The 56,833-nt window shown below is 66.5% G+C and carries 52 protein-coding genes and 1 pseudogene; 22 read left to right on the forward strand and 31 right to left on the reverse strand.

Annotation, left to right across the window (positions count from 1 at the left end; genetic code table 11):
- Together FD678_RS20470 and pssA are read right to left on the reverse strand one after the other, a co-directional pair.
- Positions 1-223: pseudogene (locus FD678_RS20470) on the reverse strand (hypothetical protein); the annotation flags it as partial.
- On the reverse strand, positions 220-984 hold the full coding sequence (gene pssA, locus FD678_RS17495; protein WP_218569825.1) for a CDP-diacylglycerol--serine O-phosphatidyltransferase: 765 nt from the start codon (positions 982-984) through the stop codon (positions 220-222). The gene pssA and the pseudogene FD678_RS20470, both read right to left, overlap by 4 nt.
- An 85-nt stretch (positions 985-1,069) precedes the next feature.
- Here pssA and FD678_RS17500 point away from each other — a divergent pair, with 85 nt between their 5' ends.
- From FD678_RS17500 to FD678_RS17510, 3 genes are all read left to right on the forward strand, one after another.
- The gene (locus tag FD678_RS17500) at positions 1,070-1,450 is read left to right on the forward strand and encodes a DUF4124 domain-containing protein (protein ID WP_140726951.1); all 381 of its coding nucleotides are present in this window, start codon (positions 1,070-1,072) and stop codon (positions 1,448-1,450) included.
- Positions 1,451-1,560: 110 nt separating this feature from the next.
- Positions 1,561-3,255: a proline--tRNA ligase gene (locus FD678_RS17505; RefSeq protein WP_140726954.1), complete on the forward strand. Its 1,695-nt coding sequence runs from the start codon at positions 1,561-1,563 to the stop codon at positions 3,253-3,255.
- 142 nt (positions 3,256-3,397) lie between these two features.
- On the forward strand, positions 3,398-3,808 hold the full coding sequence (locus FD678_RS17510; RefSeq protein WP_140726956.1) for an H-NS histone family protein: 411 nt from the start codon (positions 3,398-3,400) through the stop codon (positions 3,806-3,808).
- A gap of 303 nt (positions 3,809-4,111) precedes the next feature.
- Here the strand turns inward: FD678_RS17510 and FD678_RS17515 are convergent, their stop codons facing one another.
- Positions 4,112-5,371 (reverse strand): threonine/serine ThrE exporter family protein, encoded by a 1,260-nt coding sequence (locus FD678_RS17515; RefSeq protein ID WP_140726958.1) that lies wholly within the window; start codon positions 5,369-5,371, stop codon positions 4,112-4,114.
- A gap of 180 nt (positions 5,372-5,551) precedes the next feature.
- Here FD678_RS17515 and FD678_RS17520 point away from each other — a divergent pair, with 180 nt between their 5' ends.
- From FD678_RS17520 to FD678_RS17535, 4 genes are all read left to right on the forward strand, one after another.
- Entirely contained in the window at positions 5,552-6,664 is a 1,113-nt protein-coding gene (locus FD678_RS17520) for an MlaE family ABC transporter permease (RefSeq protein WP_140726960.1), read from the forward strand.
- Between the two features lie 87 nt (positions 6,665-6,751).
- Complete coding sequence (locus tag FD678_RS17525) at positions 6,752-7,576, forward strand: ABC transporter ATP-binding protein (protein WP_140726962.1); 825 nt, start codon at positions 6,752-6,754, stop codon at positions 7,574-7,576.
- 2 nt (positions 7,577-7,578) lie between these two features.
- Positions 7,579-8,505, forward strand: a complete 927-nt coding sequence (locus FD678_RS17530) for an MlaD family protein (RefSeq protein WP_140726964.1) — start codon at positions 7,579-7,581, stop codon at positions 8,503-8,505.
- Positions 8,502-9,149 carry an ABC-type transport auxiliary lipoprotein family protein gene (locus tag FD678_RS17535; RefSeq protein WP_140726966.1) on the forward strand — a complete coding sequence of 216 codons (648 nt, stop codon included), beginning with the start codon at positions 8,502-8,504 and terminating at the stop codon, positions 9,147-9,149. The genes FD678_RS17530 and FD678_RS17535 overlap by 4 nt, the downstream gene beginning before the upstream one ends.
- 155 nt (positions 9,150-9,304) lie before the next feature.
- On the opposite strand, the gene FD678_RS17540 is transcribed toward FD678_RS17535, so the two are convergent.
- Positions 9,305-9,889, reverse strand: coding sequence for an alpha-ketoglutarate-dependent dioxygenase AlkB family protein (locus tag FD678_RS17540; protein ID WP_140726968.1), 585 nt, complete (start codon positions 9,887-9,889; stop codon positions 9,305-9,307).
- Positions 9,890-10,059: 170 nt separating this feature from the next.
- Here FD678_RS17540 and FD678_RS17545 point away from each other — a divergent pair, with 170 nt between their 5' ends.
- Positions 10,060-11,709, forward strand: coding sequence for an electron transfer flavoprotein-ubiquinone oxidoreductase (locus tag FD678_RS17545; protein WP_140726970.1), 1,650 nt, complete (start codon positions 10,060-10,062; stop codon positions 11,707-11,709).
- Positions 11,710-11,784: 75 nt separating this feature from the next.
- On the opposite strand, the gene FD678_RS17550 is transcribed toward FD678_RS17545, so the two are convergent.
- Both FD678_RS17550 and FD678_RS17555 read right to left on the reverse strand, forming a co-directional pair.
- Complete coding sequence (locus tag FD678_RS17550) at positions 11,785-12,411, reverse strand: CoA transferase subunit B (RefSeq protein ID WP_140726973.1); 627 nt, start codon at positions 12,409-12,411, stop codon at positions 11,785-11,787.
- Positions 12,411-13,145: a CoA transferase subunit A gene (locus FD678_RS17555; protein WP_140726975.1), complete on the reverse strand. Its 735-nt coding sequence runs from the start codon at positions 13,143-13,145 to the stop codon at positions 12,411-12,413. Before FD678_RS17555 ends, FD678_RS17550 begins: the two co-directional genes overlap by 1 nt.
- Positions 13,146-13,287: 142 nt before the next feature.
- Here FD678_RS17555 and FD678_RS17560 point away from each other — a divergent pair, with 142 nt between their 5' ends.
- Both FD678_RS17560 and FD678_RS17565 read left to right on the forward strand, forming a co-directional pair.
- A complete protein-coding gene (locus FD678_RS17560; protein WP_177497879.1) occupies positions 13,288-14,634 on the forward strand; it encodes a phosphomannomutase in 1,347 nt (448 codons plus the stop codon).
- Positions 14,635-14,649: 15 nt separating this feature from the next.
- Positions 14,650-16,053, forward strand: a complete 1,404-nt coding sequence (locus FD678_RS17565) for a mannose-1-phosphate guanylyltransferase/mannose-6-phosphate isomerase (protein WP_140726981.1) — start codon at positions 14,650-14,652, stop codon at positions 16,051-16,053.
- A 223-nt stretch (positions 16,054-16,276) separates the two neighbouring features.
- Here the strand turns inward: FD678_RS17565 and rfbD are convergent, their stop codons facing one another.
- Genes rfbD through rfbB form a run of 4 tightly spaced genes read right to left on the reverse strand, consistent with a single transcriptional unit; the run spans position 16,277 to position 19,741 of the window.
- Positions 16,277-17,173, reverse strand: coding sequence for a dTDP-4-dehydrorhamnose reductase (gene rfbD / locus FD678_RS17570; protein ID WP_140726985.1), 897 nt, complete (start codon positions 17,171-17,173; stop codon positions 16,277-16,279).
- Positions 17,170-17,742, reverse strand: a complete 573-nt coding sequence (gene rfbC / locus FD678_RS17575; protein ID WP_140726988.1) for a dTDP-4-dehydrorhamnose 3,5-epimerase — start codon at positions 17,740-17,742, stop codon at positions 17,170-17,172. The genes rfbD and rfbC overlap by 4 nt, the downstream gene beginning before the upstream one ends.
- On the reverse strand, positions 17,739-18,626 hold the full coding sequence (gene rfbA / locus FD678_RS17580) for a glucose-1-phosphate thymidylyltransferase RfbA (RefSeq protein ID WP_140726991.1): 888 nt from the start codon (positions 18,624-18,626) through the stop codon (positions 17,739-17,741). Before rfbA ends, rfbC begins: the two co-directional genes overlap by 4 nt.
- 59 nt (positions 18,627-18,685) lie before the next feature.
- The gene (gene rfbB, locus FD678_RS17585) at positions 18,686-19,741 is read right to left on the reverse strand and encodes a dTDP-glucose 4,6-dehydratase (protein ID WP_140726994.1); all 1,056 of its coding nucleotides are present in this window, start codon (positions 19,739-19,741) and stop codon (positions 18,686-18,688) included.
- A gap of 205 nt (positions 19,742-19,946) precedes the next feature.
- Here rfbB and FD678_RS17590 point away from each other — a divergent pair, with 205 nt between their 5' ends.
- The 6 genes from FD678_RS17590 (at position 19,947) to FD678_RS17610 (ending at position 25,395) form a co-directional block, all read left to right on the forward strand.
- On the forward strand, positions 19,947-20,693 hold the full coding sequence (locus FD678_RS17590; protein WP_140726997.1) for an electron transfer flavoprotein subunit beta/FixA family protein: 747 nt from the start codon (positions 19,947-19,949) through the stop codon (positions 20,691-20,693).
- 81 nt (positions 20,694-20,774) lie between these two features.
- Positions 20,775-21,722, forward strand: coding sequence for an electron transfer flavoprotein subunit alpha/FixB family protein (locus tag FD678_RS17595; RefSeq protein ID WP_140727000.1), 948 nt, complete (start codon positions 20,775-20,777; stop codon positions 21,720-21,722).
- Between the two features lie 147 nt (positions 21,723-21,869).
- On the forward strand, positions 21,870-22,208 hold the full coding sequence (locus FD678_RS20295; protein ID WP_177497875.1) for a hypothetical protein: 339 nt from the start codon (positions 21,870-21,872) through the stop codon (positions 22,206-22,208).
- The gene (locus tag FD678_RS20300; RefSeq protein WP_177497877.1) at positions 22,205-22,537 is read left to right on the forward strand and encodes a hypothetical protein; all 333 of its coding nucleotides are present in this window, start codon (positions 22,205-22,207) and stop codon (positions 22,535-22,537) included. The genes FD678_RS20295 and FD678_RS20300 overlap by 4 nt, the downstream gene beginning before the upstream one ends.
- A 14-nt stretch (positions 22,538-22,551) precedes the next feature.
- Entirely contained in the window at positions 22,552-23,961 is a 1,410-nt protein-coding gene (locus FD678_RS17605) for a mannose-1-phosphate guanylyltransferase/mannose-6-phosphate isomerase (protein WP_140727003.1), read from the forward strand.
- A 3-nt stretch (positions 23,962-23,964) separates the two neighbouring features.
- Positions 23,965-25,395 carry a UbiA family prenyltransferase gene (locus FD678_RS17610; RefSeq protein WP_140727006.1) on the forward strand — a complete coding sequence of 477 codons (1,431 nt, stop codon included), beginning with the start codon at positions 23,965-23,967 and terminating at the stop codon, positions 25,393-25,395.
- A gap of 123 nt (positions 25,396-25,518) precedes the next feature.
- Here FD678_RS17610 and FD678_RS17615 read toward each other — a convergent pair whose 3' ends face one another.
- The 15 genes from FD678_RS17615 to FD678_RS17685 form a co-directional block, all read right to left on the reverse strand.
- Positions 25,519-26,655 carry a glycosyltransferase family 4 protein gene (locus FD678_RS17615; protein WP_140727009.1) on the reverse strand — a complete coding sequence of 379 codons (1,137 nt, stop codon included), beginning with the start codon at positions 26,653-26,655 and terminating at the stop codon, positions 25,519-25,521.
- Between the two features lie 2 nt (positions 26,656-26,657).
- Entirely contained in the window at positions 26,658-27,008 is a 351-nt protein-coding gene (locus FD678_RS17620) for an EamA family transporter (protein ID WP_140727012.1), read from the reverse strand.
- A 49-nt stretch (positions 27,009-27,057) separates the two neighbouring features.
- A complete protein-coding gene (locus FD678_RS17625) occupies positions 27,058-29,307 on the reverse strand; it encodes a hypothetical protein (protein WP_140727015.1) in 2,250 nt (749 codons plus the stop codon).
- Between the two features lie 155 nt (positions 29,308-29,462).
- Positions 29,463-30,404, reverse strand: a complete 942-nt coding sequence (locus FD678_RS17630) for an NAD-dependent epimerase/dehydratase family protein (protein ID WP_140727018.1) — start codon at positions 30,402-30,404, stop codon at positions 29,463-29,465.
- Positions 30,388-31,428: a GDP-mannose 4,6-dehydratase gene (gene gmd / locus FD678_RS17635; RefSeq protein WP_140727021.1), complete on the reverse strand. Its 1,041-nt coding sequence runs from the start codon at positions 31,426-31,428 to the stop codon at positions 30,388-30,390. Before gmd ends, FD678_RS17630 begins: the two co-directional genes overlap by 17 nt.
- Positions 31,429-31,558: 130 nt before the next feature.
- Complete coding sequence (locus FD678_RS17640) at positions 31,559-34,066, reverse strand: glycosyltransferase family 4 protein (protein ID WP_140727024.1); 2,508 nt, start codon at positions 34,064-34,066, stop codon at positions 31,559-31,561.
- A 2-nt stretch (positions 34,067-34,068) separates the two neighbouring features.
- Positions 34,069-35,451 carry an FkbM family methyltransferase gene (locus tag FD678_RS17645; protein ID WP_177497881.1) on the reverse strand — a complete coding sequence of 461 codons (1,383 nt, stop codon included), beginning with the start codon at positions 35,449-35,451 and terminating at the stop codon, positions 34,069-34,071.
- Positions 35,452-35,467: 16 nt separating this feature from the next.
- On the reverse strand, positions 35,468-36,709 hold the full coding sequence (locus tag FD678_RS17650; RefSeq protein WP_140727030.1) for an ABC transporter ATP-binding protein: 1,242 nt from the start codon (positions 36,707-36,709) through the stop codon (positions 35,468-35,470).
- Positions 36,706-37,500 (reverse strand): ABC transporter permease, encoded by a 795-nt coding sequence (locus FD678_RS17655; protein WP_140727033.1) that lies wholly within the window; start codon positions 37,498-37,500, stop codon positions 36,706-36,708. Before FD678_RS17655 ends, FD678_RS17650 begins: the two co-directional genes overlap by 4 nt.
- A 37-nt stretch (positions 37,501-37,537) precedes the next feature.
- On the reverse strand, positions 37,538-37,837 hold the full coding sequence (locus FD678_RS17660; RefSeq protein ID WP_140727036.1) for a hypothetical protein: 300 nt from the start codon (positions 37,835-37,837) through the stop codon (positions 37,538-37,540).
- Positions 37,838-37,845: 8 nt separating this feature from the next.
- Positions 37,846-39,027 (reverse strand): cystathionine gamma-synthase, encoded by a 1,182-nt coding sequence (locus FD678_RS17665; protein ID WP_140727039.1) that lies wholly within the window; start codon positions 39,025-39,027, stop codon positions 37,846-37,848.
- Positions 39,028-39,130: 103 nt separating this feature from the next.
- A complete protein-coding gene (locus FD678_RS17670; protein WP_140727042.1) occupies positions 39,131-40,501 on the reverse strand; it encodes a pyridoxal-phosphate dependent enzyme in 1,371 nt (456 codons plus the stop codon).
- A 228-nt stretch (positions 40,502-40,729) separates the two neighbouring features.
- Entirely contained in the window at positions 40,730-40,948 is a 219-nt protein-coding gene (locus tag FD678_RS17675; RefSeq protein WP_140727045.1) for a YdcH family protein, read from the reverse strand.
- A 342-nt stretch (positions 40,949-41,290) separates the two neighbouring features.
- Positions 41,291-42,169 carry an OmpA family protein gene (locus FD678_RS17680; RefSeq protein ID WP_140727048.1) on the reverse strand — a complete coding sequence of 293 codons (879 nt, stop codon included), beginning with the start codon at positions 42,167-42,169 and terminating at the stop codon, positions 41,291-41,293.
- On the reverse strand, positions 42,166-42,528 hold the full coding sequence (locus FD678_RS17685) for a DUF4398 domain-containing protein (protein WP_218569826.1): 363 nt from the start codon (positions 42,526-42,528) through the stop codon (positions 42,166-42,168). Before FD678_RS17685 ends, FD678_RS17680 begins: the two co-directional genes overlap by 4 nt.
- 117 nt (positions 42,529-42,645) lie before the next feature.
- On the opposite strand from FD678_RS17685, the gene FD678_RS17690 reads away from it, so the two are divergent.
- A complete protein-coding gene (locus tag FD678_RS17690; protein WP_177497883.1) occupies positions 42,646-43,779 on the forward strand; it encodes a PilT/PilU family type 4a pilus ATPase in 1,134 nt (377 codons plus the stop codon).
- A 334-nt stretch (positions 43,780-44,113) separates the two neighbouring features.
- On the opposite strand, the gene maiA is transcribed toward FD678_RS17690, so the two are convergent.
- Entirely contained in the window at positions 44,114-44,776 is a 663-nt protein-coding gene (maiA, locus tag FD678_RS17695; protein WP_140727058.1) for a maleylacetoacetate isomerase, read from the reverse strand.
- A 7-nt stretch (positions 44,777-44,783) separates the two neighbouring features.
- On the reverse strand, positions 44,784-45,773 hold the full coding sequence (locus FD678_RS17700; protein WP_140727062.1) for a fumarylacetoacetate hydrolase family protein: 990 nt from the start codon (positions 45,771-45,773) through the stop codon (positions 44,784-44,786).
- 399 nt (positions 45,774-46,172) lie between these two features.
- Here FD678_RS17700 and FD678_RS17705 point away from each other — a divergent pair, with 399 nt between their 5' ends.
- Positions 46,173-47,564, forward strand: a complete 1,392-nt coding sequence (locus FD678_RS17705) for a DEAD/DEAH box helicase (RefSeq protein ID WP_140727065.1) — start codon at positions 46,173-46,175, stop codon at positions 47,562-47,564.
- Positions 47,565-47,808: 244 nt separating this feature from the next.
- Here the strand turns inward: FD678_RS17705 and FD678_RS17710 are convergent, their stop codons facing one another.
- Together FD678_RS17710 and FD678_RS17715 are read right to left on the reverse strand one after the other, a co-directional pair.
- Positions 47,809-50,082: a transferrin receptor-like dimerization domain-containing protein gene (locus tag FD678_RS17710; RefSeq protein ID WP_140727068.1), complete on the reverse strand. Its 2,274-nt coding sequence runs from the start codon at positions 50,080-50,082 to the stop codon at positions 47,809-47,811.
- A 28-nt stretch (positions 50,083-50,110) separates the two neighbouring features.
- Entirely contained in the window at positions 50,111-52,744 is a 2,634-nt protein-coding gene (locus FD678_RS17715) for a TonB-dependent receptor (RefSeq protein WP_140727071.1), read from the reverse strand.
- A 154-nt stretch (positions 52,745-52,898) separates the two neighbouring features.
- On the opposite strand from FD678_RS17715, the gene queD reads away from it, so the two are divergent.
- Complete coding sequence (gene queD, locus FD678_RS17720; RefSeq protein ID WP_140727074.1) at positions 52,899-53,252, forward strand: 6-carboxytetrahydropterin synthase QueD; 354 nt, start codon at positions 52,899-52,901, stop codon at positions 53,250-53,252.
- A gap of 142 nt (positions 53,253-53,394) precedes the next feature.
- Entirely contained in the window at positions 53,395-53,826 is a 432-nt protein-coding gene (locus tag FD678_RS17725) for a phasin family protein (RefSeq protein WP_256661972.1), read from the forward strand.
- A gap of 119 nt (positions 53,827-53,945) precedes the next feature.
- Here the strand turns inward: FD678_RS17725 and bioD are convergent, their stop codons facing one another.
- Complete coding sequence (gene bioD / locus FD678_RS17730) at positions 53,946-54,626, reverse strand: dethiobiotin synthase (RefSeq protein WP_140727077.1); 681 nt, start codon at positions 54,624-54,626, stop codon at positions 53,946-53,948.
- Positions 54,627-54,728: 102 nt separating this feature from the next.
- On the opposite strand from bioD, the gene FD678_RS17735 reads away from it, so the two are divergent.
- Positions 54,729-55,211: a GAF domain-containing protein gene (locus FD678_RS17735; RefSeq protein ID WP_140727080.1), complete on the forward strand. Its 483-nt coding sequence runs from the start codon at positions 54,729-54,731 to the stop codon at positions 55,209-55,211.
- Positions 55,208-55,582 carry a TfoX/Sxy family protein gene (locus tag FD678_RS17740; protein ID WP_140727083.1) on the forward strand — a complete coding sequence of 125 codons (375 nt, stop codon included), beginning with the start codon at positions 55,208-55,210 and terminating at the stop codon, positions 55,580-55,582. The genes FD678_RS17735 and FD678_RS17740 overlap by 4 nt, the downstream gene beginning before the upstream one ends.
- A 212-nt stretch (positions 55,583-55,794) precedes the next feature.
- Here the strand turns inward: FD678_RS17740 and gph are convergent, their stop codons facing one another.
- A complete protein-coding gene (gene gph, locus FD678_RS17745; RefSeq protein ID WP_140727086.1) occupies positions 55,795-56,463 on the reverse strand; it encodes a phosphoglycolate phosphatase in 669 nt (222 codons plus the stop codon).
- Between the last annotated feature and the right edge of the window lie 370 nt (positions 56,464-56,833).

Consider the following 56,833-nt stretch of genomic DNA (forward strand, 5'->3'; position numbering starts at 1 on the left):
CAGGCGGCGCCGCCGGTGCGCTGCGCCGGACCGGTGCCTGGGGCGGCACCCGGGCCTCCGGCCGCGCGCGCGGCGGCCCGGCCTCGCGCACCGGCGCGACCTCGGCGGCCGGTCCGGGAGCGGCGGCGGCCGTGGCCCGGTCGAGGTACACGGTATGGCCCATCGCCTGCAGCCACGACAGCTGCAGGTCGGACCACAACGGCTCGGCCGCGGTCCCGCTCATGCGCTTTCCGGCACCTTGCGCACGCGCCGCCACAGCCACAGCGACGGCCCGGACAGCGCGTAGAGGATGCCGATCGCGAACAGCGTGCGCGGCAGGTCGATCACCAGGACCGCCAGCACGATCGGCACGAACGCCAGCGCCAGGAACGGGATGCGGTCGCCGCGCGGCTCCTTCGCGCCGCCCTTGAAGCTCCAGAAGCGGATCCGGCTGACCATCAGCAGCGCGGCCACGATCGTCACCCCCAGCGCCACGTAGCGCAGTTCCTCGCCGCTCCAGCCCAGGCTGCCGTCGGCGAAGGCCCAGACGAACGACATCATCAGCCCCGCCGCGGCCGGGCTGGCCAGGCCGACGAACCAACGCTTGTCGACCACGCCGACCTGGGTGTTGAAACGCGCCAGGCGCAGCGCCGCGCAGGCCGCGTACAGGAACGCCGCGGCCCACCCGACCCGGCCCATCACGCTGCCGTCGAACTTCAGCGCCGACAGCGACCAGTGGTACATCACCAGCGCCGGCGCCATGCCGAAGCTGACCAGGTCGGCCAGCGAGTCGTACTGCACGCCGAACTCGCTGCTGGTGCCGGTCAGGCGCGCCACGCGCCCGTCCAGGCCGTCCATCACCGCCGCCACGAACACGGCGATGCTGGCCTGCACGAAGTCGCCGTTGGCCGCCGAGATGATCGCGTAGAAGCCCGAGAACAGGCCGGCGGTGGTGAACAGGTTCGGCAGCAGGTAGATCGTGCGCGAACGCGGAGCGGGTCTCATTTCTTCCATCGGCGCAGTTTAATCGACTTGCCAGCCCTGCCGGGGGGTGCTGGAATCCCCCGGGAACGACCCGGGGAAAACCGCGATGAAACTGTCCTGCGCGCTCGGCCTCGCGCTGCTGGCGGCCAGCACTGCAGCCGGCGCCGCCAACCTGTACAAGTGGAAGGACGCCAACGGCACGACCCACTACTCGGAAAGGCCGCCGGAGGACCGCAAGTACGACACCCGCCGGATCGACAGCCGCGCCGGGGTGGCCCCGGCGGCCGAAGCCGGGCCGGCCAGGCCCGAGTCCAGCGAATGCAGCACCGCCCGGCGGAACCTGGAACTGCTGGGCGGCAGCGCCCCGGTGATGCAGGACACCGACGGCGACGGCAAGCCCGACGCCCCCCTGGACGAGAACCAGCGCGCCGCCCAGAAGAACCTGGCCGACGCCGCCGTGAAGGCGTATTGCGCCCCCGCCAAGTAGCGCCCTGCCGTTCTCCGGGCGGCGTCCCGGGCCGCGCGCCGCCGGCGCGCATACCCCCGGCGCGCATGGACTGGCAAAATAGCCGCTTCCGCCTCCTGCGAAGCTTCCCGATGCGCCTTTCCCAGTTCCACCTGCATACCACCAAGGAAACCCCGGCCGATGCCGAACTGGTCAGCCACCGGTTGATGCTGCGCGCGGGCATGATCCGCAAGCTCGCCTCGGGCCTGTACACCTGGTCGCCGCTGGGGCTGCGCGTGTTGCGCAAGGTGGAAGCGATCGTGCGCGAGGAGATGGACCGCGCCGGCGCGCTGGAACTGCAGATCCCGACGATCCAGCCGCAGGAGCTGTGGGAGGCCAGCGGCCGCTGGGAGAAGTTCGGCGACCAGTTGCTGAAGATCAAGGACCGCAAGGACCAGGGCTTCTGCTACAGCCCCACCGCCGAGGAGGCGGTCACCGAGTTCGCCAGGCAGGAACTGAGCAGCTACAAGCAACTGCCGGTCAACTTCTACCAGATCCAGACCAAGTTCCGCGACGAGATCCGCCCCCGCTTCGGCGTGATGCGCGCGCGCGAGTTCCTGATGAAGGACGCCTACTCCTTCCATCTCGCCGACGCCGACCTGGTGCGCGAGTACGAGAACATGAAGGCGGCCTACACCCGCATCTTCACCCGGCTGGGCCTGGACTTCCGCATGGTGCAGGCCGATTCCGGCGCGATCGGCGGCGACGCTTCGCAGGAATTCCACGTGATCGCCGATTCCGGCGAGGACGCTCTGGTGTTCTCGACCGGCTCGGACTACGCGGCCAACATGGAAGCGGCGGTCGCGGCCGATCCCGCGCCCCGCCCGGCCCCCGCCGAGGCGCTGCGCAAGGTCGACACCCCTACGCAGAAGACCTGCGAGGCGGTCGCCGCGCTGCTCGGCATCGCGCTGGAGCGCACCGCCAAGTCGATCGCCCTGATGGCCGCCGACGGCACGTTCGTGCTGGCGCTGGTGCGCGGCGACCACGAGGTCAACGAGATCAAGCTGGCCAAGGTCGCCGGGTTGGCCGGCCATCGCTTCGCCAGCGAGGCCGAGATCGCCGAGTACCTGGGCAGCGAGCCGGGCTTCCTCGGCCCGGTCAACGCGCGCAAGCCGATCCGCGTGGTCGCCGACCGCGAGGTCGCCGCGCTGGCCGACTTCGTCGTCGGCGCCAACGAGCCGGGTTACCACCTGGCGGGCGTGAACTGGGGCCGCGACCTGCCAGAGCCGGAGGTGGCCGACATCCGCAACGTGCGCGAGGGCGACCGCGCGGCCGACGGCGGCGAACTGCGCATCGCGCGCGGCATCGAGGTCGGCCACGTGTTCCAGCTCGGCCGCAAGTACGCCGAGGCGCTGCAGGCCACCGTGCTCGACGAGAACGGCAAGGCGCAGGTGATGACGATGGGTTGCTACGGCATCGGCATCTCGCGCATCGTCGCCGCGGCGATCGAACAGAACCACGACGAGGCCGGCATCGTCTGGCCCGAGCCGATGGCGCCGTGGCGCGTGGCGGTGTGCGTGATCAACCCGAAGAACGACGCCGGCGTCGCCGGGGCCGCGCAATCGCTGCTGGCCGAACTGGCCGCGGCCGGCATCGAGGCGGTGCTGGACGACCGCGGCCTGCGCCCGGGCGCGATGTTCTCGGATATCGAGTTGATCGGCATCCCGCACCGCATCGTGGTATCCGAACGCGGCCTGGCCGCCGGTACCTACGAATATCGCGCGCGCCGCGCCAGCGAATCGGAGAATCTGGACAAGGCGGCCCTGCTCGCCCGTATATCCGGCTGATCCGGGGCGCCTTTCCGCCCCCGATATTAACGAATCGAATCCACCGGAAATATACGGTGGATTTGTAACCCCGATATTCCGTTATTATGATGGGCACCACTGCCATGGGACGGCATTTCTTCCCATTCAATTCGGAGTAGCGATGTCCATCGATCTCAGCGGCCTGTCGGCCAAGCAGTTGGGTGCCCTCATCAAGAACGCCAGAAAGCAGCAGGCGATCGTCGCCAAGCGTCCCTCGATCACCAAGGTCCGCGCGCAATTGGCCAAGCTGGCCAAGTCCCAGGGTTATTCCATCGAAGAGCTGTTCGGGGCCGCACCGGGCCGCAAGGCCGGAAAGCCGGGGCCCAAGCCGGGCCGCAAACTCGGCAAGGTCCCGCCGAAGTACCGCAATCCGGCCAACCCCAAGGAAACCTGGACCGGCCGTGGCAAGCAGCCGCGCTGGCTCGCCGAACAGACCGCCAAGGGCAAGAAGGTCGAGGATTTCCTGATCGCCAAGGCGGCACCCGCCAAGAAGACCGCGAGGAAGGCCGCGGCCAAGAAGGCCAAGCAGTAATCCCGCCCCCATATTCGAGGACGCCGGCCGCGATGCCGGCGTCCTTGTTTAATCCGTATCCATTTCCTTCGCATGGCGCCATCGGCGGGCCATGCGATTCGAAAAGACCGGATGGCCCCCGCTGATCGGCGGGACATGATCGTCTTTATCGGCGATAAGCATCGCCCGGCAGGGCGATTCTCCCGGCGTATTCGCCTGCGGGGATCCGGCCGGATAATGCCGGGGTGGCGGCACTGAAAAGCATTGCATGCCGGCGCGGAATCCCCTGCTCTCGACATCGTGGCCGGCGGCCGCGCTTGGGCATCAGAGATTCTTGCGGGCGGGCACCAGGAGATTGCCGAACAGCAGCCCGGCGACCAGCGCCATCACGATATTGGTGACCGCGAGCAAGGCCGCCTGGCCCACGTCCACGTCCTGTTGCTGGACGAGATTGAGGAACCCGCGCAGGCTGGTACTGCCGGGCACCAGCATGATGATGCCGGGCAGGCGGATCAGTGCGCCCGGCTTCTGGACGATCCGGCCGAACAGGTTGCCGGCAGCCGTCAGCGTCATCGCCGACAGGAATACCCCGGCCGGGCTGCCCCAGGCCTGCCCGGCGAAGCGCGCGATCGCATAGCTGGCGATCGCCGCCGCCATCACCCAGGGATAGTCGCGGCGATGCGGCTTGAACAGCACCGCGAATGCATAGGCCGCCACCAACAGCGAGGCCCATTCCATCCAGTGCGCCTGCGGCCGCGAGGCGCGTATCCGAGGCTCCAGTCCGAGCCATTGCGCCAGCGTCACCGCGATCACCGCGCCCACCGTCAACTTGAGCACGGTAGTGACCGCACCCGCCAACCGCGCGGTACCGGACACCCAGTGCTGGCTGGCCAGTTCGTTGACCGCGTTGGTCAGCGACATGCCGGGCAGCAGTACCACCAGCGAGGCGATGATCACCGTATTGAGGTTGAGCGAGCCGGCGACCGAGGCCACCAGCGTGGCCACGAAGCCCGCCAGCAGCGCCGCCAGCGCCTCGCTGGCCTCCCTGGTGGCCGGCCGGCGATCGGCGTACTGGGTGAGCAGGCCGATCAGCAGCCCGATCGCCGAGGCCGTGGCGATGTCCAGCCACGGCAGCTTCCACAGCCCCGCCACCCCGGCCGCGGCCAGGCCGTAGGCGACGATCTGCAATGCCTTGCCGCGCCGGCTCATCTCGCGGTCGAGCCGGCGCAGCGCGGTATGGCCCTGGGCGATGCTCATGCGCCCGTTGGCGACGCTCTCGGCGATATAGTCGGCCACGCTCAGCTTGTGCAGGTCGTTCACGCCGGGGGCCAGCCGCACCACGCGGGTGATGTCCGAAGAGCCGATCGCCTTGGTCGGGTCGCTGAAACTGAGGATGATGCCGGTCGGGTTCGACCAGGGCTCGCAATCCAGCCCGAGCTGCTGGGACAAGGCGATCACCGCCGCCTCCAGGCGCTGGGCGGTGGTGCCGTAGGAGTGCAGGCGCCCGGCGATCTCGGTCACGAAGGCCACGCGCTGCGCGTAGGTCGCGCTGGTGGACGGACTGACGGGGAAAGCGTCGGACATGCGCAAGCCGGTCGTGAAGGAAAGCCGCGCGGACACCGCCGGCGGCCATGCAAGTGTATGCCGGCCGTTCCGTCCCGGGCAGCGTGCCGGCCCGATCCGCCCCGGCCTACCGCCCGTTCCGGCAGGTGGATGACATGCCCTGACGCCGTGCAGGGTATGCTCGCGCCCACGGAAATGCCCATGACGACATCCCAGCCTCCCCACATCGATACGGACGAACAGGACCCGGCACGGATACGGCTGGCAGGGAGCTGGGTGCTCGCGCAGGCCCTGCCCGCGGCGGAACTGCTCAACGCCGTGCCCCAGGGCGTCAGCCGGATCGACGCGCGCGGGATCGCGCAGCTCGACTCGGCCGGCGTGCTGCAGCTGCTGCGGTTTGCCGCCCATCGCGGCCTGAACGACGAGGCGATCGATTTCCGCGAGGAGCACCGCGCGCTCGTCTGCACCATCGAGGACCTGGCCGACGACCGGCCCAAGCCCAAGCGCGACTACGGCTTCGCCGCCGCGCTGGAGCGCCTCGGCGTCGCGGTCAGCACCACCGGCCGGGACATCGTCACGCTGGCCAGCTTCCTCGGGGAGAACCTGGTCAAGCTGGCCCGCCTGCTGCGCCAGCCGCGCCGGTTCCGGCTCACCTCGACCGTCAGCCACATGGAGCACGTCGGCCTGGACGCGGTGCCGCTGGTGGTACTGCTGTCCTACCTGGTCGGCGCGGTGATCGCCTTCCTCGGCTCGACGATCCTGCGCGACTTCGGCGCGGAGATCTACGTGGTGGAACTGGTCTCCATCGCCACGCTGCGCGAACTGGCCGTGCTGATGACCGCGATCGTGGTCGCCGGCCGCACCGCCAGCGCCTTCACCGCGCAGATCGGCGCGATGAAGGCCCGCGAGGAGATCGATGCGATCCAGACCCTGGGCCTGGACCCGGTGGACCTGCTGGTGCTGCCCCGCGTCGTGGCCCTGCTGGTGATGCTGCCCCTGCTGACCTTCATCGCGATGCTGGCGGGGCTCGCCGGCGGCGTGACCGTCGGCGCGTTCGACCTCGGCATCCCGCCGCAGATGTACCTGGCGCGCATGCACGAGACCATGCAGGTCCGGCACTTCCTGGTCGGCATGTCCAAGGCGCCGGTGTTCGCCATCGTGATCGGCCTGATCGGCTGCCTGGAAGGCCTCAAGGTCGCCGGTACCGCCCAGTCGGTGGGCGAGCGCACCACGTCCAGCGTGGTGCAGACCATTTCGCTGGTGATCATCATCGATGCGCTGGCCGCGCTGTGGTTCATGAAGATGGGGTGGTGAAGAGGAGCCATGATCCGTGATTCGTGATTCGATATCCGCCAGAAGCGAAAGCGCGGGCACTGCCCCGGCTTCAGGGGGGCTTTCGCCGTGACGGATCGCGAATCGCGAATCGCGAATCCCGATGGCGGCGAAACCGCCATCCGCGTCCACGGCCTGGTCAACCGTTTCGGCGCCCAGACCGTGCACGACGGGCTGGACCTGGACGTGCGCCGCGGCGAGATCCTGGGCGTGGTCGGCGGGTCGGGCACCGGCAAGTCGGTGCTGATGCGCTCGATCCTGGGCCTGCGCACGCCCGATGCCGGGCGCATCGAGGTGCTCGGCGTCGATGCGCGCTCGGATGCGCCGGAGGATCGCCGCCACATCACCCGCAACACCGGCGTGCTGTTCCAGGACGGCGCGCTGTTTTCCTCGCTGACCGTCGGCGAGAACGTGCAGGTACCGCTGAAGGAGCACCACCGCGAGTTCCCCGAGCGCTGGTATTACGAGCTCGCGCTGTTGAAGGTGAAGCTGGCCGGGCTGCCGGCCGATGCCCTCAACAAGCTGCCCTCGCAGTTGTCGGGCGGCATGCGCAAGCGCGCCGGCCTGGCCCGAGCCCTGGCGCTGGACCCGCCGCTGCTGTTCCTCGACGAACCCACCGCCGGCCTGGACCCGATCGGCGCGGCCGCCTTCGACCAGTTGATCCTGACGTTGCAGCAGGCCCTGGGCCTGACCGTGTTCCTGATCACCCACGACCTGGACACGCTGTACACGATCTGCGACCGCGTCGCGGTGCTGGCCGACCGCAAGGTCGTCGCCACCGCACCGCTCGCGGAGATCGAGAAGATCGACCATCCCTGGATCCAGGAATACTTCCACGGCCCGCGCGCGCGCGCCGCACGCGATGCGCGGGCCGCCTCCACCGAGACCGCCTGAGCATGGAAACCAAAGCCAACTACGTCCTGATCGGCGCCTTCACCATCCTGGCAGGCCTGGCCCTGCTGGTGTTCGGCCTGTGGGCGGCCAAGTACTCCTCCGACCGCACCTGGCAGAACTACCGGGTGGTGTTCCGCGAGGCGGTGACCGGCCTGTCGGTGGGCAGCCCGGTGCAGTACAACGGCATCGCGGTCGGCTCGATCACCGAGCTGACGCTGGCGCCGAACGACCCGCGCCAGGTGGTCGCGCGGCTGCGGATCAACTCCACCACGCCGATCAAGACCGACACCCGCGCCAAGCTCGCGATCACCAGCATCACCGGGCCGTCGATCATCCAGCTCAGCGGCGGCACGCCGGAAGCGCCGCCCCTGACCGCGGTCGACAAGAGCGATGCGCCGATCATCCTCACCACGCCCTCGGCGCTGCAGAACATCACCGACACCGCCAACCGCATCGTCGAACGGCTCGACCAGGTGCTCAGCGACCGCAACGTCGCGGCGATCTCGGCCACGCTGCGGAACCTGGAGGCGTTGAGCGGCTCGGTCGCCGACCGCGACCAGGGCATGCAGGCGCTGCTGGTCAGCGCGCGCGACGCCGCGCGCAAGCTCGATGCCACGCTCGACACCACCAACGGCACGATCAAGCGCCTGGACCAGAACCTGGTGCAGCAGCTGCCGCCGATCCTCGACAAGCTCGACGCCACCCTCGCCCAGCTGGATTCCGCCGCCGGCAACGCCAACAGCATCCTTGGCGAGAACCGCGCCGCGATCAACAGCTTCGCCAACGACGGCCTGGCCCAGCTCGGGCCGACCCTGACCGAGCTGCGCGGCCTGGTCCGCGACCTGCGCCGGGTCAGCGACCGCCTCGAGAACAACCCCGCGCGCTACCTGCTCGGCCGCGACGCCCCCAAGGAGTTCGAACCGAAATGAGCCCGATGACTCCGTTCCGCCCCTGGTTGCTGGGCCTGTCGCTGTGCGCGCTGGCCGGTTGCTCGGTCCTGGCCAGCGGCAGCAAGGATCCGGTGACGATCTATGCGCCCAACGTGCGCGTGCCGGCCGACCCCGCCTGGCCGCAGGTGGGCTGGCAGCTGGCGATCGCCAAGCCCAGCGCCGCGCGGCTGGTCGACAGCCCGCGCATCAACGTGCGGCCGACGCCCGGCGAGCTGGAGGTCTATCGCGGCGTGAGCTGGGCGCAGCCGTCCACCGACATGTTCGAGGACACGCTGCTGCGCGCCTTCGAGGACTCCGGCAGGATCGCCGGCGTGGCGCGGCTGGGCACCGGCATCCGCTCGGACTACAAGCTGGCCGTCGACCTGCGCCGCTTCGAGTCCGACTACGCCGGCCAGGCCATTCCCTCGGCGACGATCGAGTTCAACGCCAAGCTGCTGCACACCGTGGACCAGCGGATCGCCGCCTCGCGCACCTTCCTGGTGGCCGAACCGGCGGCCTCGACGGATACCGCGGCGGTCGCCATGGCCTTCGAAGCGGCTCTGCGGAAAGCCACGCATGACCTGGTCGGCTGGACGCTGGACGCCGGGCAACGGGATGCGCGGGCGCATCCGGCCAGGCAGTAGGTCTCGTACCCGCGCAGGATCGGTTTTTGTAGGAGCGGCTTCGGCCGCGATGGGGCCTGCCCGTTTGAATCCCTGCACATGGATGTGCAGGCTTTTGCAGAGGGATCTGCATGAAAGCCTCATCGCGGCTGAAGCCGCTCCCACAACAGCCGGTCCTACAAAACCGGCTCGATGCGCCTGAACGTCAGATTCACCCGCTCTCCCACCGCCTTCGCCGTGCGTGGAAGCGCGTGCTGATACAGCGCCTGGGTCCGTCCCGCCATCAGCAGCAGATCGCCGTGGGCGAGTTCCAGCACCTGCCGTGCCGCCCGATCACGACGATGCCGCAGGCCAAAACGCCGCGTCGCCCCCAGGCTCAGCGACGCGATCAGCGGCGCAGGACCGAGCTCGGGTTCGTCGTCGCTGTGCCACCCCATGGCATCGCGCCCGTCGCGATAGCGGTTGGCCAGCACGCTGTTGAACGCCACCCCGGTCTCCTCGGCCAGGCGATCGCGCAAGGCGAGCAATGAGGGCCGCCATGGGCGTGGCTCGAAACGGGTGCCGGAATAGCGATAGCTCGCCTCCGGGTCGCCGATCCAGCTGCTCAGCCGCGGCGAGTCGACCTCGCGGCCGAACAGCCGGATGCGGTGCACCTCCCAGTCGATTCCGGCCAGCAGTTCCGCCAGCAGGGCGTCGGCCTGCGCGCGCGGCAACCAGCCTGGCAGCAAGGTGACGTCCGCGCCGGGCAGGTCGATCCGCATCCGCCCACGCTAAGCATTCTTCGGACGGATATCCATACGGCGCCTACTCCGCGAGCGGCGCCTGCGGCCCGCACCGCGGGCCCGTCGCCATACGCCAGCGTCCGGAATTTGCCCGCCCCGGCGCAAACCCCGAAAATGTCCCCAGCCACGAGCCAACGGGAGCGGAACACATGTCGGTAGCGGGAGACGGCGCAGTCGCGTCCGAGGTCATTGAGCGTGACGTGATGGAGTACGACGTCGTCACCGTCGGCGGCGGTCCGGCCGGCCTGGCGTTCGCGATCCGGCTCAAGCAGCTCGATCCCGGACTGTCGGTCTGCGTGATCGAGAAGGCCAGCACGATCGGCGCCCAGGTCCTGTCCGGTGCGGTGATCGAGCCGGGCCCGCTCGACGCCCTGCTGCCCGGCTGGCGCGACAACCCGCCGCCGATCTGCGTGCCGGCCGCGGAGGACGAGTTCTGGCTCCTGAACAAGGACGGCGGCCACAAGTTCCCGGTGGTACCGCCGGGCATGCGCAACCATGGCAACTTCATCGTCAGCCTCGGCGCGCTATGCGCCTGGCTGGCGCCGCAGGCCGAAGCCCTGGGCGTGGAGATCTATCCGGGCTTCGCCGCCGCGGAGACCCTGCACGACGAGGCCGGCAAGGTGATCGGCGTGCGCATCGGCGACATGGGTGTGGCCAAGGACGGTTCGCACAAGCCCGGGTTCACCGCCGGCATCGACATCCACGCCAAGGTCACCGTCCTCGCCGAGGGCGCGCGCGGCCACCTCACCAAGCGCCTGGTCAAGCGCTTCGGCCTGGACGCCGACAGCGACCCGCAGGGCTACTCGATCGGCATCAAGGAACTCTGGCAGGTGCCGGAAGGCCGCGTCACGCCCGGCAAGATCGTGCACACCTTCGGCTGGCCGGCCGATAGCCGCACCTACGGCGGCAGCTTCCTCTACCACCTGACCGACAACCGCATCGCGCTCGGCTACGTCAGCGGCCTGGACTACCACGATCCCGAGTACAAGCCGTGGGAGGCCTTCCAGCAGTGGAAGCACCACCCGCTGATCAAGCCCCTGCTGGAAGGCGGCAACATCCTCTCGGCGGGCGCGCGCGCGATCGTCACGGGCGGCTGGCAATCGCTGCCCAAGGTCGAGATGCCCGGCGCCCTGCTGATCGGCGACACCGCCGGCCTGCTCAATGTACCCAAGATCAAGGGCACCCACCAGGCGATCCGCAGCGGCATGCTGGCCGCCGAACACCTGGTCGCCTCGCGGCTGGCGCCGGAAGGCTTCGACGCGAAGCTGCGCGGCTCGGAGGTGATGGCCGAACTGAAGCGGGTGCGCAACATCAAGCCCGGCTTCAAGAAGGGCCTGTGGTTCGGCATGCTCAACGCAGCCTGGGAAACCGTCGTCAATGGCGCCTCGCCATGGACCCTGAAGAACAGCGCCGACTGGTCTTCGCTGGACCGGATCGGCGAGCACGAGGCCCCCAAGCGCGACTACGTGCAGCGCGACCTGGCGCCGCGCGACCGCCTGCAGGCCGTCTATTTCGCCGCCACCGAACACGACGAGGACCAGCCCGTGCACCTGCGCGTGCACGACACCTCGATCTGCGTGACCCGCTGCGCCGCCGAGTACGACAATCCCTGCACCCGCTTCTGCCCGGCGGGCGTCTACGAGATCGTCGACGACCCGGCCGCCCAGGCCGGCAAGCGCCTGCAGATCAATGCCGCCAACTGCGTGCACTGCAAGACCTGCGACATCAAGGACCCCTACCAGATCATCGACTGGGTGACGCCGGAAGGCGGCTCGGGGCCGAACTACCAGAACCTTTGACGCTGCAGCTCCGAACAGAAAAAGCCATGCGCGATCCGCATGGCTTTTTCGCATTCCCGGAGAACGACCGGCACGCTATGAAATCGCCACCCCGGTTGCCGCACGCAGCGCATCCAGGTCCACCCCGTCCGTCAGTTCGACCAGCTTCAATCCATCTGCCGTCACGTCCAGCACCGCCAGGTCGGTGATGATCCGGTTCACCACGCCGACGCCGGTCAACGGCAGCGTGCAGGCCGGCAGGATCTTGTGCTCGCCGTTCTTGGCGGTGTGCTCCATCAGCACCACCACGCGCTTCACGCCGGCCACCAGGTCCATCGCGCCGCCCATGCCCTTGACCATCTTGCCGGGCACCATCCAGTTGGCGATGTCGCCCTTGTCGGTGACCTGCATCGCGCCGAGGATGGCCAGGTCGATGTGCCCGCCCCGGATCATCGCGAACGAATCGTGGCTGCCGAAGTAACTGGCTCCCGGCCGCGCCGTCACCGTCTGCTTGCCGGCATTGATCAGGTCGGCGTCGACCTCGTCCTCGGCCGGGAAGGGGCCGATGCCGAGCAGGCCGTTCTCGGACTGCAGCCATACGTCCACGCCTTCCGGGATATGGTTGGCCACGAGCGTGGGCAGGCCGATGCCGAGGTTGACGTACATGCCGTCCGCCAGCTCGCGGGCCGCGCGTGCGGCCATCTGGTCGCGGGTCCAGGCCATCAGGTGCCCTCCTTGTTGCGGACGGTGCGTTGCTCGATGCGTTTCTCGGGCGTGGCGTTGACCACGATGCGGTCGACGTAGATCCCCGGCAGGTGGACCTGGTCGGGGTCGATCGCGCCGACCTCCACCCACTCCTCGACCTCGGCCACGCATACCTTGCCCGCCATCGCGCAGGCGGGATTGAAGTTGCGCGCGGTCTTGCGGAACACCAGGTTCCCGGCCGCATCCGCCTTCCACGCCTTGACCAGTGCGATGTCGGCCTGGAGTGCGGTTTCCATCACATAGTGCTTGCCACCGAATTCACGCACTTCCTTGCCTTCGGCCACGACCGTGCCGTAGCCGGTGGCCGTATAGAACGCCGGGATACCGGCTCCCCCCGCACGCAGGCGCTCGGCCAGCGTGCCTTGCGGGTTGAACTCCAGTTCGAGCTCTCCCGCCAGGTATTGCCGTTCGAATTCCTTGTTCTCGCCCACGTAGGAGGAAATCATCTTGCGGATCTGGCGCGTGGCCAGCAGCAGCCCCAGCCCGAAACCGTCCACGCCGGCATTGTTGGAAATGACCGTCAGGTTCTTCACGCCGGAATCGCGCAATGCCGCGATCAGCGCCTCGGGGATCCCGCACAGGCCGAATCCCCCGACCGCCAGCGTCTGCCCGTCGGCCACGATATCGGCCAGCGCCCGCGCCGCGTCGGGCCAGCGCTTGCCTCGTCCCGCCACAACTTCCGTACTGCTCATCCACGCCCTCGCCACGTTGATGTGATGCAGTGCATTGTAGTGGCTGACTGGGGCCTGTCACCGAGCATCCAACCCCTGCACCGGCGATGCCATGTGCCGGCCAAGCCGCTAAACTCGCCATTCCCCCGAATGGAAGATGCCCATGACCCTGCCCGCCTTCAAGGCCTACGATATCCGCGGTCGCGTACCAGACGAATTGAACGAGGACTTGGCCCGCCGGATCGGCGTGGCGTTGGCGGCACAGCTGAACGAGGGACCGGTGGTGCTCGGCCACGACGTGCGGCTGGCCAGTCCCGCCCTGCAGGATGCCCTGTCGGCCGGCCTGCGCTCGGCCGGGCGCGAAGTCATCGATATCGGCCTGTGCGGCACCGAGGAGGTCTATTTCCAGACCGACCATCTGGGCGCGGCCGGCGGCGTGATGGTCACCGCCAGCCACAACCCGATGGACTACAACGGCATGAAGCTGGTGCGCGAACAGGCCCGGCCGATCAGCTCCGACACCGGGCTGTTCGCGATCCGCGACGTGGTCGCCGCCGATACCGCAGCCGCCACCGAACCCACCGCGCCCCAGCACAGCCGGCCGGACAAATCGGCCTACATCGAGCACCTGCTCAGCTACGTGGACACGCGCCAGCTCAAGCCGCTCAAGTTGGTGGTCAACGCCGGCAACGGCGGCGCCGGCCTGATCGTGGACCTGCTCGCGCCGCACCTGCCGTTCGAGTTCGTGCGCGTCTTCCACGAACCGGACGGCCATTTCCCCAACGGCATCCCCAACCCGCTGCTGCCGGAAAACCGCGACGCCACCGCTCAGGCGGTGAAGGAGCATGGCGCCGACTTCGGCATCGCCTGGGACGGCGACTTCGACCGTTGCTTCTTCTTCGACCACACCGGCCGGTTCATCGAGGGCTATTACCTGGTCGGCCTGCTGGCGCAGGCCATCCTCGCCAAGAATCCGGGCGGCAAGGTGGTGCACGATCCGCGCCTGACCTGGAACACGGTGGAAATGGTGGAGGCCGCAGGCGGCGTCCCGGTGCTGTGCAAGAGCGGGCATGCCTTCATCAAGGAAAAGATGCGCTCCGAGAATGCGGTGTACGGCGGCGAAATGAGCGCGCACCATTACTTCCGCGAGTTCGCCTATGCCGACTCGGGAATGATCCCCTGGCTGCTCATCGCCGAACTGGTTTCGCGCAGCGGTCGCACGCTCGCCGACCTGGTCGAGGACCGCATGCGGAAATTCCCCTGCAGCGGCGAGATCAACTTCAAGGTCGCCGATGCCAATGCCTCCGTGGCGCGGGTGATGGAGCACTTTGCCGGCCAATCGCCTTCGCTGGACTATACGGATGGCGTCAGCGCCGACTTCGGCGACTGGCGCTTCAACCTCCGCAGCTCCAACACCGAACCGCTGCTCCGGCTCAATGTCGAATCGCGTGGCGACGCGGCGTTGATGCAGGCGCGTACGCAGGAAATCTCCGCCCTCATCAACGCCTGACCAAGGACGCCCCCCATGAACGACATCCAGCCCGTCATTCTCTCCGGCGGTTCCGGCACGCGCCTGTGGCCGCTTTCGCGCGAGGCCTATCCCAAGCAGTTCCTTCCCCTCGTCGACGACACCACGATGCTGCAGTCCACGTGGAAGCGCGTGGCCGCGATCGCGGGCCGTGCTCCGATCGTGGTCGCCAACGAAGAACACCGCTTCGTCGCCGCGGAACAATTGCAGCAGGTCAACGCGCGTCCACAGGCCATCGTGCTCGAGCCGACGGGCCGCAATACGGCGCCTGCCATCGCGCTCGCTGCGCTTGAAGCCACCCGCAACGACCAGGACTCCCTGCTGTTGGTGCTTCCTTCAGACCATGTAGTCACCAACGAGGCCGCCTTCCGTGACGTGGTGCGCGAAGCCGTCGCCGCCGCCGAGACCGGCAAACTGGTGACTTTCGGCATCGTTCCGACTGGCCCCGAAGTCGGTTATGGCTATATCAAGGCCGCCTCCGGCGCTGCCATCCGCCCCATCGAACGTTTCGTGGAAAAGCCCGACCTGGAGACCGCCAAGGGCTACGTCGCTTCCGGCGAGTATTACTGGAACAGCGGCATGTTCCTGTTCAAGGCCTCGCGCTACCTGGAGGAGCTGGCCAAGTTCAACCCGGCGATCCTGGAAGGCAGCCGCAAGGCGTGGGAACTCGCCAGGCGCGACACCGACTTCATCCGCGTCGACAAGGATGCCTTTGCCGCCACGCCGTCGGACTCGATCGACTACGCCGTGATGGAGAAGACCGATGCGGCCGTGGTGGTGCCGCTCGACGCCGGCTGGAGCGACGTCGGTTCCTGGTCCGCGCTGCGCGAGGTTTCCGCCCAGGACGAGAACGGCAACGCCCATCATGGCGACGTCATCGCCGTCGATTGCCGCAACACCTACGCCTACGGCAATCGCCTGATCGCGATGGTCGGGCTCGACGACGTCGTGGTGGTGGAGACCGACGACGCGGTGCTGGTGGGGCGCGGCGAGCGCATCCAGGAAGTCAAGTCGGTCGTTGCGAAGATCAAGCAGGATGGCCGCTCCGAGGCGACGTGGCACCGCAAGGTCTACCGCCCCTGGGGCGCCTACGATTCGATCGACATGGGGCAGCGGTTCCAGGTCAAGCGCATCACCGTCAAGCCGGGCGCGACGCTGAGCCTGCAGATGCACCATCACCGCGCCGAGCACTGGATCGTGGTCAGCGGCACCGCCGAAGTCACCCGCGGCGACGAAGTCCTGCTGCTGACCGAGAACCAGAGCACCTACATCCCGCTGGGCGTGACCCATCGCCTGCGCAATCCCGGCAAGCTGCCGCTGGAGCTGATCGAGGTGCAGTCCGGCAGCTATCTCGGCGAGGACGACATCGTGCGTTTCGAGGATACCTACGGCCGAGCCTGAGCCCGTTCCGGCCAGGCGTCCACGAAAACGGCGACCGCATGGTCGCCGTTTTCATTGGACGGCATTCGCGCCGGAGCGCCGTGCATGGCAGGGATTCCAGTCCCGAGGGGGCCTGCCGCAAGCGCCGGGCCCAAGCCCCGCAAGAAGTCCCCTCCGCTGAAGACCGCCGGCTGCACCGGCGGCAGACGATCCCATGGGCACGAGGCCTGTCCCGTGCCGGGTCTCACGCGGCCTGCAGCTCTCCGAGCACTCGCGCCACCCCGTCACGCCAGTCCGGCAACACGACGCCGAACGTCTCCACCAACGACGTCGTATCCAGGCAGGAATAGGCCGGACGGCGTGCCGGGGTCGGGTATTCCGCCGTGGCGATTGCCGCGACCTTCGGTGCGCGTGCGATCAATCCGCGGGCCCGGGCCTGGTCGAAGATGGCCTCGGCGAACCCATGCCAGCTGGTCTGCCCGGTCGCGGTGAGATGATAGATTCCCCAAGCCCCTCGCGGCTGTCGCAGCGCCTGGACCGTGACGTCGGCGATCAACGCCGCCGGGGTCGGCGTGCCGACCTGGTCGGCCACCACGCGCAGCTCGTCGCGCTCGGCCCCGACCCGCAGCATCGTGCGCAGGAAGTTGTGGCCGTGCGAGGCATAGACCCAGGCGGTACGGAAGATCATATGGTCGGCGCCCGCCGCGCGGATCGCCTGCTCGCCCGCCAGCTTGCTCTCGCCGTACACGCCCAAGGGCGCGGTCGCATCGCCCGGCAAGTACGGGCGCTTGCCTTGGCCGTCGAACACGTAGTCCGTGGAGTAGTGCACCAGCGGCACACCACGGGCGGCGCACCAGCGGGCGATGACCCCGGGGGCTTCCGCATTGGCGCGGAACGCAGCCTCGCGGTCGCCCTCGGCCTTGTCCACGGCCGTGTAGGCGGCAGCGTTGACGACCCGGTCCGGACGATGACCATCGAGCACGGCCGCCAAGGACTCCGGCTGGTCGAAGTCCGCACGCACGCAGGCGGTGCCGTCCGGAAGGATACCGCTGCGCGTGGTCGCCACGACTTCATGGCCGGCCAAAGCGCGCAGCAACTCCTGGCCGACCTGGCCATTGCCGCCGAACACCAGCACTCTCATCGGGTCTCCTTCTGTGGCGCGTACACCGGCAGCCGGTCTTCGGCGATCTGCTCCAGGAACGGCGCGTTGGCATCCTTCGCCGACAGCACCGGGTCGGAGACCGGCCAGTCCACCGCGATGCCCGCGTCGTTCCAGCGCACGCCGGCATCGGCCTCCTTCACGTAGACGTCGGTGCACAGGTAGCTGAACACCGCACGCTCGGAAAGCACCGCAAACCCGTGCGCGAAACCTTCCGGAATCCAGAACTGGCGTCGGTTCTCCGCGCTCAGCACCACCGCTTCCCAGCGTCCGAACGTAGGCGACCCGCGACGGATATCCACCGCCACGTCAAAGACCTCCCCCTCAAGCACGGAGACCAGCTTGCCCTGCGGACGCGGCCACTGGTAGTGCAGGCCGCGCAGCACGCCGCGCACGGACGTGGAGACGTTGCTCTGCACGAACCGGGGCGGCAGGCCGTGCTGGCCGAAGCGTTCCGCATTCCAGGTCTCGAAGAACACGCCGCGTTCGTCGCCGAACACCGCCGGCTCGATCACCACGCAGCCCGGCAGGGACGTTTCGATGATCTTCAATGGACCACTCCTCGCTTGGCCAGCTCGTGCAGGTATTTGCCGTAGCCGTTCTTCAACAACGGCGCGGCCAGCGCCTCGAGCTGGGCCGCATCGATCCAGCCCTGGGCGAAGGCGATCTCCTCGGGGCAGCACACCTGCAGGCCCTGGCGCGCCTGGATCGTCTCGATGAAGTTGGCCGCCTCGTGCATCGACTGGTGGGTGCCGGTGTCGAGCCATGCATAGCCGCGCCCGAGCGCCTCCAGGTGCAGCGAGCCGTCTTCCAGGTAACGTCGATTGAGGTCGGTGATCTCCAGCTCGCCGCGCGGCGACGGCTTGAGTTCGGCGGCGTAATCCGCGGCGCGGCCGTCGTAGAAGTACAGTCCGGTCACGGCATAGTGCGAACGCGGCTGCGCCGGCTTCTCCTCCAACCCGATCACCTTGCCGTTGGCGTCGAACTCGGCCACGCCGTAGCGCTCGGGGTCGTTGACCCAGTAGCCGAATACGGTCGCGCCGTGCTGGCGCGCATCGGCGCGCTTGAGCGTCTCGGTCAGGCCATGTCCGTGGAAGATGTTGTCGCCCAGCACCAGGCAGCTGGGCTTGCTGTCCACGAACTCGCGCCCGATCAGGTACGCCTGCGCCAGGCCGTCCGGGCTCGGCTGCACCGCATAGCGGATGTCCATGCCCCATTGCGAGCCGTCGCCCAGCAGGTTCCGGAACAACGCCTGCTCGTGCGGCGTATTGATGATCAGCACTTCCCGGATGCCGGCGAGCATCAACACGCTGAGCGGGTAGTAGATCATCGGCTTGTCGTAGACCGGCAGCAGCTGCTTGCTGACGCCCTTGGTGATCGGGTACAGGCGCGTGCCGGAGCCGCCGGCGAGGATGATGCCTCTACGTTGTGTCATCGTTGTTTTCCTTTTGGAACCCGCACATGGATGTGCGGGCTCTTGCGAGGGACTCGCATTTAGGCCGCGGTGCCGATGCGTTCCAGCCGGTAGCTGCCGTCGAGGACCCCCTTCACCCAGTCCTGGTTGTCCAGGTACCAGTCCACGGTGAAGGCGATGCCTTGTTCGAAGGTGTGCTTCGGCTCCCAGCCCAGTTCGTTCTTCAGCTTGGAGGCATCGATCGCGTAGCGCCGGTCGTGGCCGGGGCGATCGGCGACGAAGGTGATCTGGCTGGCGCGCGGCCGTCCGTCGGCGCGCGGGCGACGCTCGTCCAGCAGCGCGCAGATCGCCTGCACGACCTCGATGTTCTGGCGCTCGGAGTTGCCGCCGACGTTGTAGGTCTCGCCCACCCGCCCCTTGGCCAGCACCGTGCGGATCGCCTCGCAGTGATCGGCGACGAACAGCCAGTCGCGCACCTGCTTGCCGTCGCCGTAGACCGGCAGCGGTTCGCCGGCCAGCGCCTTGGCGATCACCAGCGGGATCAGCTTTTCCGGGAAATGGTAGGGACCGTAGTTGTTGGAGCAATTGGTGGTCAGCGTCGGCAGGCCGTAGGTGTGGTGGAACGCCCGCACCAGGTGGTCGGAAGCCGCCTTGGAAGCCGAATACGGCGAGTTCGGCGCATACGGCGTGGTCTCCGTGAACTTGCCGGTCTCGCCCAGCGTGCCGTAGACCTCGTCGGTGGAGACGTGGAGGAAGCGGAACGCCTCCCTCGCCTCGCCCTGCAATCCCTTCCAGTAATCGCGCACCGACTCCAGCAGGCCCAGCGTACCGACCACGTTGGTCTGCACGAAGGCGGCCGGGCCATCGATCGAGCGGTCCACGTGGCTCTCCGCGGCGAAGTTCAGCACCGCGTCCGGCCGGTGCTCGGTCAGCAGGCGCGTCACCAGGGCACGGTCGCCGATGTCGCCCTGGACGAAGACGTGGTCGGGATTCCCTTCGAGCGATGCCAGCGTATTCAGGTTACCGGCATAGGTCAGCGCATCCAGGTTGACCACCCGGTGTCCCAGCGCCACGGCCTGGAGGACGAAATTACCGCCGATGAAACCGGCACCGCCGGTCACGAGCCAAGTTGCCAACGCACATCTCCTGTCTTGTCGCCTGCGGGGCAGGCCGCTATCCAATCATCCAGTTTATCCGGCCACACCGAACGCAGGACCAATGAAGAGCGGACCAGCCCATACGCCATCGCATGGTAAGCCTTCCCCCGCTAGAATGCGGGACTGCCCCGCGCCAGCCGCCGCGGCCGGGCCTTCCCGCAACAGCTGAAGGATCTCGTACAAGATGAAAATCCTCGTCGCCTACAAGCGCGTGGTGGACTACAACGTCCGCATCCAGGTGAAGCCGGACGGTTCCGGCGTGGTCACGGACGGCGTCAAGCTGTCGGCCAATCCGTTCGACGAAATCGCGCTCGAAGAGGCCCTGCGCCTGCGCGACAAGGGCCTGGCCAGCGAGGTCGTGGTCGCCACGATCGCCCCGGCCGACGCCGCCGCGCACCTGCGCAATGGCCTGGCGATGGGCGCGAACCGCGCCATCCACGTGGTCGCCGACGCCCCGATCCAGCCGCTGACCGCCGCCAGGACCCTGCTCAAGCTGGTCGAGAAGGAGCAGCCGCAGTTGGTCATCCTGGGCAAGCAGGCGATCGACGACGACGCCAACCAGACCGGCCAGATGCTGGCCACGCTGTGGGGCCGCCCGCAGGCGACCTTCGCCAGCAAGCTCGAGATCGCCGGCGACAAGGCCACCGTGACCCGCGAGGTGGACGCCGGCCTGGAAACGCTGGAAGTGGACCTGCCGGCCGTGATCACCACCGACCTGCGCCTGAACGAGCCGCGCTTCATCAAGCTGCCGGACATCATGAAGGCCAAGAGCAAGCCGCTGGAAACGATCGCCTTCGCCGACCTCGGCGTGGAGGCCAACGACAGCCTGAAGACCACGCACTACGCCGCCCCGGCCAAGCGCAGCCGCGGCGTGATGGTCAAGGACGCCGCCGAGCTGGTGGCCGCACTCAAGCAGAAGGGGCTCTTGTGATCGTCCCCGATCAAGAGCCCGGCCATTGGCCGGACTTTCCAATGCCGAAGCCCTTGTGCCCCACATTTTAAGGACGTTCCGATGTCTAAGATCCTGGTAGTCGCCGAACACCTCCATGGCCAGCTCAATGGCGCAACGGCCAAGACCGTCAGCGCCGCGCAGGCGATCGATGGCGCAGCCGTCGACATCGTCGTGCTGGCCGCCGACCCGAATGCAATCGCCGCCCAGGCCGCCGGGATCGCCGGCGTGTCGAAGGTGCTGGCCATCGCCAACCCCGCCAACGAGCATGCGATCGCGCAAACGCTGGCGCCGCAGATCGTCGAGATCGCCAAGGCCGGTGGCTATAGCCACGTGCTCGGCCCGTCCACGACCTTCGGCAAGGACTTGATGCCGGCGGTGGCTGCCCTGCTCGGCGTCAACCAGGTCTCCGACCTGATGGCCGTCGAGGGCAGCCACACCTTCAAGCGCCCGATCTACGCAGGCAATGCCATCATCACCGTGGAGGCACCGGCCGACCAGGTCGTCGTGGCCACGGTGCGTACCGCGTCATGGCCGGAAGCCGCCCAGGGCGGCAATGCGCCGGTCGAGGCGGCGAACGTCTCCGCCGCCCTGCCCAGCCACACCCGCTTCGTCGGCCTGGCCGCCGGCAAGTCCGACCGCCCGGACCTGCAGAGCGCCAAGCGCGTCGTCTCCGGCGGCCGCGGCGTCGGCTCGGCCGAGAACTTCCAGATCATCTACCAGCTCGCCGACAAGCTCGGTGCCGCGGTCGGCGCCTCGCGCGCGGCGGTGGACGCCGGCTACGTCCCGAACGAACTGCAGGTAGGCCAGACCGGCAAGATCATCGCGCCCGAACTGTACGTCGCGATCGGCATCAGCGGCGCGATCCAGCACCTGACCGGCATCAAGGACGCCGGCACGATCGTGGCGATCAACAAGGACGCCGATGCGCCGATCTTCGAGATCGCGGATATCGGGTTGGTAGGGGACCTGTTCAAGCTGCTGCCGGAGCTGGAGAAGGCGCTGGGTTGAACGCCAAGCCAATGCGCCGCGTAATAGAGATTACGCGGTGCATTGGCCTGGGGATCCGCAAGCGGACATTGGCTTGGATCGCTCGTCCTTGCAGCGCCCATCGCTATAATCGGTCTTAACCCGTGTAAGACTGCAAGGATTGCATTGATGGCGCTTCCGTGTTTCAAGGCCGATGACAGCTGCGTTCAGGATGAACTGGATGAACGCCTTGCCTGCCGCGTCGGCGCCGGCAGTGCCACGTTGTGGGGCCAGGAACCACTGGTAATCGGGCACGATGTCCGCCTCAGCGACCCCGCCGTGAGCCAGGCCGCCATGGAAGGCCTGATCGCCAGCAGTCGCGCCGCCACCGATATCGCCAGGCACGGCACCGGAGAGGTCTGTCCCAGGCTTCCCTCCGCCGAGGCCATCGGCAGCATCAGCAAAACCGGCCACGCCTTCATCAGGGAACGCATGCAAGCCGAAGACGCCATCATGGCGGCGAAATGAGCGCGCACCATTACTTCCGCAAATTCGCCTACCGCAACCCGGGCATGATCCGGTGGCTATCGTTCACGCCCGCTGTTCCCCGCCTGCGGCAAATCGGCGGGCAAGCTGGTGGCCGATCACATGAAGGCCATTCCAGAAGCAGCAGCTGGCACTGGGCCATATCGGCGGCATCAGCGAGGATGCCGCCAATCGACACTCCAGTCTGCGAGGCTCGGGACATCGAGCCGCTGCTGCGCCTGAACATCGATACACATGGCGATAAAGCCTGCTTCAGGACCGCATCCGCCGAGCTGCCCCCCCTGATCCGCGACGCCCTGGCAAACCATTAACCGAAGGACGCACCATGACTCCCATTGTTCCCGTCATCCTTTCCGGCGGCTCCGGCACCCGTCTGTGGCCGCTGTCGCGGGAAGCGTACCCGAAGCAGTTCCTGCCGCTGGTCGGTGATGACACGATGCTGCAAGCCACCTGGAAGCGCGTCGCCTCCATTGCCGATGCCGCGCCGATCGTGGTCGCCAACCAGGAACACCGCTTCATGGCTGCCGAACAACTGCGTGAATGCAACGCGCTGCCGCAAGCGCTGATCCTCGAGCCGATCGGCCGCAACACCGCGCCGGCCATCGCCATCGCCGCGCTGCAGGCCCTGGCAAATGGCAACGACGCATTGCTGCTTGTGCTGCCGTCTGACCACGTAGTCCGCAACGAAGCGGCTTTCCATGTTGCGGTCAGGCAGGCGGCCATCGCTGCCGAAGCCGGCAAGCTGGTTACCTTCGGCATCGTGCCGATCGCGCCGGAAACCGGCTACGGGTATATCAAGGCCGCTACCGGCCAAGGCGTGCGCGCTGTCGACCGTTTTGTCGAGAAGCCCGATCTTGCCACGGCCCAGCAGTACGTCGCCTCCGGCGAGTACTTCTGGAACAGCGGCATGTTCTTGTTCAAGGCTTCGCGCTATTTGAAGGAGTTGGATAGGTTCCAGCCGGCGATCCTGTCAACTTGCCGCAATGCCCTGGACAAGGCCACCCGCGATGACGATTTCATCCGCCTGGACGCCGAAGCGTTCGCGGCCAGCCCAAGTGACTCGATCGACTATGCGGTAATGGAGAAGACCACCGATGCCGCGGTGGTTCCGCTGGATGCGGAATGGAACGACGTGGGCTCCTGGTCGGCTCTTTGGGAGGTGTCTGACAAGGATGCTGACGGCAATGCTTGCCACGGGGACGTGATCGCGCTGGGCTGCAAGGATAGCTACGCCTATGGCAACCGCCTGATCGCGATGGTCGGCCTGCAGGACGTGGTGGTCGTTGAAACCGACGACGCCGTGTTCGTGGGACACAAGGATCGCGTGCAGGACGTCAAGGAAATCGTGGGTCGGATCAAGCGGGATGGCCGCAGCGAAGCCGCTGCCCACCGCAAGGTCTATCGCCCTTGGGGCGCCTACGACTCCATCGACAATGGCGCCCGTTTCCAGGTCAAGCGCATCACCGTCAAGCCGGGGGCGACCTTGAGCCTGCAGATGCATCACCACCGTGCCGAGCACTGGATCGTGGTCAGCGGCACCGCCGAGGTCACCCGTGGCGACGAGGTGATCTTGTTGTCGGAAAACCAGAGCACCTACATCCCGCTGGGCGTGACCCATCGCCTGAAAAATCCGGGCAAGCTGCCGCTGGAGTTGATCGAAGTGCAGTCCGGCAGCTATCTCGGCGAAGACGACATCGTGCGGTTCGAGGACCAGTATGGTCGCGCAGGAGCCTGATCGATGAACGCTTCGGGTGTGGGCCACTCAAGGCCGCTGTGTGTTGATCTGGACGGCACCCTGTTGCGCAGCGACCTGTTGTACGAAACCTTTCTGAGGATGTTGGCACGGCATCCATGGTTGCTGTTCGTACTGCCATTTTGGCTGCTGCGCGGCAAGGCGCATCTGAAACACCAACTGGCGGTGCATGGCGCGGGCGACCCTGCACTGCTGCCCTACGATCCGCGCGTAGTGGAGCTATTGAAGGCGAGCAGCGATCGCAGACGCGTGCTGTGCACCGCCTCCGATGCCACGCTGGTAGAGCCGATTGCGCGCCACTTGGGCGTATTCGATGACGTGTTCTGCAGCGACGGGCATACGAATCTCGCTGGCCATCGGAAGGCCGATCTGCTGGTGAAGCGGTTTGGTGAGCGGGGGTTCGACTACATAGGCAACGCCCGGGTCGACCTGGCGATCTGGAAACACGCGCACTCGGCCTGGGTGGTCAATGCGGGTCGGGGGCTGGCACGTGCAGCGGCCAACTGCTCGGAACTGGCCACGCACTGGCCTCGCGAAGGGGGTGGCCCACGGGCCTGGCTCAAGGCAATGCGCGTCCATCAGTGGCTGAAGAACCTGCTGGTGTTCGTGCCATTGCTTGCCAGCCATCGTTTCCTTGAACTGGAAACCACACTCTACGCGGCGCTGGCGTTCGTTGCCTTCGGATTGTGCGCTTCCGGCGTGTACCTGTTCAACGACCTCCTCGACCTGGATTCGGACCGCCAGCACCCCCGCAAGCGCAAGCGTCCGTTCGCTTGTGGCCGCCTTGATCTGCGTTCAGGACTGTTCGCCACACCGCTGCTCACCCTTGCCGGATTCGTGCTGGCTGCTGTCGTGGCGCCCACGTTCCTTCTGGTGCTGGGTGTCTACTTCTGCCTCACCTTGGCCTACTCGCTGCGGCTGAAGCAGGCAGTGATGATCGACGTGGTGACGCTAGCTGCGCTCTATACGATCCGCATCGTCGGCGGCGCGGCGGCGATTGACGTCACGTTGTCGTTCTGGCTGCTGACGTTCTCGATGTTCATTTTTCTCAGCTTGGCCATGCTCAAGCGCTACACCGAGCTGCGGATGACCCTGGCCAGCGGCAGGCAGAAGCCCAGCGGCCGCGGCTATCACGTTGAGGACCTGGGCTTGGTGCAAAGCCTTGGAACGGCGTCGGGTCTGGCCTCGGTACTGGTGCTATGCCTTTACATCAATGCCCCGGAGAGCCAAGATCTGTATAGCCATCCGCTGTTCTTGTGGCTGCTCTGCCCGGTCCTACTCTATTGGATTTGCCGGACTTGGCTGCTGGCCCATCGCGGGCAGATGCACGACGATCCGGTGGTGTTCGCAGTTAAGGATCCCGGCAGCCTGATTACGGTGTTGGTGGGTGGTCTATCGGTACTGGCCGCGATCTGACCTACGTGTGACCCGGCCACGCGTTCAAGCTGCTTGGTGACCGTCGGCGCCGAGGATCCGCTATCGGTTCCGGCCGCAGATTGATGGCGACAGGAACATGAGCGACCCCGCCGTGGAGTGGAGTTAGCGCGCCACGTCGACCCGTGCGCGCCCCTGCAGCATGGTCTCCTGCAGGTCGTAGAATCGGCGCATTGGGTAAGCCCGCAGTGCCTGCTCACGTACCCCGGCGCGCGTTACCTGATCTCGGCTGGCCATCAGCCGCAGCATCGCCGATGCCAAGGCAGGCGCATCACCAACCGGCACGACTTCGCCGTTGCCGGTGTTCTGTACGATGGTGCGCACACCCGGAAGATTGGACGCGATCACCCGGGCTCCGCTGAGCATCGCTTCTAGCTGCACCATGCCGAACGCCTCGTAACGGTTGACGCTAGGCAATACCAACACGTCCAACTGCGCATAGAAGGCCTGCAGTTCCTGTTCACTCACGCGGCCGCGCACCTCCACTGCGTCACCCAAAGCAGCGATGCTGCCATGGATTGCATCCATGATGCCGCCGCCCGCGATGTTGTGCGTGTCGCCGACCAGCACAAGACGAACACGGCCGCCGTGCAGCGCGCGAACCTCGGCGAAAGCCTCGAGCAACACCGGCAGACCCTTCTCGGCGACGAAACGTCCGACAAAGCCAAAATGGAATACGTCATCGGAAGCGCCCTGCGCATCGTGCCAAGGCATCGCCTTCATGGGTGCCAGCACTTCGTGCTGCTTGTGGCGGATGCCGGACAACCAGGCCGATGAACGCGCGTAATCGTGGGTAAGCACGCCGACGTCGCGGGCACGCCGCGTAGCCAGCCAGCAGGAAACCCGGGTGACGTTGACCGCCAGGCGATCGAGCAACCCGCCGACCACGGCCATGTCGCACTGGTAATTCACCACCAGCTTCCGCCGTGGCACCAGCAGAGACAACAGGCCGGATTCGAGCATCGGCATGTGCAAGTTGACCACCTCATGCTGTTCTGCAAGACGCCGGAACCATGTGATGAACTTCAAGCTCAGCACTCCCTTGTGCATGCGCGCGAAGATTGGCGCCCGCACCACGCGCACGCCATTGATCATCTCCTCCACTGGCAGGACCGCATCGTGCTGGGTGGTCAGCACGGTGACTTGGTGACGATGCACAAGGTCTTCGGCCAACATCCGCGCGAATTCGGTCACGCCGCTCATGTAGGGCGTGTAATAGGTCAGGACAATCAGGATCTTCATGCTCAGCTCGCACTCACCAGCACGACACCCAGGACGATCAGGCCAATGCCGGCCAAGCGCAGCGGGCCGATGTGCTCGCCGAGGAACAGCACGGCCAGCACCGGCGTGACCACGTAGGTCAGGGCGATCATCGGCTGCAGCTTGGTCAGTGGCATGAACTTGAGCAGCACCACCCAGGAGACGAGCGGGATCATCTGCAGGATGAAGCCAACTACGAGGGGCGGATTACGGAATACGGACTCGATCAACGACAGGACGCCCTGGGCGTACTGGACCTTGCCGGCACCGATCTTTAGCAGGAGCGTACCGAAGGCTCCTACTACAACGAGCCCGAACACGATTAGAAGTTGCATACAGAACCGCCTTGGGAAGTACGTCAGCCAGATAAACCACTGAGCAGGGCTAGTGACCGGAAGCTACGGCCTGGCAGGTACTGGAGACTCTACGAATCACCCAAATGGCGCCTTGAGCCCCCATAGGGTCGTCGAACCTGATCCGCTGCCAACCGCTCACGAGTGGGATCTCCATTCCCACAGGAGACAACTGCCCGGATTTCACCAAACTATCCCCGTTGTGGACAACCACCGCCAGAGACGGAAATTCGGACGCATGGTCGGCATATACCTTCAGATGGCATGCCTGGCTCTGCGACGCAGACACTATCACTTCGATTTCAAAACCGGAGGCGACCGGACATCCCCCCATCTGACATGGCAACCATCCTGCCCCCGATACCGCAACAACAGGATCTGCCTTATCGAGATCGACGAGATTGTACTCCGTAGACATCTTCATCGAACCGGGTGCGTATTCGAAAGGCGACGTCACGCCTTTGAATGACTTCAGCTGTACGACCCAGCGCGGGGCCACAGCGTTCCTCAGCGTATCCCCGAGCGGTATCCTCGCGTAACCACCGCGCATTCCCTCCGCGTCGAGCTTCGGCAGATAGGCATGTGCCTGTCGCTCGTGGGCAAGATAGGAAACGTAATGCGACTTCTGGAACCGTTCGAATCCTTCAACACCCGCATCGTCAATCACCCATGCTTGGCCAGCAGCCTTGGGCAGATCATGTTCAAAATCCAGCGACAGGCCATGCACCCCCTTCCATCCTTCGACGACACGCATGGACGGGCGGACATGATTGAAGATAGCAACAAGCAGAAGCATGAAAACGACCGCCACATATCCCAGTGCTCCCCTGCGGGCTTGCCGGCTCCGCTGGGCTTCTCCGGACACACTCAGGCCATTGAGAATCAGGACTGCTGCAAGCGTGCATGCAGCGGGTCCGATCATCTGGATGACCTTGTGTTCTCCATATGCGTAGTCGCGGACCTCGACGAATGCGATCAGGATGAACGACACCAACAGAAACGAGATTGTTGCAGGCCGCATCGAACGGACCCATGCGCAGCCAAACCCAACAAGTGCCGCGAGAAGCCATCCGGTCAATAGCATGCGATGGCTGACGTAGGGATTACCATTGACGACCATTCCCGCGAATGGGGCCGCAACCCATGTCCAGGGGCTGGCATGCAGGTACATACCCTCCCAGGTTCCGCCACTGGCAATGCTCTCGACATCGCTCGCGGACTGCAACAACTCCACGATCAGAACGTTGGAAGCAATGAAGAACGCCGCCCCGCAAAGCAGGCCACCCTTGACGAACTGGAGCCAGGACCGGTTGAGCAAGCCCCCCCAGGCGACACCGAACGCGGCGAACACGACGGAAGCAGCAGCAGCCTCGCCGTAACAATGTGCCGCCAAGGACGCTCCTAGGCCGAGCAACAGTGCTCTACGCCACCAGCACCGGTCAGTGGACGCCGCGATCGCCAGCACCATGGCAGCTGCGGACGCACCGATGGTGGTTGCGACATTGCTGTTGATTGCGGCGGCCAACATGCTGGGAGAGAAATAAATCACGACAACCAGCATTGCCAGGGCGAGCAGCCACAGGAAGCGGCCGTTCCCTGAATCCGATCGACACATGGCAGCGATCGGCAGCAAGCCCACGCCGATGAAGAGGGAGCCCAAGGCGGACGCAATGATCATCTCGTTGGCTGTACCGCCGCCCCCGTAGGCCAGTGCCATGCCGAGCAGCGAATAGCTTCCGCCGCGGTATACCGGGCAATCGTTGCCTATGTAGACCGCACCCAGCCGGCAGCCCCCGAGGTTGAGTGTGTCGGCAACAACATCAGGGCCGACGTAGATAGGATGGTCGAATGCCCAGCGGGACCCTTCAAAGTAGAAGAGCGTGTCGTGATTGGCCGTTTCCACCAGCCAGTAGTTCGCCGCGTCCACGCGCATGCCAACACCCAAGGCGACGACAGCAACGGCAGCGACAAGCACCAATGTCCACTGAACAAGCTCTGCCCCTCCGGATCTGCGCAGCATGATCAATCTGAGCAGGCCATAGCCGCCCGTTGCCACAAGCCCATAGTAGATCCACTTCCCCGGAAACCAGAGATTGAAGTTGATCACGATGAGCGCCATGGCAACCACGCCAAGCGCCAAACTGGCAGCGGCTTCTGCATTCCCCTGCTGACCGGCCGGCAGCAGCCCCCCCTTGTTCAACCGTATGAACAGGGATCCACTGACAAGCAGCAAAAAAGAACACGCTGCTACGCTAAGCACCGTCAATAAATACGGATACATTCCAAAGCCACCTATTTTGAGACCACCCCGAAAGCCCGCCGGGTGATTTCAGCGGGTAGTCACCCCGAAGCACGACTTGCTCTGCAATCCCCATCGAATCGTGATACGGCAAGGATCTCGAACTATCGAGATCGGTGAAAGGCCACAGACGCGACTTACTTTTCGTTCAACATCCATTCGAGCGTCTGATTGATCTCTGGACTGCTCCAGTCGCCAATCAGATGTCTCAACCGGTCGTTGCTGCCTCGGAGCACCCGGACTTCATTTGCCCTGACGAATGCTGGATTAACCTGGATATCGATGTCGTGCCCAGTGATCCGCTTGCAGAAGTCTATGATTTCCCGCAACGAATGAGCCTTTCCCGAGCATACGTTGACGATCGTTGAAGCAGCCTGCGGCGTGACCATCAGCCGTACGTAGGCATCGACAACCGCCCTTACATCCCCGAAATCACGCCACACATCGATGTTCCCAAGTTCGATCTTCTTCGCACGGCGCGCAAAATGGGAAACGATCTTCGGAATCAGGTACTTTTCGTCCTGGCCAATACCGGTGTAATTGAATGGACGAGCGATGACCACTGGATATCTATCACTCCAGAGACGCGCGACGTACTCCATGGCCAGCTTGCTTACTGCATAGTCATTAGCCGGATTCGGACGTTCTTCCTCCGATATCACCCCTTCGGTCGCGTTTCCATAGACATTGGCACTGCTGGCCACTAGCACGCTCTCAGGCTGATGACGAACATCCTGCATCGCCTGAAACAAGTTCCGCGTACCCAGCAGGTTAATCTGGTAGAAATCTTCTACTTGGCCATGCGCGACGAACGCCAGTGCCGCGAGGTGAACGACATGGTCAGGCCGTACCTCATCCATGATCTGCGTCAGATCATGAAGGCTCCGCAGATCGGTCCGCCGCACGCGGACCGCCGAAGGAGTCGGTTGGTCTGCCTCGGACGATGGACGTACCGCCCCCGCCAGGGAAACAACGGAATATCCCCGCTTTTCCAGCGCCTGCACCATGTAGCGTCCGGTGAAACCAGACGCACCAGTCACAAGGACGGTCTTTCCCCCGCCGTCAGAACGAGAAACCACGCTCGTTCCTCTTCAGGTCGGCCTCGACCATCATCTGGCACAGCTGCTCCAGCGTGGTCTGCGGCTTCCATCCCAGGATACGCTGTGCCTTTTCCGGATTGCCGATCAGCAAATCCACTTCGGCCGGACGATGGAACTTGGGATTGATGCGCATCACGGTCTTGCCGCTGGCAGTATCGATCGCCACTTCGTCCAAGTCTTTGCCCTTGAACTCGACGTCGATGCCGGCACCCTTGAAGGCCATGCTGACGAAATCACGCACGGTCTCGGTGCGGTTGGTGGCCAACACGAAGGTATCCGGCTGATCGGCCTGCAGCATGCGCCACATGCCTTCTACGTACTCCTTGGCGAAACCCCAGTCACGCTTGGCATCGAGGTTGCCCAGCTCCAACACGTCCAGCTGGCCCAGCTTGATCTTGGCCACCGAGTCGGTGATCTTTCGGGTCACGAACTCGCGGCCGCGCAGCGGACTTTCGTGATTGAACAGGATGCCGCTGGAGCCGAAGATGTCGTAGCTCTCGCGGTAGTTCACGGTGATCCAATGGGCGTAGAGCTTGGCCACACCGTACGGACTGCGGGGGTAGAACGGGGTGTCCTCCGCCTGCGGCACGGCCTGCACCTTACCGAACATTTCTGAAGTCGACGCCTGGTAAAAGCGGATCTTCGGATTGACCAAGCGGATCGCCTCAAGCAGGTTCAGCGCGCCCACGCCGGTGATCTGTGCGGTGGTGGTCGGCTGGTCGAAGCTGATGCCGACGAAACTCTGCGCGGCCAGGTTGTAGATTTCGTCCGGCTGGATCTTCTGCACCATCGCCAGCGAGGTACCCAGATCGGTCAGGTCGTACTCGACTAGATGCAGGTTCGGGTGGTTGGTTACGCCCAGCTCATCCAGGCGCCAGAAGTTGACCGAACTGCTGCGACGGTAGGTACCGTACACTGCATAACCCTTCTCCAGCAGCAACTGGGTCAGATATGCGCCGTCCTGGCCAGTGATGCCCGTGATGATCGCCTTCCTGATGCTCATGTTTATCTTCACTCGATTCGGTTGACTGAATATGTCGATGTGTGCCGCACAAAGCCGCTGCCATCGGTAAGAGGTGCTCGCAAGCCGTGCCTCTTCGTCTTCTGGGAAATGACGCCTGATGATACCCGAACTACCCACCCTCGCCTTGCACGCCAGATCGTTGCAGCAGAACGGACGCCAACTGGGACGCGCTCTCCTGCCAGGTCATCCAGCGCAAAGCCTGGATATCCGGTAGCGCACCACGTTCCCGGGCGTGGATCCAGTCGACGACCGCTTGAGCCAAAGCCCATGGCTCGCTGCCCGTAAAGTAGGTGGCATGTTCGCCCGCCACTTCCCTGAACACGGGAAGGTCGCGCGCCAGAACTGGCTTGCCTTTCTGGGCCGCTTCGATTAATGGCAGGCCGAACCCCTCGTCCAGCGATGCTGCGAGCAGGCAGGTGGAGGCGGCATAGACCCTGGCCAGATAGTCATCCCCGATGCCATCGAGCCAAAACAGGCGCTTGCCCAACTCCGGATGGGCGGCCAAGTCGTCGCACAAGGTTTCGACCATCCATCCGCGCTTGCCGACTATGACCAGGACAAGATCCTGGCCTCGGGCCCACAACTGCTCGAACGCTGCCAAGGCCTGTGCATGCCCCTTGCGAGGCTCCAGCGTGCCGACCATCAGGAAGCTGGTCGATTCGCGAATCCGTTGGACCACCTTCAGGCCAGATTCCGGCATCGGCTCCACCACACGATGCGTGTCGATGTCCGCACCGAGATGGAACCAGGCGAGTTCAGGACGATGCTCCAGTGCAGCCGTATCCATCCAGGCCCGGACATCATCGGCAACGGCCCGCGAAATACAGATCAACTGGTCCGCACAGTCTGCCGCGGCGCGCAGCCATCGTTCGTGATGTGCCCCCCCCTCACCAGGCCACCATTCCGGATGACGGATCGGCAGGATGTCGTAGACAACAAATGCGACCCGCACACCCTGCATGCGGAAGTACTCGCACCATGGCTTGCCGACGGTGGCAACGTCTCCCACCAAATCCAATCCAAGGAAGACATCCCCGGCGTGGCAAACCAAAGGCGAATCTTCAGCCGCAGGCGCACCACCGAATCGCGACGCAAAGACATCCGCGTAGACGTATCTTCCCGATCCCCGATCGATCCTGACCGGTTTCACGCGATATCCGGCCGGCGGTCGTTTCATCCACTCTATCAGCACTGCGCGCGTCACGCGCTGGATACCGGTACCGCGATCCTGGGCCGCCAGTTCCGTCACGTCCACCATGATCTGTGGAACACCAGAAGGAATGGAACGATCCAAGGCATCGGCCAGTGCCATGCTGACGGTGGCCTCCTGGGCCGGCTCAGCCAGCGCCGCCACGGCCCGTTCCAGCGCCGCTTGACAGGAGAGGTGCTGCGCAGGGCGCTGCGCATGAACCTGCTCGCACGCGTCAAGCAACGCGTTGGCCACATTGTCCCAGGAGAACGAGGCTCCTCGGGTCAACGAGTAGGCCCGGAGCTCGGCCAGCTTCTGCTCGTCATCGATATGACGAGCCAAGCATTCGCGGATGGATTCGACATCCATCGGGTCGAACGTCGCCGGCTTGAAAGTCGCGATCTCACGGATGCTGGAAGCATCGGATGCCAACACAGCGGCACCACAGTTCATCGCCTCCAGCACCGGCAGACCGAACCCCTCATGCCAGGACGGAAAGATGAACAGCCTGCACCGGTTGTACAAGGTGGCGAGGTCACGATCAGACACATAACCGGTGAAGATGATCTCCTCGGCTCGCATCCCTGCCCTCACGGCAACGTCCCGCAATTCCTGCGCATGCACTTCGTCGATGCGTCCGGCCATGACCAGCCGCAGCGTCGAACGCCGTGCCGCGCTCAGTCCAGCGTAGGCTTGCACTAGCCGCTTTAGGTTCTTGCGCTCGTCGGTACCCCCGGTATACAGGACAAATTCCCAGGGAATCCCGAACTTCTCATTGATGCGGCGAAGGACGACCGATTCCTTTGGCATGGGGCGGAAAACGTCGTCACAGGCACCCGAGATATTGAACACTTTGCCCGGGTCGAACTTCAGTACATCGCGTGCCTCGCCCGCGGCGCTTTCAGAGATCGCCACGAGTGCATCGGCTTTCCGCAGATGGGACAGCTTCTCCTGGTAGAAATCACGGTACGCGGGGTTGGGCTCCAAGTACGCCTGCGGGTTCATCAAGGGAATGAGGTCGTACAGCGTGACCACAGTTGGCACATCTACAAGGCGGCCGACGCTGCTGACCGACGCATCACCAAAACCCTCGAACAGACTGGAGATGAACACTACATCGGGCGCCAGCGCGGCGATCGCTGCCTCTCGCACGTGCTCTGCTTGGCGGATGCGCTCCGCGTGACTTCGATCCATGCCCCGGAAGGGCAACGGAACGTGCCATACATGGATATTCTTCTGCGGCAAGAGTCCAGAGAACGCCTTCCTGATGGGCTGGATGGTGTCCTCGAAGGCTCCGTTCAATGCAAGGTGGATGTCATGCCCACGGTGCAGACGCGCGACGGCCAACGCCAATGAAAGGCTGTATCGGCCAATACCGCGATAGCGGCTTTCCGACTGCGCTCCCTGCAGATCGATTACAAGCCGCATGTTCATACCTCCCGGTCGGATGCGTTGGAACGAAGCTGCTTGAGGATCTCACGACCTCGCAGGCTAAGCTGGGCCAGGTCCTCCTCCATGCCGGAGAACTGCCCGACTTGGCCAACGCTTGACAGCAGGGGAGTCGCTCCCTGTAGCACGATCATGCCGCGATGGCCGGCGGCCAAGCGCAGTCGCTGATGCAGCGGTGGTACGATCCGCACGATCCGGTTGACCAAGCTGCTCAGGCGAGGCCGTTGCAGGATCAGCCGCATCGCGCCAAGCGTGACATCACGGACCAACACGCGCGGCGCACTGACAGCATGACGAGCGAATATGGAGACTGCACGCATCGGCGCAGTGATGCGCCAGGACGTACTCGCACGAAGCTCTGCGACCATCGCGCGCTCGGCAAGCAGTGCGTTGTGGACGCGGTCGAGCTCAATCCTATATTCCGCGCCGTTGCGGCGCTCGCGCTGAAACTCGGCCTCGCAGGACTCCACCGCCTCGACCAACAACATGATCTCCTGCTCCATGGCCTGCCGGCGTGTTTCCTGTTCGGCAAGCAGCGACTGCAACTTCACGTTCTCGCCAACTGCCTTCGACTCTCGCTCCACGAGCTCGGCCACCACGCGATCACGTTCGCCGATAGCTGCATGCAGGTGCGACTCGCGTTCGGCTGCCGCCGCATTTGCGGCCGCGCAGAACGCTGACTCCGGCGCGAGCACGAAGTGATCGAAGACATTCGGACCGCAGGTCAGCGCAGCCATCAGCTCAGGGTGTTCCTCGCTGACATAGAACCGGTTCAAGCCATCGAAATACGCAAAGACATAGCCCTTGCGCAGGACCAAGGGCTCCCACTGGTAGTGGCTTAGCTCCGGACTCTGCGGGCGCGTCCCCTCGATTACCAGTACCCACGGGCGACGCCCCCCATTCCAGCTCTCGACGACCTGTTGCTCCGCGCCTTCGACATCGATCTTGAGCCAATGAATCTCGTCCGGCCCTACAGCATCGAACACCGCGTCCAGCGTCACCGCGGGAACGCGCACCTCACTGACCCGGAAACCAGCATTGCGATGATCCTGGGCGATCTGCTCATCCAGCGTACTCAGACCCGTGCCTTCAACATCGAAGAAGCGCATTTCACCAGGCACGTCGGTGACGACCACCTGCAGCACAGACTCATCGGGACGGCGTGTGCGCAACAGGTCCGAATAGTGCTGGGTGGGCTCCACATGAATTCCGCGCCAGCCACGTTCGTAGAAGGCGCGGCTAACCGAATCGATGTCCGGACTTTGCGCACCGACATCGATATAGCGCCCGCCCTCGACGTGGCCCAGTACGCGCCACAAGATGACGTCCTCGAAGTTCTGGGCGTAAGAGATAAACTTGGACATAGGCCTTCTAGGATGTTCAGACAGCCGGCGTGCGCTCGACAACGAACTCGGCATCCAACCAGTTACTTCCAATGAACATGGGGTGGTCCGCATTCATCACTTCAAACACAAGCAGGTTGTCGACCCACTCGAAGTTGTCGACCATGTGCGTGTCGCTGCTTACCAGTGCAGGCGAAACCGAATAGGAGCCCGGGCCAAGGCGGCAGGTGAATTCCAGCGTGTAACGCAATCGTTCGCCAGCAGACACATGTTCCTGGATCTGCTTCGTATGCCAGGTATTGCTACCCCAGACCACGTGCCCCTGCTTGTCGCGGATCATGAACCCCAGCACCAGACTGGGCAGCGATGCCCGGACCTCCGCCTCAAGCACCAGCTTGAGTTTCTGCCCAACCATTGCCAATGCGACCTCATCGCCAGTTTCAGCGTCCTCCAGCTTGAGGCTGCTGACCACCGCCTCTCTGCTGCCGCTGCGGGTGGTCACCCATCCAGCGCTGTCACGCCGCTGCTCGACGGTGAGCTTCTCGTTCTCTTTGCGGGCGATTAGCGCGTTGTAGAAATCGATCACTTCATCAGGCGCACCATCCTTCAGCACGCTCCCTTTGTCGATCAAGATAACCCGGTCGCAAAGCGCCTTGACGTCGCCGAGGCTATGCGAGACCAGCATGATCGACGTGCCCTCATCGCGGAAGCGTCGCATGCGGTCGAAGCTCTTGTGCTGGAAATAGCTGTCGCCCACGGATAGGGCTTCATCCACGATCAGCAGGTCCGGAGTGAACGCGGTGGCGACCGCGAACGCCACGCGCACCTGCATGCCGCTGGAATAGGTACGCACCGGCTGGTCGAAGTAATCGCCAACTTCGGCGAACGCCTCGATTTCCGGCATCGCGGCTTCGATCTGTTCCTGCGAGTAGCCCATCAGACCGGCGGAGTGGAACGCATTCTGGCGCCCAGTCAGGTCCGGGCTGAAGCCCATGCCCAGCTCAAGGATGGCCGCTACCCGGCCGGTCCTCGTCACCTGGCCTTCGGTGGGCTGGGCGGTGCCGGTGATCAGCTTGAGCAGAGTGCTCTTGCCGGCGCCGTTCTGCCCGATCACGCCCACGGCTTCACCGGGTGCGATGGTGAAGGACACGTTGCGCAGCACCCAGTTCTCTTCCTTGGGTCGGGTAGGCACGCCGAACCAACGGGCTGCCCGCAGCCATTCGCTCTTCCAGACGCGATAAGCCTTGCCTACGTTGTCGACCTTCAGTTCACCGCTCATAGTGCATCTACCATTTCCGGGCTGGCACGACGGAACATGACCAGTGAAATCAATGCCAACACCAGCGTAGCGACGACCAACCACATCAGGTCGTTCCAGACCGGGGGCTTGTCGAACAGCAGAACGTTTTGGTAGCTGGTGACCAGCGGTAGCAGTGGGTTCAGGCGGAAGATTGCCTGCACGCGCTCGGGCAGGATGGTGATGTGATAGACGACGGGAGTCAGCCAGAACAGCGCCTGCAGGACCACCGGCACGACCTGGCTGATATCGCGCATGAACACATTGAGCACCCCCAACAGCAGGCCCAGCGACATCGAGAAGCTCAGGGTCAGCAGCATCAGCACCGGCAGCCACAGAACCTCGGCGGTCGGCATGTGCCCCATCGCCGCGAACACGACGAAGATGGCCAACAGCAGCAGCAGGTTGTTGACCAGCATCGTGCCACCGGCAATGAACGGTAGGCAGATGCGCGGGAACGACATCTTCTTCATCAGGTTGCCGCTGTCGACGAACAGGTTCACCGACTTGCCGATGGTCTCGGAGAACATCGTCCAGCACAACGTGCCGGCCATCAAGTAGAGCGCATAGCCATACTTGTCATCGATGCCCGGCAGCTTGGCAGCCAGCACCTCGGAAAGGATGGTGGCGAAGATCAGCACCTGCATCAGCGGATGGATGATCATCCATAACGCGCCGAGCCGGCTGCGGATGAAGCGCAGCCGCAGCTCGTTCTTGATCGATGAAAAAATGAAGTAGCGGTATTGCCACAGGGCTTTCAGCATACCCAACATATCGAACCCTCGCGCCCGATGAGGATGGATCTCGGGCTCATCGGTCTTGCCTTTCCAAACACTGCAACCGGGCGCACATCGCCATCGCTGCGCCCTGCAGGCTCATGCTTTCCAGGATGTCGCTGCATGCCCGCGTACCGATCCGCTGTGCCGAATCGGCAGGCGGGAAGATCAACGCTTCGTCGTGCGCGCTGCGCATAGGCAACGCCAGAAAGCGCACCTGATTCAGTCCTCGCGCCAACCACCAGCGACGCAGTCCAGCCAGGCGAGCACACACGGCGTGGACGAACCGAAGCGGTGGCCATCCTCCTCCGGTGCTTTCACCCTTGGCTGTCATGGCGCCGTTCAACCCAGCGCCCGTTCCAGATCCCCCCGCAGATCCCCCACATCCTCCACCCCCACGCTCAACCGCACCAGCGCATCGCTGATGCCCAGTTGCTCACGGCGCGTGACCGGGATCGAGGCGTGGGTCATCACGGCGGGATGGTTGACCAGGCTCTCCACGCCGCCCAGCGATTCGGCGAGGGTGAACAGTTCGGTGCGCTCGCAGAAGCGCTTGGCCGCCTCGAAGCCGCCCTTGAGGACGATCGAGACGATGCCGCCGAAGCCGCTCATCTGGCGCGCCGCCAGGGGGTGTTGCGGGTGCGAGGCCAAGCCCGGGTAGATCACCTTCTCGATCGCCGGATGGGTTTCCAGCCACTGCGCCAGCGCCAGGGCGTTGTCGCAGTGGGCGCGCATGCGCAGCGGCAGGGTCTTCAGCCCGCGCAGGGCCAGGAAGCTGTCGAACGGTCCCTGCACGCCCCCCACCGAGTTCTGCAGGAACGCCATCTTCTCGGCCAGTTCGGCGTTGCCGCCGACCACCGCCATGCCGCCGACCATGTCGGAGTGGCCGTTGAGGTACTTGGTGGCCGAGTGCACGACGATGTCGGCGCCCAGCTCGAGCGGGCGCTGCAGCATCGGCGAGGCGAAGGTGTTGTCGACCACCACGATCAGCCCGTGCCTGCGCGCGATCTCCGCCACGGCGGCGATGTCGACGATCTTGAGCATCGGGTTGGTCGGGGTCTCGATCCAGACCATGCGGGTCCGCGGCGTGATCGCCGTCTCGAAGGCCGCCAGGTCGGCGAGGTCGACGAAGCTGAAGTCCAGTCCGGCGCTGCGCCGGCGCACGCGCTCGAACAGGCGGAAGCTGCCGCCGTACAGGTCGTCCATCGCGACGACGTGGGCGCCGCTGTCCAGCAGTTCGATCACCGTGGACGTGGCGGCCATGCCGGACGCTAACGCGAAGCCGCGGGTACCCCCTTCCAGCGCGGCCACGCAGCGCTCGTAGGCGAAGCGCGTCGGATTATGGGTGCGCGAGTATTCGAAGCCCTGGTGCTCGCCGGGGCTCGACTGGGCATACGTCGAGGTCGCGTAGATCGGCGGCATCACCGCCCCCGTGCCCGGGTCGGGCGATTGGCCGCCGTGGATCGCCAAGGTGGCCAGCGCCAGCGCGCGCTCGCCGTCCTGGCTTCGATTGCTGTCTGACATCGGGAGGCTCCCGGCAAAAGTCGCAGATTGTATCAAGCCATACTGAACCGTTTGTGCGGCGCGGCACGGCGTCGGGTGGCGCCCGCGCCGCGGCCCGGGCAGGTCACTGAACGCGCCGGCGCAGGTAGTTGAGCAGGTCGATGCGGGTGATCAGGCCGAGGAACTGGTTGCCGTCCATCACGATCGCGACCTGGCCGCGGTCGAACACCGGCAGCAGCGCCTCGATCGGCGACTTGACGTCCAGGCGGTCCAGCTTGCTGACCATCGCGGTGGCGACCGGGTCGCGGAAGCGCGCCTCGTCGCCGTAGACGTGCAGCAGCACGTCGCTCTCGTCGACGATGCCGACCAGTTCGCCGTCGTCGATCACCGGCAGCTGCGAGACGTCGTACAGCTTCATGCGCTGGTAGGCGGTGGTCAGCAGGTCGCCGGGGCCGACCACGACCGTGTCGCGCTGGCTGTAAGGGCGCAGGATCAGGTCGCGCAGGTCGCCGTACTGCGGGCGCTCCAGGAAGCCGTTGTCCAGCATCCAGTAGTCGTTGTACATCTTCGACAGGTACTTGTTGCCGGTGTCCGGCACCAGCACCAGCACCTTCTTCGGGGTGGCCTGCTCGCGGCAGTACTTCAGCGCCGCGGCCAGCAGCGTGCCGGTGGACGATCCGCCGAGGATGCCTTCCTTGGCGAGCAGTTCGCGCGCGGTATGGAAGCTTTCGGCATCGCTGATCGCATAGGCCTTCTTGACCCGGCTGAAGTCGGAGATCGACGGCAGGAAGTCCTCGCCGATGCCTTCCACCAGCCAACTGCCGGACTTGTCGTTCAGGCGGCCGTCGTTGATGTATTCGGCCAGGATCGAGCCGACCGGGTCGGCCAGCACCAGTTCGGTGCCGGGCGAGGCCTTGGCGAAGGCGCGCGACAGGCCGGTCATCGTGCCCGAGCTGCCGCAGCCGAACACGATGGCGTCGAGCTGGCCGTCCATCTGCCGCAGGATCTCCGGGCCGGTGCCGAACTCGTGCGCGGCCGGGTTGTCCGGATTGCCGAACTGGTTGATGAAGTAGGCGCCGGGGGTATCGGCGGCGATCTTCGCGGCCAGGTCCTGGTAGTACTCCGGATGGCCCTTGGCCACGTCCGAGCGGGTCAGCACGACCTCGGCGCCCATCGCCTTGAGGTTGAAGATCTTCTCGCGGCTCATCTTGTCCGGCACCACCAGGATCAGCCGGTAGCCCTTCTGCTGCGCGACCAGGGCCAGCCCCAGGCCGGTGTTGCCGGCGGTGCCCTCCACCAGGGTCGCGCCGGGCTTGATGTCGCCGCGCTTCTCGGCCGCCTCGATCATCGACAGGCCGATCCGGTCCTTGATCGAGCCCCCGGGATTGGCGCTTTCCAGCTTGAGGTAAAGCTCGCAGACGCCGGCGTCGAGTCGCTGCGCCTTGACGATGGGCGTTTCGCCGATCAGCTCAAGGACCGAGGAGTGAATTGCCATGGATACCTGGGTTCGCGGTTTGGCGGGTGGGCCATTATCCGACGAACATGCCGCAAATGTCCGCGCGCCCTGCGCGCGCGGGGCGGGCATCCGCCCGGACCGCCTCGATTCGCCTGTCCGGACGCGCGGGCGCCGTGCGCGCCCCGGAAAAGGCGACGCGGACGGTGGCGGCCGACGAGGAGACCGCCACCGCCCGCGACGGTGAACTGTCCGGGTTGCGGGAGGGGACTAGTGCGTCATCTGGTCGTACATGCGGGTGAGCTTTTCCTTGGCACGCAGCTTTTCGCGTTTCATCTGGCCCAGGGTCATGTCATCGATGGGGAGCACCCCAAGCTCGGCATCCATGCATTTCTTGTCCAGTAATTTGTGGCGTTGATAGAGCCGCTTGAACTCCGGATCGGCCTTGATCAAGGCTTCGATTTCGGATTGCGATTGCCCTTCGAACATTGGCGTTGCCTCCTTCAGCTGGAAACAAGAACGCCCCGGCCGTCATGGCACGGGGCGCTGCTTGGACATGAAAGGGCGACCGGCAGGCTGGCGGGAGCCGGAACGCGGACGGGATTGCAGCCCCTGCGGTCCTCGTTCTCTGGTGCGTGCCACTGCTTCATCGGCCGGGCCCTCCGTTCTTCCAGGCGACCGATGCGCCACCTGGGTATCAGACCCTACGCCGCTCCCGGCGCCGGGGCAATAGCCCGTTGCGCACTTTTCGAAAGACCCGCGCATTCAGGGCGACCGGCGCCTGCCGGCCGCCTGAACGGAACTAAAAATCCATTAAAAATCAGTGAATTATCAAGGAAGGACGACCACTTCGGCCGAGCGCCCCTTGCCGCCGCCCTTGCCTGCACTCACCTGCAGCCGGTTGGCGCTCACCCCGGCGGCAACCAGGGCATCCCGCAGGGCCTCGGCGCGCTTCTGCGCCCCGGCAGCGTCGGCGGCATAGCCGACGATGTTGACCCGGCCCTTCTTGCCGATCTGCAGGTATTCCGCCAGCGCCTTCGCCTGGCCGCTCCCCTCCCCCGACAAGGTGGCCTGGCCGCCATCGAACGCGCCGGCGGGCACGGTGAACACCTCCCCGCGCGACTCGAACTTCGACGGTGGCAGCTTGGCACCGGAGGTCAGCTCGGCCTCTTCCCGCGCGAGCTGGGCCGCCTTCTGCTGGGCCGCGCTCAACTTGGCGGTCTGGCGGCTCGCCACGCTGCTGAGCGCCTGCTCGGCGTCTTGCCGGGCCAGCATCTCGGCCTCGGCCTGCTGGCGCAGCCGTTCGGCCTCCTCGGCCTGCATCTGCGATTGCATGCGCAGCCGCTCGGCCTCCTGGCGCGCGCGCGCGGCCTCGCGGCGGCTGGCTTCGATCAGCAGCTCGCTGCGGGTGCCCTCCACCTGCTCCAGCTGGCGCCGCGCGAGCGCGGTCCGGGCCGCGGTCTCGGCGATTTCCACGCGGCGGTCGGCCAGGAAACGCATTTCGTCGCGATCGCGGCGCTTGGCCTCGGCGAAGGCATTGATCGCCTGCTGCGCCTGCAGGCGCTCGAAGCGGGCGACGTCGGCGGTATCCGGATTGGCCTGCAGCGCGGTGAGGCGGTTGTTCAGGGCGATCACCTCGGGATCGTCCTTCGCGACCGCCAGCAGCGGCAGCAGCGCCAGTCCGGCGACGAGCAAGGGGCGCAGTCTCATCGATCGCCCTCCCCGGCCAGGCTGCTCTGCAGCCGGGCCACCTCGGCGCGGCGCTGCTCGAGCTGGGCGCGGGCCACGGCCTCCTCGCTGCGGACGCGGGCGAGGTCGGCGTCGGCGGCCGCGCGCGCGGCCAGCCGGGGCACCTGCTTGCGCTCCCCGCGGTCCATCGCCGCCTGCTGGGCCTGCATCAGCTCCTGCCGGGCCAGGTTCACCAGGTCCGGGGCGTACTGGTCGGCGTCGGCCTGGGTGGCCTGCTGCACCGCCTGTTCCGCGACCGCCAGTTCCGGCGGCGCCACCTGCGCGAAAGCGGGCAGGGCGAATGCGAGTGCGCAGGCGGTCACATACAGGGATCGCCGCATTTGTGCGAAGCTAGCCGTCATTGGGGAGCCGTAGCGAGTCAGTCGAACACGGCCATTGTCGGAAGCCTGCCGCGCGCTTGCAACGGGACGCGACAGTTCGTTGGGGAAACATTGCGCATGGATATCGGCTATTTCCTGAAGCTGATGACCGAAAAGAACGCCTCGGACATGTTCTTGACCACCGGCGCGCCGGTGTACATCAAGATCGAGGGCAAGCTGTACCCGCTGGGCAACACCGGCCTGCCGCCGGGGATGGTCAAGAAGATCGCCTACTCGCTGATGGACGAGGGCCAGGTGCCGCAGTTCGAGCGCGACCTGGAGCTCAACATGGCCATCGCCCTGCCCGACGCCGGCCGCTTCCGCGTCAACGTGTTCAAGCAGCGCGGCGAGGTCGGCATGGTGATCCGCGCGATCCGCAGCCGGATCCCGAGCATCGAGGAGCTGAACCTGCCGCAGGTGCTGAAGGACATCATCATGACCCCGCGCGGGCTGGTGCTGGTGGTCGGCTCGACCGGCTCGGGCAAGTCGACCGCGTTGGCCTCGATGATCGACCACCGCAACAGCACCACGACCGGGCACATCCTCACCATCGAGGACCCGATCGAGTACCTGCACAAGCACAAGATGTCGATCGTCAACCAGCGCGAGGTCGGCCTGGACACCCACGCCTTCCACAATGCGCTGAAGAACGCGATGCGCGAGGCGCCGGACGTGATCCTGATCGGCGAGATCCTGGACGCGGAGACGATGGAGGCGGCGATCGCCTTCGCCGAGACCGGCCACCTGTGCCTGGCCACCCTGCACTCCAACAACGCCGACCAGACCATCGAGCGCATCCTCAACTTCTTCCCCGAGAGCGCGCACAAGAACGTGCTGATGAACCTGGCGCTGAACCTGCGCGCGGTGGTGTCGCTGCGCCTGATCAAGGGCGTGGACGGCCGGCGCCTGCCGGCTTCGGAAGTCCTGCTCAATACGCCGATGATCCGCGACCTGCTGCGGCGCGGCCAGGTGCACGAGATCAAGCAGGCGATGGAGGAATCGCTGGAGGAAGGCATGGAAACCTTCGACCAGTGCCTGTTCCGCATGACCAAGAACGGCCAGATCGAGCAGGAAGAGGCGCTGCGCGCCGCCGACTCGCGCGACGGGCTGGCCCTGAAGTTCCGCCTGTCCGAGGGTGCGAGCGGCGAGCACGACCCGTACGCGGACTACGAGAGCGTCGAGGCGCCGAAGATCAGTCACGGGTTCGTCTGAATTCGGGATTCGGGATTCGGAAAAGCGACAAGCCTGCTTCGGATGAAATGCTGTTGTGGGAGGGACTCCGGGTGGCCTTGGGCCATCAGTCCCGACGGGCTTTACCGGCTCTCTGTCCCGAGTCCGGAGTCCCGGTCTCCGCAGAGCTCCTGCTATTCCCTTCTCCCGTTCACGGGAGAAGGTGCCCCGAAGGGGCGGATGAGGGTGCGGCCGAAGCCTCATGCGTTGAACTTTACGAAGGCTTCGCCCGTACCCTCACCCTAACCCCTCTCCCGCACGCGGGAGAGGGGCTTTCGATCTTGATCTTGCTTTGCCGAGTCCCGGGTCCCGGCATTCAGAGCATAGCGTCTGGTTGCCGCTCGGGTCGGGCGCGATCGAAAGCGTCCAGCGCGAGGCAGGCCTGCTCGATCCGCAGCAGGGTGGGATACGGCGCCAGGTCCGCCCCGAAGCGGCGCGCGTTGTACAGCTGCGGCACCAGGCAGGCGTCGGCCAGCCCCGGGCCGTCGCCATGGCAGAAGCGCCCGGTTTCCGCATGACCCGAAAGCAGGGCTTCCAGCGCCTCGAAGCCGGCGCGCATCCAGTGCCGCATCCATTCGTCCCGGCGCGCCGCCCCGATCTCCCACTCGCGCTCGAAGTACTGCATCACCCGCAGGTTGTTGAGCGGGTGCACGTCGCAGGCCACCACCTGCGCCAGCGCGCGCACGCGGGCCCGGCCCTCCGGATCGGACGGCAGCAGCCGGGGCGTGCCCGGGAAGGCCTCGTCCAGGTACTCCAAGATCGCCAGCGACTGGCCGAGCACGCGCTCGCCATGGCGCAGCGTCGGCACCAGGTGCTGCGGGTTGAGGGCGACGTAGCCGGCGGCGTGCTGCTGGCCGCCGTCGCGCACCAGGTGCACCGGCGTGAGCGTGTGCGGCAAGGCCTTGAGGTTCAGGCCGATGCGCACGCGGTAGGCTGCGCTGGAGCGCCAGTAGGTGAACAGTTCCAGCGTCGCGGTCATGGCGGCCTCAGGCGCTGGCGGGCCGTTCGATGCGCTGCTCGATCGCACCGAAGATGCTGGCGCCCTCGCGGTCGAACATCTCGATCCGGACCACGTCGCCGAACGCCATGAACGGCGTGCTCGGCTTGCCGTCGCGCAGGGCCTCGACCACGCGCCGCTCGGCGAAGCACGAGGCGCCGCGCGAAGTGTCGTGGTTGGCGATGGTGCCGGAGCCGACGATCGTGCCGGCGGTCAGCGGGCGCGTCCTGGCGGCGTGCGCGACCAGCTGCGCGAAGTCGAACTGCATGTCCTCGCCCGCCTCCGGCGCGCCGAACCAGGCGCCGTTGACGTGGGTCACCAGCGGCAGGTGCAGCTTGTTGCCGCGCCAGGCCTCGCCGAGTTCGTCCGGGGTGACGAACACCGGCGACAGCGCCGAACGCGGCTTGGATTGCAGGAAGCCGAAACCCTTGGCCAGCTCGTCCGGGATCAGGTTGCGCAGCGAGACGTCGTTGACCAGGCCGACCAGCCGGATGTGCGCGGCGGCCTGCTGCGGCGACACCGCCATCGGCACGTCGTCGGTGACCACGACGATCTCCGCCTCCAGGTCGATGCCGTAGTCCTCGCTCGGTACCTGCACCGGGTCGCGCGGGCCGTAGAAGCCGGCGCTGGTGGCCTGGTACATCAGCGGGTCGGTGTAGAAGCTGGCCGGCACCTCGGCACCGCGCGCGCGCCGCACCCGTTCGACGTGCGGTAGGTAGGCGCTGCCGTCGACGAACTCGTAGGCGCGCGGCAGCGGCGCGGCCAAGGCGGCCATGTCGAGCGCGAAGGCGCCTTCGGCGCGGCCGGCCTGCAGGTCGGCGGCCAGCGCTTCGAGGCGCGGCGCCAGCCGGGCCCAGTCCTCCAGCGCCTGCTGCAGCGTCGCGGCGATGCCGGTGGCCCGTACCGCCCGGGCCAGGTCGCGCGAAACCACCACCAACGTGCCGTCGCGGCCCCCTTCCTTCAACGAACCCAGCTTCATCGCTCCACCCTGGTTGGCATGAACGCCCGATTGTACGGATGCGCCCGGGGAAATGGTTGCACATGAAACGTCATGCCCGGCACGGCCGGGAACGGGGCGTGGCCGATCAAGGGCTTGCCGTCGCCGCATGGGTGTCCCGGCGACGCTTTTTGTGCATTGCCACAAAGACGGTTACACTGCATCGGTCTGCAAGCGGCCGTCCGTTTCCCTCAGGGACCGCCGGCGCACCGGTCCCCGGTCCGCCCGCCCCACCCGACGCCTTTCGTTCATGCATACCGGCCGCGCCCCTGGCGCCGGCTGCCAACGATCCTCGCAGCGCGGTTCACGGGAACGCTCCGAGTCGCCCACGCCTTTCGCGTAACGGCCCACGGCCTGCGCGGGGCACACCGGAGTCATCCAATGTCGTTCGAATCCCTGGGCCTTGCGCCCTTCCTGCTGCGTGCGCTCGCCGAGCAGGGCTACGAAACCCCCACCCCGATCCAGCAGCAGGCGATCCCGCTGGTGCTGGAAGGCCACGACCTGCTGGCCGGCGCGCAGACCGGCACCGGCAAGACCGCCGCGTTCGGCCTGCCGCTGCTGCAGCACCTGGGCACCACGCCGCAGGCGGTCAACGGCCCGCGCAAGCCGCGCGCGCTGATCCTGACCCCGACCCGCGAGCTGGCCACCCAGGTCCACGACAGCCTGCGCGGCTATTCCAAGTACCTGCGCATCCCCAGCACGGTGATCTACGGCGGCGTCGGCATGGGCAACCAGCTCGATGCGCTGCGCCGCGGCGTGGACCTGCTGATCGCCTGCCCGGGCCGGCTGATCGACCATATCGAGCGCCGCAGCGTCGACCTGTCCGGGATCGAGGTGCTGGTGCTGGACGAGGCCGACCGCATGCTCGACATGGGCTTCCTGCCGTCGATCAAGCGCATCCTGGCCAAGCTGCCGCGCCAGAACCGCCAGACCCTGCTGTTCTCGGCGACCTTCGCCGAGCCGATCAAGCAACTGGCGCTGGAGTTCATGCACCATCCGCGCGAGGTGATGGTGACGCCGCGCAACACCGTGGCCGAGACCATCGCCCACCGCGTGCACCCGGTCGACGGCGGCCGCAAGCGCGAGTTGCTGCTGCACCTGCTGGCGCAGGACTCGCGCCTGCAGACGCTGGTGTTCGCGCGCACCAAGCACGGCGCCGACAAGCTGGCCAAGTTCCTGGACAAGTCCGGCATCAAGACCGCGGCGATCCATGGCGACAAGAGCCAGGGCCAGCGCCTGCGCGCGCTCGGCGACTTCAAGGCCGGGCGCGTGACCGTGCTGGTGGCGACCGACATCGCCGCGCGCGGCATCGACATCAACGAGCTGCCCAAGGTCATCAACTACGACCTGCCGATGGTCGCCGAGGACTACGTGCACCGGATCGGCCGCACCGGCCGCAACGGCGCCAGCGGCGAAGCGGTGTCGCTGGTCGCGCAGGACGAGGCCAAGCTGCTGCGCCAGATCGTGCGCCTGCTTGGCAAGGACATGGAGATCCGCGACGTGCCGGGCTTCGAGCCGCAGGTGCCGATCCGCTGGGGCAACAGCGCGCCCGGCAAGGCCGAGCAGCCGGGCGGCCAGCGCCCGCCGCGCAAGGCGCATGCGCGCCGCCCGCACGGCGAGGCGCCGCGGCATGCGCATGCAGGTGCGCGACCGGCCGGTGGCAATGGTCCGGGTGGCACGCGTCGTCAGGGCGAGCGCCAGGGTCACGGCCAGGGTGATCGTCGCCGTGGCGGCGGCAACGGTGGCGGGCAGCGGCCGAACGCCGGCCGGTAAAACGTTCGCGGTGAGCGCCTTCGTGTACTGCGAAGGCGCTCGATCGCGAGCGGGATCTCGATTGATCTGCAGGAACGGCTTTTTTTGTGGGAGCGGCTTCAGCCGCGATGGAGCTTTCCCGTTGGATCCCTGCACATGGATGTGCGAGCCTTTGCGAGGGATTCGCATGAAGGCCTCATCGCGGCTGAAGCCGCTCCCACAAAAGCCGCTCCCACGGTGCTTTGCGCCTTGGAAATGAGGGGCGTCAGCCACCGATCAGCGCGGTGTTGCGCTCCACCTCGGCGCGATACGCATCCAGCACCGCCGCGGTGCGGCCGATGTAGCGGCGCAGGTCGTCCCAGCGGCGGTCTTCCAGCGCCTCGCGCACGCCCGGCAGGGTCTTGACCTCGTAGCCGGTGGCCAGGCCCGGCGCGTAGATCAGGTTGCGGTACCACGGCCGGCCCGGCAGGCCCTCTTCCGCCAGCAGGGTCTGGTCCAGGCGCTGCAACGAGGCGTTGAGCTTGCCGCGGGTCGCCGCATCCAGGGCCGCGCCGCGTTCGGCCAGTGCCTTGTCGTAGCGCTTGCCGCTGGCCTGCAAGCGCGCCACCGCCTGTTCCAGCGGGGAGAAGTCGATCGCCGGCACGTCCGCCTTGGGCGCGGGCGCCTGCAACGGCCGGTTGGGATCGTCGACCGCGCGATAGGCGCCGGTGCGGACCAGTTCGGCCTGTACCCGCGTGGATTCGCGGTCGCCGTCGGCCTGCTGCTTCAGTTCCTTCACCCAGCCGTCCACCGCATCGGCGAAGTCGCCGGGCCGCTGCGGCAGCACCGGGGCGTTGGCGACCCGCAGCACCGCGCGCCCGGCGGTCTGCGCCAGCAGCGGCAGGTATTCGAACTTGGGGTCGATGTAGCGCGAGAAGTAGTCGTAGGAGTCGTAGAGCGAGTGGTACACGCCGCGACCATCGCCCTGTCCGCCGTAGCCCAGGTCCAGCGTCGCCAGCCCCAGGTGCTGCAGGAACGGGCTGTAGTCGCTGCCCGAGCCCAGCGCCTTGATCGGCAGGTCTTCGCCGGCGGCGGCCTTCTTGCCGGTGTCCTTCTGCGCGGGCTTGGCGCCTGGTGCCAAAGCGTCCAGCCGGGCGCGGGCGTGCTGGCGTTCGAGCACGCTGACGCCGCTGTCGGGATCACGCAGGTCGGCGGCCACGCCGTTGACCAAGCGCTGCAGCGCATGGCTGCCGCCGGCATTGAGGAAGCCGCGGCCGTTGCCGTCGGAGTTGACGTACAGCACCGCCTTGCGGCGCAGTTCGTCGGCATGCTGCTCGGCCCATTCGGTGGAACCGAGCAGGCCGGCCTCCTCGCCGTCCCAGCTGGCGTAGACCAGCGTGCGCTTCGGCCGCTGGCCCTGCCTGGCCAGTTCGCCGATGGCCTGGGCCTCGGCCAGCAGCGCCGTGGTGCCGGACAGCGGATCGGAGGCGCCGAACACCCACGCGTCGCGATGGTTGCCGCGGACCACCCACTGGTCCGGATATTCGCTGCCGCGTAGCGTCGCGATGACGTTGTAGATGGTCTTGCGGCCCCACTCCGCATCGACCTTGAGCCGCACCTGCGCGCTGCCGTCGCCGCCGATGCGATAGGTGATCGGCAGCGCGCCGCGCCAGTCCTCCGGCGCGACCGGGCCGCGCAGCGCCGCCAGCAGCGGTTGCGCATCGCCCCAGCTGATCGGCAGGGTCGGGATCTTGAGGACGCTGCCGGCCTCCTCGACCTTCAGCCGCTTGGCGCCGGCGGTGGCGCCCACCCCGGGCGTCAGCGGATCGCCGGGATAGATCGCGAAGTTGGCGACCGAGCCGCGCTGCACGCTCCACTGGTTGCGTGCCGGGCCGTCCGGATAGGCCAGGTCCTGGAAGAAACCGTCGTCGCGCGGATCGGAATAGATGATCGCGCCGATCGCGCCATGCTCCTGCGCCAGGCGCGGCTTGAGCCCGCGCCAGCCCTTGCCGTAGCGGGCGATGACGATCTTGCCGCGCACGTCCACGCCGTTGCGGGCGAGCGCCTCGTAGTCCTCGGCGATGCCGTAGTTGACGTAGACCAGGTCGCCGGCGACCTCGCCGTTGCCGGCGTAGATCACGTAGGGCGGCAGCACGTCCTCGGTCTGCGTCGAAGTCGCGTCGCCGGGCAGCGGCGGTTCCTTCAGCCGTGCCTTGTAGGGCTGCGCGCCGAGCAGTTCCAGCGAGGACGATTTCGGCGAAGGCCACAGCACCTCGAAGGTCTCGATGTGCGCGTCCCAGCCGTATTCCTCGAAGCGCGCCTGGAGGTCGCGCGCGTTCTCGAGGTTGTGCGGCGCGCCGACCTGGTTCGGCCTCGACGACCATCGCTTGAGCCAGCCTGCGTAGTCGGCCTGCTTCACCAGTGCATCGAAGCGCGTCTCCAGCGCGCGCTGCGCATCGGCCGAGGCGGCGTCGTAGCCGGGCAGCGGCGCGGGTTGCGCGGCGGCGAGCACGGGAACAAGGGACAGCGCCAACAGCAGCGCGCGGGGAACGGGCGTCATCATGGGGCTCCTAGCGGGGCGTGCGGGATCAGAAGCGGTAGTCGAAGCCGACCGTGAAGTAGCGACCGCGCAGGTCGTACTGGGTGAAGTCGTACGGCGCGCGGATGCCGGGGAACGACGCATCGTACGGGGGCTCCTCGTTGGCGACGTTCTCGATCTTGGCATACAGGTTCCAGCGCTCGAAACCGCTGTAGCCCAGGTACAGGTCGAACTGGTCGTAGGCGTCCACGCGCGATTGCACCGCCGCGGCCGCGGCGCTGGCCTTCTGGTCGTAGCCGCCGGTGTAGTACCAGGTCACCGCGGCGGTGAAGCCGCGCCAGGTCCAGTCGAACGTGGTGGTGGCCTTGTTGCGCGGCAGCGAGACGCCGAGCAGGTTGTCGCCGGCGTAGTCCACCAGCGGTCCTCCGGCGGTGGCCGGGCGCCGGTAGTCGCGCACGTGGGTATAGGCGCTGGCGATGCCGAAATCGCCTGCGGCATCGGTGCGCCAGCGCTGGCGCAGTTCGACGTCGAGGCCGGACGTGGTCAGCTCGCTGAGGTTCTGGTAGCGGTTGTAGACCGCGACCAGCTTGCCGCGCGTGTCGCGGATCACGTCGTTCGGGTCGTTGCCCTGCACGATCGTGGTGGTGTTGCCGGTACCGATCAGGTTGTCCAGCTCGATCTTGTACCAGTCCACGCTCAGGCTGGTATCGGCCCAGGGCGAGAGCACGATGCCGAAGTTGTAGCTGCGCGTGCGCTCGGGATCGAGGTCGGTGTTGCCGACGGTGAAGAAGGTCGGGCTCTGGCGCGAGCCGGGCACGTCCGGATCGTGCGGATCGACCACCGTGCCGTAGGAGATGTTGGTGCTGGCCGAGTTCTCCGACAGCGACGGCGCGCGGAAGCCGCGCGAGGCCGCCGCGCGCACCAGCAGCGCGTCGAACGGCTGCCAGCGCAGGCTGGCCTTGGGCGAGAACGCGTTGCCGAAATCGCTGTAGTGGTCGCCGCGCCCGGCCAGTTGCAGCTCCAGCGAGGGCAGCAGCGGGACGTTGAACTCGGCATACAGCGCCGAGACCTTGCGGTCGCCATCGACCTCGGCGATCGCCGGGCGGATCTGCAGGCCGGCGTCGATCTGCCAGGGATTGCGCGAGACCAGCTCCTCGCGGCGCCATTCCGCGCCGGCGGCGAAGCCGACGCGGCCGGCCGGCAGTTCGAACAGCGAACCGGAGATCTTGGCGTCCACGCCGCTCAGGCTCGAGCGCGCCGGGCGCAACGTGCTCAGGTTGATCGCATCGATGACCGAGCGCGGCGTGGCGGCGGGATCGAACAGGTCGTAGCTGCCGCTGGCCAGCGCATCGGCCAGCGCCCAGCGATTGGCGAAGCCGGCCGCCACCCGCTCGTCCTCGTCGCTGCGCGCGGTGAACGCCGCCACCTCCCAGTCCCAGCGCTCGCCGCGGCCTCGCAGGCCGCCGAGGAAGCGGTAGGACTGCGAATAGTTGATCTTCAGCGACTGGCCCAGGTCGAAGAAGGTGTATTCGATCGGTACCGCCACGCCGTACGGGTTGTACGGGCTGGAGGCCGGCAGCAGGTTGGAGACCGGTTCGGCCAGGCCGGTGTCGGCATCGAGGGCGAAGCGCCCGCCCTCCAGCGTGAAGTACGGGCTCGAACCGAAGATCGACACGCCCTTGATGCGGCTGTAGAGCGCCTCGCCGAACGCCTCGACGTCGCCGCCCAGGCGGAAGGTGCCGTTCGCATAGGCCTGGTAGCGCTTGGTCGAGGGGATAAGCGTGGTGTACGGCGCCTGGTTGAAGGCGCAGGTGTCGCCGGCCAGGCCGTCGATCGGCGCGCTGGCGGTCAGCACGGTGCCCTCCGGGCAATGGCCGTCGGCATCCAGCATCGGCACCGATGCGCCGTTGACCAGGTAGCGCGCGCCCTTGGCCGACCAGCCGTTCCAGCGGCCGCCCGGCCGGTCGCTGTAGATGCCCGACCGGGTCAGGCTGCGCTGGTCTTGGTCGAGCCGGTCGCGGTTGTAGGCGTCGAAGCTGAAGAGCACGTTGTAGCCGTCGCGCTCCAGGTCGCCGATGCCGCCGACGAACCTGGCGCGCTGCGTATCCAGGCCGCCTTCGTCGGAGGTGCCGCCGCTGACGCCCAGTTCGGCGCCCTGGAAGTCCTGCCGGGTGATGATGTTGACCACGCCGGCCACGGCGTCCGAGCCGTACACGGCCGAGGCGCCGTCCTTCAGCACCTCGATGCGTTCCACCGCCGCCAGCGGCAGCGCGTTGAGGTTGACGAAGGTGTCGCCCAGCCCGTTCGCCGGGAACCCGTAGTTGGCCAGGCGCCGGCCGTTGAGCAGCACCAGCGTGTTCTTCTGCGACAGGCCGCGCAGGCCGATGCCGGCCGACCCCGAGGCCCAACCGTTGTTGGTGGTCTCGTTGGTGGCGTTGCCGGTGTTGGCCGAGATCGAGCGCAGCGCGTCCGCCACGGTCTGCTTGCCCGACCGCTCCAGTTGCTGGCGTTCGATCACTTGCACCGGATTGGGACCTTCGCTGTCGCTGCGCTTGATGTTGGAGCCGGTGACGGTGACCGTGGCCAGGGTCTTGCCGCCGGCGCTGTCTTGCGCATGCGAGAAAGGCGAGAACAACAGGAACGGGATCGCGAGGGACGACAGGCGAGGCGTGGGGAACGACACGAGCGGTTGATCCGGGTGGAAGGCCCGCCAGTGAGCCACGCACGCGCGCTTGACCGAAATCACCTATCCGCATACCGATATGTCGCATCGCGACAAGCGCCGGCACCGCGCGGCACATTCCGGCGGCGGCGCCCGCGGGGCTTACAATGGCGCGATGGATATCTTCAAGGTCTTCACCATCGAGGCGGCCCACCGGCTGCCCAACGTACCGCCGGGCCACAAGTGCGCGCGCCTGCACGGCCATTCCTTCCGCATCGAACTGCACGTCAGCGGCGAGCCGGGCGCGGAGACCGGCTGGGTGATGGACTTCGGCGACATCAAGGCGGCGTTCCGGCCGATCTACGACCGGTTGGACCACCATTACCTCAACGAGATCGAGGGCCTGGACAACCCGACCAGCGAACGGCTGGCGATGTGGATCTGGGAGCGGCTCAAGCCGGCCTTGCCGCTGCTGAGCGAAGTGGTGGTCCACGAGACCTGCACCTCCGGCTGCCGCTATCGCGGCTGAGCTTCGCGGACCGCCGGCTCCCGGGCGCGGTCGCGCCGCGTGACCGTCATCTGCCTGTCACGCAACTGACTGATCGGCAACGCAAAGTGCCGCTATCCGCTGCGCCCGCCAAAAGCATGTTGCATCGCAGCAGGAAACGTGTATGCTGCATCGCAACACCGGCAAACGCAGTCCCTCGGGGTTGAAGATGTCCGCGCAGTTCGAAGGTTTCGACCGTTATACCCAGCAGTTCGCTGCGATCGCGTCCCGTGCCAATCGGTTGGCCCTGGAAAACGCCGAAAGCGCCTTTGGCCTGCAGTTGCAGGCGTTCGGCAGGAACGTCAGCGCGACCACGGACTTCCTGGGCGAGTTTGCCGACGCGCGCAACCTGGATTCGCTCCAGGCGCTGTGGCCGAAGGGCCTGCAGCTCGCCCGCGACAACTTCGAACGCGTGGCCTCGGCCCAGCACGAAGTCGTCGGGATGAGCCTGAAGGCGTCGGAAGCGATCGGCGAGCTGGCGCGGCAGCGCTTCGAGGATGCCTCGGGACGCGCGCAGGCGCGCAAACCCGGCAAGGCCGGCCGTTCCGCCCGCTGAGCGACAGGACAATTTGAGCGGTATTTGCATGGGTCCCTCCCCCCATGCAACCCGGCCCGGCAGATCCCTCCCTCTGCCGGGCCTTTTTATTCACGCCGGGAACGCCGCCGGATCGCGGCTCACGCCGCGCCTGCTGGCTCCAGGACCGCCGCCAGCGCCGCCGGATCGGCGCCCGGCGCGTACGGGATGCGGCCCCAGCACGGCATCGGCAGGCGCTGCCGCAGCAGCCGGAAGTTCTCGTCGATCCGCGCCATGTGCGGATCGATCTCATTGGCGACCCAGGCGATGCAGTCCACGCCTTCGGCGGCGATCGCCGCGGCGGTCAGGCGCGCATGGTTGATGCAGCCGAGCCGCAGCCCGACCACCATCACCACCGGCAGCCGCAGCGCGCGCACGAGATCCAGTTGGTCCAGCGTGGCGCTCAACGGCGCGGCCCAGCCACCCACGCCTTCGACCACCACGCTGTCTGCCTGGGCGCGCAACGCATCGAACGCGGACCGGATCGGTTCCAACCCCAGCGTCACGCCCGCCTCGGCGGCGGCGATCTCCGGCGCCAATGGCGCCGGCAGCGCATACGGGTTGACCAGCGCGTAATCCGGGCGCGGGTCGCTCGCCGCCTGCAGCGCCAGCGCGTCCTCGTTGCGCCAGGCGCCGTCGCCCCATTCGCAGCCGCTGGCGACCGGCTTCATCCCGACCGCGCGCCGGCCGCGCGCGCGCAAGGCATGCAGCAGCACCGCGCTGGCCTGGGTCTTGCCGATGCCGGTATCGGTACCGGTGACGTAGAAAGCGGAAAGCGACATCTGCAGCAACCTCTCCGGGGTGGCACGTGGACGGGGCGCGCAGGATAAACCGTCGCGCCCGCGCCCATCTCCGCCCGCGGCGCACGCTGCTAGACTTCGCGGATGTTCGCGACCTCCACCCTGACCGGCAGCAAGCCGGAACAATACGCGCAGCTGCTGGCGCAGGCGAAGGCACTGCTCCATGGCGAATCGGACCGCATCGCCAACGCCGCCAACCTCTCCGCACTGATCTTCCATGCCCTGCCCGCGCTGAACTGGGCCGGCTTCTACTTCTACGACGGCCGCGAGCTGGTGGTCGGCCCGTTCCAGGGCCTGCCGGCCTGCGTGCGCATCCCGCTCGACAAGGGCGTATGCGGCGCGGCGGCGAGCACCCGCCGGACCCAGCGCGTGGCCGACGTCGACGCGTTCCCGGGCCATATCGCCTGCGATTCGGCCTCGCGCTCGGAGCTGGTGGTCCCGCTGGTCAAGGACGGCGCGCTGATCGGCGTGCTCGACCTGGACAGCCCGGAACTGGCGCGCTTCGACGAGGAAGACCAGCGCGGGCTGGAAGCCGTCGCGCAGGCGTTCGTCGACGCGCTGGCATGACCGAGCCGCTGCGCAACATCGGCCCGAAGAGCGCCGCCTGGCTGCGCCAGGTCGGCGTGCGCACGCAGGAAGACCTGGCCGCGGCCGGTGCGGTCGGCGCGTTCCTGAGGGTGCGCCGGGCCGGCTTCAAGCCCAGCCTCAACCTGCTGTACTCGCTGGAAGGCGCGCTGGTCGGCTGCCATTGGCAACAGGTCCCCCCCCCGCGCCGGCAGCAACTGCAGGCGGAACTGGAGCAGGCCATCGCCGAGCAGCCCGCGCCGCGCGGCCGTCCGGTCGGCGGCCACGTCACCACCACGCGCCACGACGCCGACGATTCCGAAGGCGACATGCCGGCTTCGCTCGACATGGAACACGACGAAGCGGCGGATTAGCCGCATCTGCGCCCGGCGCGGCAATGCCTGCGCGGCGCACCCAGCCGGGGGGAATCCCGCTCTCGCTATCCCTGGCGAAAGCGGCGCGCATCGCACCTGCCAGGACGCCATCCGGCGGCGGCCACGACGACACGGCCCGCTCCGGGTGTGCTCGCGCCTTTCGCGAGCATCGGCGCATCGCGTGCCGGCGCACGGCGCCAAGGCGGTGCGCGCTACGCGGCGGCCACCAGTTGCGGCAGCTGCAGCAGCTCGCGCAGGTCGTCGACGACCGCGATCGCGCCGGACGTGGACGGATCGAATCCGCGCAGGTAGCCATAACGCACCATCGCCAACGGCATGCCGGCGGCACGCGCCGCGGCCGCATCGGTCGCCGAATCGCCCACCATCAGGCAACGTTCGACGGGCCGGCCGAACTGCGCCGCCAGGTGCCGCAGCGGCGCGGGATCCGGCTTGCGCTCCGGCAGCGAATCGCCGCCGACGAGCGCCGGGAAGAAATCGCGCAGGCCGAGATGATCGAGCAGCGGCGCGACGAAGCGGATCGGCTTGTTGGTGCACACCGCCAGCGCGACGTCGCGCGCGCGCAACGCTTCCAACGTTTCGCGCACGCCCGGATAGGCATGCGGGCGGTGCAGCAGGCATTCGCCGTAGTGGCGCATCATGTCCGGCATGATCCGGTCGAGCGCATCCTCGCGCCCCTGCGCGCGCAACGCGGTCGCCAACAGCACCCGCACGCCTTCGCCGACCCAGCCCCGCACCGTCGCCTCCTCGACCGGCCGCAAGCCCCACTGTTCCAGCGTGAGATTCAGCGCCTCGGCGATATCGGACGCACTGTCCACCAGCGTGCCGTCGAGATCGAAGATCACCAGCGAGAAGAGAGGCATTGCCAGTCCAAAGGTGGGAGAGCCAGCATTTTAATGGCGCCAAGTGCCCCCGCGGCGAAGAGAGGTGTTGCTGTTGCTGTTGCTGTTGATTTTGCTTTGGCTTTCCGCCTTTGACTTTGACTTACCGGGGCCCCTCCGTAGCGGCGGAGACGGCGGGAAAAACCCCGGAGGGGGCGACGCACATGGGCTCGCCGGAAAAAGGCGAAGCACCGCTTCGCCCCGGCGGGCGAGCATTCGCCGCGCAGCGAATGCCCCGGACTCGGCCGCGTAGCGGACGAGCCCCGTCGAAAAATCCCGCCGGCTCCGCGGACCCGCAGCGCAGCTGCGGGCGCGCAAGCGGGGTGTGCTTGATCAGCCGTTCGGCTGCTGT

Origin of the sequence: Pseudomonas sp. Hp2 (assembly GCF_006386585.1) — a bacterium.
Lineage (GTDB): Bacteria > Pseudomonadota > Gammaproteobacteria > Xanthomonadales > Xanthomonadaceae > Pseudomonas_S > Pseudomonas_S boreopolis.

Bases quoted from the DNA above. Each gene is read 5' to 3' on its own strand.
- FD678_RS17625 (WP_140727015.1), bottom strand. From the start codon at position 29,307: ATGTATCCGTATTTATTGACGGTGCTTAGCGTAGCAGCGTGTTCTTTT.
- FD678_RS17500 (WP_140726951.1), top strand. From the start codon at position 1,070: ATGAAACTGTCCTGCGCGCTCGGCCTCGCGCTGCTGGCGGCCAGCACT.
- FD678_RS17545 (WP_140726970.1), top strand. From the start codon at position 10,060: ATGTCGGTAGCGGGAGACGGCGCAGTCGCGTCCGAGGTCATTGAGCGT.
- FD678_RS17535 (WP_140726966.1), top strand. From the start codon at position 8,502: ATGAGCCCGATGACTCCGTTCCGCCCCTGGTTGCTGGGCCTGTCGCTG.
- FD678_RS17610 (WP_140727006.1), top strand. From the start codon at position 23,965: ATGAACGCTTCGGGTGTGGGCCACTCAAGGCCGCTGTGTGTTGATCTG.
- FD678_RS20295 (WP_177497875.1), top strand. From the start codon at position 21,870: ATGGCGCTTCCGTGTTTCAAGGCCGATGACAGCTGCGTTCAGGATGAA.
- FD678_RS17595 (WP_140727000.1), top strand. From the start codon at position 20,775: ATGTCTAAGATCCTGGTAGTCGCCGAACACCTCCATGGCCAGCTCAAT.
- FD678_RS17670 (WP_140727042.1), bottom strand. From the start codon at position 40,501: ATGGCAATTCACTCCTCGGTCCTTGAGCTGATCGGCGAAACGCCCATC.
- pssA (WP_218569825.1), bottom strand. From the start codon at position 984: ATGAGACCCGCTCCGCGTTCGCGCACGATCTACCTGCTGCCGAACCTG.
- FD678_RS17675 (WP_140727045.1), bottom strand. From the start codon at position 40,948: ATGTTCGAAGGGCAATCGCAATCCGAAATCGAAGCCTTGATCAAGGCC.
- gmd (WP_140727021.1), bottom strand. From the start codon at position 31,428: ATGAGCATCAGGAAGGCGATCATCACGGGCATCACTGGCCAGGACGGC.
- rfbD (WP_140726985.1), bottom strand. From the start codon at position 17,173: ATGAGAGTGCTGGTGTTCGGCGGCAATGGCCAGGTCGGCCAGGAGTTG.
- FD678_RS20300 (WP_177497877.1), top strand. From the start codon at position 22,205: ATGAGCGCGCACCATTACTTCCGCAAATTCGCCTACCGCAACCCGGGC.
- FD678_RS17510 (WP_140726956.1), top strand. From the start codon at position 3,398: ATGTCCATCGATCTCAGCGGCCTGTCGGCCAAGCAGTTGGGTGCCCTC.
- FD678_RS17550 (WP_140726973.1), bottom strand. From the start codon at position 12,411: ATGGCCTGGACCCGCGACCAGATGGCCGCACGCGCGGCCCGCGAGCTG.
- FD678_RS17565 (WP_140726981.1), top strand. From the start codon at position 14,650: ATGAACGACATCCAGCCCGTCATTCTCTCCGGCGGTTCCGGCACGCGC.
- FD678_RS17690 (WP_177497883.1), top strand. From the start codon at position 42,646: ATGGATATCGGCTATTTCCTGAAGCTGATGACCGAAAAGAACGCCTCG.
- FD678_RS17705 (WP_140727065.1), top strand. From the start codon at position 46,173: ATGTCGTTCGAATCCCTGGGCCTTGCGCCCTTCCTGCTGCGTGCGCTC.
- FD678_RS17615 (WP_140727009.1), bottom strand. From the start codon at position 26,655: ATGAAGATCCTGATTGTCCTGACCTATTACACGCCCTACATGAGCGGC.
- maiA (WP_140727058.1), bottom strand. From the start codon at position 44,776: ATGACCGCGACGCTGGAACTGTTCACCTACTGGCGCTCCAGCGCAGCC.
- FD678_RS17650 (WP_140727030.1), bottom strand. From the start codon at position 36,709: ATGAGCGGTGAACTGAAGGTCGACAACGTAGGCAAGGCTTATCGCGTC.
- FD678_RS17680 (WP_140727048.1), bottom strand. From the start codon at position 42,169: ATGAGACTGCGCCCCTTGCTCGTCGCCGGACTGGCGCTGCTGCCGCTG.
- FD678_RS17725 (WP_256661972.1), top strand. From the start codon at position 53,395: ATGCTGCATCGCAACACCGGCAAACGCAGTCCCTCGGGGTTGAAGATG.
- FD678_RS17710 (WP_140727068.1), bottom strand. From the start codon at position 50,082: ATGACGCCCGTTCCCCGCGCGCTGCTGTTGGCGCTGTCCCTTGTTCCC.
- FD678_RS17515 (WP_140726958.1), bottom strand. From the start codon at position 5,371: ATGTCCGACGCTTTCCCCGTCAGTCCGTCCACCAGCGCGACCTACGCG.
- queD (WP_140727074.1), top strand. From the start codon at position 52,899: ATGGATATCTTCAAGGTCTTCACCATCGAGGCGGCCCACCGGCTGCCC.
- FD678_RS17645 (WP_177497881.1), bottom strand. From the start codon at position 35,451: ATGTCCAAGTTTATCTCTTACGCCCAGAACTTCGAGGACGTCATCTTG.
- FD678_RS17520 (WP_140726960.1), top strand. From the start codon at position 5,552: ATGACGACATCCCAGCCTCCCCACATCGATACGGACGAACAGGACCCG.
- FD678_RS17560 (WP_177497879.1), top strand. From the start codon at position 13,288: ATGACCCTGCCCGCCTTCAAGGCCTACGATATCCGCGGTCGCGTACCA.
- FD678_RS17655 (WP_140727033.1), bottom strand. From the start codon at position 37,500: ATGTTGGGTATGCTGAAAGCCCTGTGGCAATACCGCTACTTCATTTTT.
- gph (WP_140727086.1), bottom strand. From the start codon at position 56,463: ATGCCTCTCTTCTCGCTGGTGATCTTCGATCTCGACGGCACGCTGGTG.
- FD678_RS17685 (WP_218569826.1), bottom strand. From the start codon at position 42,528: ATGCGGCGATCCCTGTATGTGACCGCCTGCGCACTCGCATTCGCCCTG.
- FD678_RS17740 (WP_140727083.1), top strand. From the start codon at position 55,208: ATGACCGAGCCGCTGCGCAACATCGGCCCGAAGAGCGCCGCCTGGCTG.
- FD678_RS17665 (WP_140727039.1), bottom strand. From the start codon at position 39,027: ATGTCAGACAGCAATCGAAGCCAGGACGGCGAGCGCGCGCTGGCGCTG.
- FD678_RS17700 (WP_140727062.1), bottom strand. From the start codon at position 45,773: ATGAAGCTGGGTTCGTTGAAGGAAGGGGGCCGCGACGGCACGTTGGTG.
- FD678_RS17590 (WP_140726997.1), top strand. From the start codon at position 19,947: ATGAAAATCCTCGTCGCCTACAAGCGCGTGGTGGACTACAACGTCCGC.
- FD678_RS17620 (WP_140727012.1), bottom strand. From the start codon at position 27,008: ATGCAACTTCTAATCGTGTTCGGGCTCGTTGTAGTAGGAGCCTTCGGT.
- FD678_RS17640 (WP_140727024.1), bottom strand. From the start codon at position 34,066: ATGCGGCTTGTAATCGATCTGCAGGGAGCGCAGTCGGAAAGCCGCTAT.
- FD678_RS17605 (WP_140727003.1), top strand. From the start codon at position 22,552: ATGACTCCCATTGTTCCCGTCATCCTTTCCGGCGGCTCCGGCACCCGT.
- FD678_RS17735 (WP_140727080.1), top strand. From the start codon at position 54,729: ATGTTCGCGACCTCCACCCTGACCGGCAGCAAGCCGGAACAATACGCG.
- FD678_RS17660 (WP_140727036.1), bottom strand. From the start codon at position 37,837: ATGACAGCCAAGGGTGAAAGCACCGGAGGAGGATGGCCACCGCTTCGG.
- FD678_RS17530 (WP_140726964.1), top strand. From the start codon at position 7,579: ATGGAAACCAAAGCCAACTACGTCCTGATCGGCGCCTTCACCATCCTG.
- bioD (WP_140727077.1), bottom strand. From the start codon at position 54,626: ATGTCGCTTTCCGCTTTCTACGTCACCGGTACCGATACCGGCATCGGC.
- rfbA (WP_140726991.1), bottom strand. From the start codon at position 18,626: ATGACACAACGTAGAGGCATCATCCTCGCCGGCGGCTCCGGCACGCGC.
- FD678_RS17540 (WP_140726968.1), bottom strand. From the start codon at position 9,889: ATGCGGATCGACCTGCCCGGCGCGGACGTCACCTTGCTGCCAGGCTGG.
- FD678_RS17505 (WP_140726954.1), top strand. From the start codon at position 1,561: ATGCGCCTTTCCCAGTTCCACCTGCATACCACCAAGGAAACCCCGGCC.
- FD678_RS17555 (WP_140726975.1), bottom strand. From the start codon at position 13,145: ATGAGCAGTACGGAAGTTGTGGCGGGACGAGGCAAGCGCTGGCCCGAC.